Source organism: Amycolatopsis sp. NPDC049252, assembly GCF_043197175.1.
Taxonomy (GTDB): Bacteria; Actinomycetota; Actinomycetes; order Mycobacteriales; family Pseudonocardiaceae; genus Amycolatopsis.
This window is the reverse complement of record NZ_JBICSQ010000025.1, coordinates 1-55,885: the sequence shown is the minus strand read 5'-3', so window position 1 is coordinate 55,885 and position 55,885 is coordinate 1. Positions and strand designations below refer to the sequence as shown.

Genomic DNA, 55,885 nt, shown 5'->3' with positions numbered 1-55,885 from the left:
GCCAAACCAAGATCGTTCACGCAGGTCAGCGCTTTGGCCAGCGACCACGGAAAGCCAAATTCAGGGCACGATCCGCACCGAGAAGAACACCGCGCGGTCGTCCGGCAGCAGCAGGTGGCCCTCGGCGTCGGCCATCTTCCAGTAGACCTGGCAGTGCCCGGTTGACGGCGGCGCCTGCACGTCGACCGAGATCCGCACCTGCTCGCCCGGAGCGGTGTAGGGCACCGGGACGCGGGCGGGTGTCCGGCATTCGTCCGGGCTGCCGAACGAACCGGAGCGCACGAGGTACCGGCCGATCCATCCGACCGATCCGGCGTTGCGCAGCTCCCACGTCTTCACGAACCGGCTGCCCGCCGGGATCGGGGAACCGTCGGGGACGGTGACGTCGCCGACGAACTCCGACACGTCACCCGAAGCCGCGGGCTCGCCGGTAAAGGCGCCGCCGAACACCAGGACCAGGGCCACGGCCAGCACCAGCGCGACGGCCGCCGCGAGCCAGTACGCCGGACGGCGGCGCGGTGCGGGCTCCGGCTCCCGCGCGCGCTCCCAAAGGCCGCGCCACTCCAGCCGGGCGGACGACTCGTCCCGCCCGAGGACGCCGACCGCGAGCACGCGCACGAACTCCCAGGTCGTCTCCCAGCTGGGCAGGTGCCGGCCACGCGCGGCCGCGGACAACGCGGACTTCGAGGCCAGAGCGCCGAACTCGTCGCGCATCCGGTCGTAGGACGGGTCGCCCGCCGCGCGCTTGAGCTCCCACAGCCGGCGCGCGAACGCGGCGACCGGCCCGGTGTCCTCCGCGGGGCCGAGCGCGACCCGCCCGCGCCGCCCCGGCGTGCGTTCGACGTCCATCGCGCTCGAGAATATTGGGCTCGCGGGCCGGGTGATGTGACTCGATCGAGTGGTCCACAAAGGATCCCCCGGCGGTTACCAGCCGGTATTCTCCGGGGATGCACGGTTCGAAGCTCACGCGCGCCACGTTCGCGGTCATCGCCGTGGTCGCGCTGACCGGCCTGGTCAGCCAGGTGATCGCCACCGCCGGCGACACCACCGGCCAGTACCGCACGGCCGCCGCGCGGATCGCGAACATGCTCTGCTTCTTCACGATCGACTCGAACCTGCTGGTCTTCGCGACCTCGCTGCTGGTCGCGCTGGGCGCGGCCCGCGTCACCGGGCCGTTCCGCGTGTTCTGGCTCGACGCGCTCGCCGGCATCATCGTGACCGGCATCGTCTACCAGGTCGCCCTCGCCGGCCTCTACGAACTGCACGGGCTCTCGCTGTTCGCCGACACCATGCTGCACAAGGTGACGCCGATCGTGTTCGTGCTCGGCTGGCTCGTCGCCGGCCCGCGCGGCTCGCTGACCTGGCCCACCGTGTGGTGGTCGCTGGTCTACCCGGCGGTCTGGCTCGCGTTCACGCTGGTGCGCGGCGCGATCACCGGCTTCTACCCGTACCCGTTCGTCAACGCGAGCGCGCTCGGCTACGGCCGCGTGACGCTCAACTGCATCGCCATCGGGGTCTTCTTCACCGTGCTCGCGGCCGGTGTCTTCCTGGTCGACCGGTCGCTCCACCGCCGCGCGCTCCGCCGGGCCGCGGCCGCCGAGCCGCAGCCCGAGGTCGTCTAGCCGCGGACGCGGCGGAACGCGTTGAGGCCGTCGGTGAACCCGGCCTGCACGAGGGTCAGCGCCGCCCCACGCCGGTCGACCGGCCGCCCGGAGGCGATCCGGTGCATCTGGCGCGTGTGCCACTGGATCTCCAGCAGGCTGTCGGCCAGCCGGATGCCGGTCTTCGGGCAGCGCCGCTGCGCCTGGACGTCCTCGCCGGCCAGCAGCCGGGCCGGCAGCCCGGGGTCGACGACGAGCGGGCGGCCGAGCCCGACGACGTCGAGTTCGCCGGAGCTCAGCGCGTCGGCCATCCCGCCGGGCGTGGTGAAGCCGCCGGTGACCATCAGCGCGACCTCCGAGACGTTGCGCGCCTTCGCCGCGTAGTCCAGGAAGTACGCTTCGCGCGCCTGCGTGCTCGCCCGGCCTGACCCCATCATCACGGCCTTCTCGTACGTACCGCCGGACACCTCCAGCAGGTCCAGCCCGGCTTCGCCGAGGGCGTGGACGACCTGGAGCGACTCCTCCTCGGTGAAACCGCCGCGCTGGAAGTCGGCGCTGTTGAGCTTGACCGACACCGGGACGCGGTCCCCGACGGCGTCCCGCACGCGCCGCACCACCTCGAGCAGGAACCGCCGCCGCCGGACGGCGTCGCCGCCCCAGGCGTCGGTCCGCCGGTTGGTCAGCGGCGAGAGGAACTGGGAGACGAGGTAGCCGTGCGCGCCGTGGATCTGCACGCCCGCGAAGCCCGCGTCGACGAACGTGCGTGCGGCGACGCCGAAGCGTTCGATGATCGCTTCGATCTCTTCGCCGGACAGCGCCCGCGGAGCGGCGAAGGCGGTACGGACGCCTCGGTCGCCGAAGGGCACCGCGGACGGCGCGACGGGCTGGCGAGACAGGTAGCGCGGGCTCTGCCGTCCCGGGTGGTTCAGCTGCACCCACAGCCGCGTGTCAGTGCCGTCGACGGCTTGGGCCCAGGGCCGGTAGACGCCGGGATCGGGTGTGAGCGCGACGTTGCGCGGCTCGCCGAGGGCACTCGGGTCGACCATGACGTTGCCGGTGATCAGCGTGCCGGCGCCGCCGCGGGCCCAGGTCCGGTAGAGCTGCGCCAGCTCGGGGGTCGGGGCGTTGCGCCGATCGCCGAGCTGCTCGCTGAGCGCCGACTTGACCAGCCGGTTGGGCAGGACGTCGCCACAGCGCAGCTTGAGGGGTTCGGCCAGCAGGTCGCGGATCATCGGGCAAGGCTACCCGAAAGTAGATACCGACGGTATGCGAGCTTGCGGAGACCTGGCCACTAGGGTCGGGCCCATGACGGCGATCGTGCAGAACCTGGTGACCTCTGGCGTCTTCGAGCTCGACGGAGGCAGCTGGGACGTCGACAACAACGTGTGGATCGTGGGCGACGACGCGGAGGTGATCGTGATCGACGCCGCACACGACGCGAAGGCGATCGCGAACGTCGTCGGCGACCGGAAACTGGCCGCGATCGTCTGCACGCACGCGCACAACGACCACGTCAACGCCGCCCCGGCGCTCGCCGAGGCCACCGGCGCGCCGATCCTGCTGCACCCGGACGACCGGGTCGTCTGGGACCTCACGCACCCGGACCGCGCGCCGGACGGCGAGCTGACGGACGGCCAGGCGATCACCATCGCGGGCACGGAGCTGCGCGTCATCCACACACCGGGGCACGCGCCCGGCGCGGTCTGCCTGTACGCCGAGGACCTCGGCGTGCTGTTCACCGGCGACACGCTGTTCCACGGCGGCCCCGGCGCCACCGGACGGTCCTATTCGGACTACCCGACCATCGTGAAGTCCATCCGGGAGAAGCTGTTCCCGCTCCCGGACGCCACGAAGGTGCACACGGGCCACGGCGAAGGCACGACGCTCGGCGCCGAGAAGGCCGCGTCCACCGGCTGGGACCAGCCCTAGGAAGTGTGCTTCCGGGCGACGGCTCCCGCCGCACGCCCTTGGCCGCGCCGACCAGCTCGTCCGGCCCTCTCATCACCAGGAGCCCGAACAGCGACCGCGTCTCCGCCCACGCGGTGCGGCCGCCCCGGTCCGCACGTTCTTGGCGCTGCTTCGCGCGCCGGGCCGCGTTCAGTTCAGCGGCTCGACCAGCGTCAACCGCGGCGGGACGGGCTCGACACGGACCTGCTGCTTCGCCTCTTCCACCAGGTCCCGCGCCCACTGCTGCAGCCCCGCGACGTCGATGCCGTGCGGCGGCTCACCCCGGAACGGCTCGATGTTCACCGCGCCCCGCTCCAGCAGCGACGCCGCGCCGGCGGTGTTGCCGCGCGCCGCGTGCGTCAGGCCGACGGCGAGCTGCGCGAGGCCGCGCCACAGCTCGCGGTCCGGCCCGTCCGAGGTCTTCCAGGCGTCCTCGAAGACCTCGTGCGCGTGGAACGGCTTGCCGTCGTCGAGCAGCCGTTGTGCTTCCGCAAGCGTTTGCGCCGGCGTCCGGACGACGCCCTCCGGCTGGCGTTCGACACCGTCGGCGCCGTACGGCAGCGGGCGGCCGAGACCGTCGCGCGGCCGTGCGTTGCGTGCGCGCCCCTCGGCGTCCCGGTCGCGGCGGCTCATGCCCCGATTCTCCCACGCACCCGGCCGCGTTCGCCGTCTCCCGGTGAGCCACGTAACCTGGGGACTCGTGCGTTTCCTCGACGGCCACCGGCCCGCCCACGACCTGACCTACGACGACGTGTTCCTGTTGCCGAACCGTTCGGACGTGGAGTCCCGCTTCGACGTCGACCTGTCCACCGCGGACGGCACCGGCGCCACCATCCCGATCGTCGTGGCGAACATGACCGCCGTTGCCGGCCGCCGGATGGCCGAGACCGTCGCCCGCCGCGGTGGCCTGGTGGTGCTGCCCCAGGACGTCGACAGCGCGGCCGTCGCGGACATCGTCGGCTGGGTGAAGAGCCGCCACACCGTCTGGGACACGCCGCTGGTGCTGACCGGCGGCGACGCGGTGGCCGACGCGCTCAACCTGGTCCACAAGCGCTCCCACGGCGCCGTCGTGGTCGTGGACGGCGAACGCCGCCCGACCGGCATCGTCACCGAAGCGGCGTGCGCGAACGTCGACCGCTTCGCGCGGCTCGCCGACGTCGCCCAGCCGCCGACCGTCGTCGTCCCGCTGGACACGCCGCCGCGCGAGGTCTTCGAACTACTGCACGCCCAGGCCGCCCACCTGGCGCTCGGCCTGGACGCCGACGGCCGCCTCGCGGGCGTGCTGACCGCGGTCGGCGCGCTGCGCGCGGACATCTACACCCCGGCGGTCGACGACGACGGCAAGCTGCGCGTCGCGGCCGCGGTCGGCGTGAACGGCGACGTCGCGGCGAAGGCCGAGGCGGTCCTCGCCGCGGGCGTCGACGTGCTGGTCGTCGACACCGCGCACGGCCACCAGGAGAAGATGATCGCCGCGCTGAAGGCCGTCCGGTCGGTGTCGCCGCAGGTCCCGGTGGTCGCCGGGAACGTGGTGACCGCCGAGGGCACGCGCGACCTGATCCAGGCCGGCGCCGACGTCGTCAAGGTCGGTGTCGGGCCGGGGGCGATGTGCACGACCCGGATGATGACCGGCGTGGGCCGCCCGCAGTTCTCCGCGGTCGGCGAATGCGCAGCCGCCGCGCGCGAGCTGGGCAAGCACGTCTGGGCCGACGGCGGCGTCCGCCACCCGCGCGACGTCGCGCTGGCGCTGGCCGCCGGCGCGTCCGCGGCGATGGTCGGCTCGTGGTTCGCCGGCACCTACGAATCCCCCGGCGACCTGCGGTTCGACGAGCAGGGGCGGCCCTACAAGGAGTCGTTCGGGATGGCGTCGAAGCGCGCGGTGGGCGCGCGGACGCGCACCGACGGCTCGTTCGACCGCGCGCGCAAGGCGCTGTTCGAGGAGGGCATCTCGTCGTCGCGGATGTCCCTCGACCCGGCACGGCCGAGCGTCGAGGACCTGCTGGACTCGATCGGCTCCGGCGTCCGGTCGTCGTGCACCTACGCGGGCGCGCGCACCCTGGAGGAGTTCCACGAGCGCGCGGTACTCGGCGTCCAGTCGGCGGCCGGCTTCGCCGAAGGCCGCCCGCTGCCCTCAGGCTGGTAAAAGCCGTGAATGGCACATTGAGGGACTCTGAGTCCCTCAATGTGCCATTCACGGACTTGGGCTCAGCCGTGGTCCTCCAGCATCTCCGTCACCAGGGCGGCGATCGGCGAACGCTCCGAGCGCGTCAGCGTGACGTGCGCGAAGAGCGGGTGGCCCTTGAGCTTCTCGATCACCGCCGAGACGCCGTCGTGCCGCCCGACCCGCAGGTTGTCGCGCTGGGCGACGTCGTGCGTGAGCACCACCCGCGACGCCGTGCCGAGCCGCGAAAGCACCGTGAGCAGGACGTTCCGTTCCAGTGACTGCGCCTCGTCGACGATGACGAACGTGTCGTGCAGCGAGCGGCCTCGGATGTGCGTCAGCGGCAGCACCTCGAGCATGCCGCGGTCGAACACCTCGTCCAGGACGTCCTGGCTGACCAGCGCGCCGAGGGTGTCGAACACCGCCTGCGCCCAGGGCTGCATCTTCTCGCTCTCGGACCCGGGCAGGTAGCCGAGGTCCTGGCCGCCGACCGCGTAGACCGGCCGGAACACCACGACCTTGCGGTGCTGGCGGCGTTCCATCACGGCCTCGAGCCCGGCGCACAGCGCGAGCGCCGACTTGCCGGTGCCGGCGCGGCCGCCGAGGGAGACGATGCCGACGTCGGAGTCGAGCAGCAGGTCGAGCGCGACGCGCTGCTCGGCGCTGCGGCCGTGCAGGCCGAACGCCTCGCGGTCGCCGCGGACCAGCCGGATGCGCTTGTCCGCCGTGACCCGCCCCAGCGCGCTGGAGCTGCCCGCGAGCAGCCGCAGCCCGGTGTGGCAGGGCAGCTCGGCGAGCTCGTCCATGCCGTACTCAACCGGGTCGACGGTGCCGCCGCCGAAGAGCGTGTCCAGCACGTCCTGATCGACGTCGACGTCCGCCATGCCGGTCCAGCCCGACGGCGTGACCTCCTGCGCGCGGTACTCGTCGGCCTCCAGGCCCACGGCCCCCGCCTTGACCCGCAGCGGGATGTCCTTCGTCACCAGGGTGACCGCCGGGAACTCCGCCGCCAGGTTGAGCGCGCAGGCGAGGATCCGGTGGTCGTTGGAGTCGGTGCGGAACCCGACCGGGAGCACCGTCGGGTCCGAGTGGTTCAGCTCCACCTGCAGCGTGCCGCCGTGGTCCCCGATGGGGAGCGGCGCGTCGAGCCTGCCGTGCTGCCGGCGCAGGTCGTCGAGCATGCGCAGGGATTCCCGGGCGAACCAGCCGAGCTCCGGGTGGTGGCGCTTCGCCTCCAGTTCACTGATGACGACCAGCGGAAGCACGACGGCATGCTCGGCGAAGCGGGTGACCGCCCACGGGTCCGAGAGGAGGACCGACGTGTCGAGCACGTACATGTGCTGCTGGGATTCGGGCGAGGTCGAGGCTTTCTCCGGGCCAGAGGCACCGGTCGAAGAACGGCCAGAGGCCTTACGGGGCAAACGCTGCGCAGTCACGACGGCATCTCCCTCGAGGGCGTGTGCACCTCACGCCCGCACTCGCTGGGCCGGGCACCTCCCTGGCTGGACCACTCCGCCTGACGAGCTGTCAGGCGACGCGGCCACGAGGGCCGGGTGCCGGCCCCCTCGTGCGTCTCGTGGGCGGCTGCGCCGCCCCCTCGATCACCGTCACGACCAGGGCCTCCCGCGAGGACCCGCACGGATCGCGTGCCCTCATCTCGGAAGGTACCCACGAATCGGTGATCGCGCAGGGAGCCAACCCGGTGATTCGCCAGATCGTCACCTCACTGTCGGTCGTCTGACATCAACGCCTGGTGACGGTGGCTCTGCGTAGTCGCAGTCTCGATCGATACACACCCGTCGGAATGATCTTGAACAATTCGCTGACCCGACGTATTCACAAGATCGGCTTCGGGGTTCTACCACGTCGGGTTGAGTAATGCATTTTGCGTCGCGGAGAGAGAACCGTACCGAGTGAAAGCGCCTGCATCGGGCTCACACAATGGGCGTACAAGGCGTACGAGAAGCCCGAATAGCGAGTAATTTTTTGACTGCGGGACACACCGCCGGTTCATCCGGCGCCCGGACCCCAACAGTTCTACCTAGGAGTGTGCCAAGTGCTGAAGAAGGCTGGTTTCGTCGCCGCCACCGCTGCGGGCCTCATGATGGTCGGCAGCACCGCGTTCGCTGCGACGGGCGACTCGAGCGGCACCCCGGACCCGACGTTCGGCGACGCCTACGCCACGTTCATCGAGGGCGGCGGCGCCCTGGGCTACGGCGCGGCCTCCCTGGTCGCGGGCGCCTACACCGGCGTGCTGACCTCGCCGGCGCTGGTGCTGCACTCGCTGGAGCACCACCACCACTGAGTGCGGTGCGCGTGAAAGGCCCCGGAGTCCGCTCCGGGGCCTTTCGGCGTCTCGGTGTCTCGGTGTCTCAGGAGCCGAACCGGCGGTGCCGCCAGGCGTAGTCGCGGATCGCACGCAGGAAGTCGACCCGGCGGAATGCCGGCCAATAGGCTTCGGTGAACCAGAATTCCGAATGCGCGGACTGCCAGAGCAGGAATCCGGAGAGCCGCTGTTCACCGGAAGTGCGGATGATGAGGTCCGGATCCGGCTGCCCCGAGGTGTAGAGGTGCTCGGAGATGTGGTCGACGTCGAGAATTTTCGCCAGCTCGTGAATGCTGGTTCCTTCGTCGGCGTGGTGGAGCAGCAGCTTGCGCACGGCGTCCGCGATTTCCTGGCGCCCGCCGTAACCGACCGCGACGTTGACCTCCATGCCGGTGCGCCCCTCGGTGCGTGCCGCGGCTTCGCTGAGTCGCTTGGCGACTTCGGCGGGTAGCAGGTCGAGCGCCCCGACGATCCGGAGCCGCCACTGCGTGCCCGGCGCGGCGAGCTCGTCGGTGACGTCGGTGATGATCTCCAGCAGCGGCGTGAGCTCGTCCGGGTCGCGGTTGAGGTTGTCGGTGGAGAGCAGCCACATGGTGACCACCTCGACTTCGGCCTCGTGACACCAGCTCAGGAAGTCCGCGATCTTCTTCGCGCCGGCCCGGTGACCGTCCGCGACGTCCGCGAAGCCCGCTTCCCGCGCCCACCGGCGGTTGCCGTCGAGCATGATGGCGATGTGCCGGGGATGCCGGCCGCGGGCCTGCTGGATGAGGCGCCTGCCGTAGGCGCTGTACACGACGTCGGACAAGAAGGAGCGAACACTCACGTCCAGGAAGAGTACGCACTCGATGTGAGGCGTGTGACTTGACCGCTGTCCGGGAACCTACGCTCCCGTAACCTGGTTGTGTGAGTGTGACGACGGATCCCCCCGAGCCCGTAGTGGACCTGCGCCCACGATTGCGGGGCCACATCCACTTCTGGTCGTTCTTCGGCGCCGTCGCCGCGACGGCCGTGCTGATCAGCCTGGCCGCGTCCACAGTGTCCCCGCTAGCCGCATTGGCGACGTCGGTCTACGGCCTGACGGTGCTGGGCCTGTTCGGCGTGAGCGCGCTGTACCACCGTCGCTTGTGGAGCCCCCGGGCGTACAAGTGGATGAAGCGCGCGGACCACTCGATGATCTTCCTGTTCATCGCGGGCACGTACACCCCGTTCACCCTGCTGGCGATGTCCAAGCCCACGGGCTACATCATCCTCTCCATCGTCTGGGGCGGCGCGGTCCTCGGAGTGGCGCTGAAGATGCTGTGGCCCCACGCGCCGCGCTGGCTGGGCGTCCCGATCTACATAGCGCTGGGCTGGGTGGCGGTGTTCGTCTTCCCGGAGCTGCTGTCGCACGCGGGCGTCGCGGCCCTGGTGCTGCTGTGCGTGGGCGGCCTGTTCTACACGCTGGGAGCGGCGTTCTACGGCTTCAAGTGGCCCAACCACTGGCCGGATACGTTCGGGTACCACGAGTACTTCCACGCTTGCACGGTGTTGGCGGCGGTTTCGCACTACATCGCGATCTGGTTGGCCATGTACGCCTAGCTGCGGTTTTACCCTTGTGGATCTTCCTCAGGCCGCCGCCAGGCCGTCTCTGAACAGGGCGTCGACGGCGTTGCGGGTCCGCTCGTGGCTGGTCGGGAGCAGGTGCGTGTAGACGCGCAGAGTGAAGCCCGGGTCCGAGTGACCGAGGTAGCTGGAGAGAGCCTTGATGGACTCGCCCGCGTCGAGCAGCACCGAGGCGTAGAGGTGACGGAGCGCGTGCATCCCGTCCGCCCGGGTCGGCTTCTCGATGCCGGCCTTCTTGAGCGCGGGTAGCCAGACGCTCAGCCGGAAGCCGCCGCGCCGGAACGGCAGCCCGTCGTAGTCGACCACGAGCAGCTTCACGGTGACCGGCTTGCCCTCGGGATGGACCCACGGAAGCGTGATCTCGGTCGCCGGGAACTGCTCGGCGTACTCGTCCAGGGCGGACAGCAGCTTGCTACCGATCGGCACCTCTCGCGTCTTGCCTCGCTTCGGCGGCGCGAAGCACAGGACGTTGTCGACGATCCGGACCTGCCGCTCGATCTGGGCGATGTTTCGCTCCCGGTCGACGTCGTCGAGGGAAAAGCCGAACACCTCACCCTGCCGCAGGCCGATCCCGGCCGGGATACGGACGACCGGCTTGAACCGGACGGGCAGCGCGTTCAAGACGGCTTGCGCCCGCTCCGGCCGCCAGGGCTGCACCTGCCGCAGATCCGCCCGGGGCCGAGTCACACTCGACGCCTGGGCAGGGTTGCTCACGATGAGTTTGTCCTCCTTCGCGAAGCGAAGGATGGACACGAGGTGAGTGAAGTACAGGACTCGCGAGCGCGTGCTCACCCCGCGATCCTGGAGCCAGCGAAGCCAGGCTTGGACGTCACTGGGCTTGATCGCCCCGATGGTCTTCGCCTTGAAGAACGGCTTGAGGTGATTGGCGAGACGGCTGATCACCCGCTCCCGCGTCGTGTGGTCGAAGGTCTGCGCAGCAACCCACCGATCCGCGACGACGGAGAACAGCACGCGGCCGGCCTGCGGGTCGACGTACTTGCCCTCCCGCTTGTCCGACTCGACCTCGATCAGGAAGTCTTCGGCGCGCTTCTTCTGCTTGTCCGGGTACGACTTGGACCGTTCGCCGCCCTCCGGGTCGAGGTAACGAACCTTGTACCTCAGGCCGACGCCGTACAGCTCGGACTTCTCCATCACCGGCTTGCCCTTGTCGTTGAAGAGCAGCCGTCCGGCTTCCGGGTGCCGCGCCTGGCGGTACCACCGGTCCTGAATATGTCCCATGTGGACTCTCCTTTCTCGAAACTGGTTACGCGGCTTCGGTGGCCCAGGCCCGCACGGAGGCCGGGTTGTAGCGCAGGTGCCGGCCGATCTTCTTCACCGGCGGTCCCTCACCACGCCATTTCCACTGGTAGAGGGTCTTGACCGGGACGCCGAGGTAGTCGGAGACGTCCTCGACGGACCAGAGACGTTCGATGCTGTGGACGTTGTTCATGTGCTCCCCCGTGTCACGCTGCGAGCTGAGTTGCCGAAGTTTCTGGATCACTCCCCGGTGGTCCAGCGGCCGCGAGTAGTGCCCGGTCGTACTCGGCCTTCCACGTGATCCGCTCCGCGATCGCACGCATCACCAGATGCGGACGCGGCGGCACCTGCGGGTCGCCGGGCTCGACCTTCCGCCACACCAGCCGGGCCGGGTCCGGTTGCGGCTTCTCGATCCCGATCGCCGCCAACGCCTGCGTGACGAACGCCTTGCGGTCGGCTTTGTGGTCGTCGAGCGTCTTGCCTGACCACTTGCGCGACACCAGCACCCGCCGCCCCGGCAGCCCGAGCGTGGTCCGCCGATGAGCCCGCCCCTTGCAATGCCCTGGAGTGGTCTTGCTTCCAGCGCCCTTCGGCTGAACCCCGTAGAGCAGCCAGACCGCGCAGCGCGGCGAGCACGGCGTCACCGACAGCTCGGCGTGCAGCCGGTCGTGGTGATCCCGCAGCCGCGCCGTGTCCGCTTCCACCACCTCACCGGTGGACTTGGTCAGGTACTTCGTCAGGTAGCCGATGTGGCGGCCGGCCTCCTCCGTGCCGCCGAGGATGCCCTTCGAATGCACCTGCCGCCCGAAGGTCACGACATGAGCCGGGTCTTCGGTCTGGTCCACGGCGTCGTCCCAGCTGGTCAGCGGCTCGCGGGTGTCCGGGTCGAGGAACATCCGGGTGTCGCCGTCCCAGACCGGCAGCCGATCTGTGTAGACGATCTGGTCGTGGTTGGGCCACCAGACCTGGTGATAGGTGGCTTCGGTGACCTGGCGGATGACGTCGTGCGGGATCGCACCGCGGATCGCTGCGTGCAGGTGCGGAGCCGTGCGCTTCTGCGGCTCGACCGTGGCGAAGTACTGGGCGTCCCAGCCGACGACCCGGCGGAGGTTCTGCCACCACCGATCCACCAGCGCCGAGAAGTGCACCGCGTCCCGGGCCGCCCGCCGGTAGTCATAGAGGGACGGGTCGACCGGGGCCCCATCACGGACCGGGCCGTAGGTATCGCAGGTGAGCGTGACGAACATGGACGGCCGGAACTTCCCCGCGTACTCCCGCCCGACCGTGGTCTTCGCGACCTTCTGCCGGGGCAGGTTCGGCGCGTCCTGCCTCCGCTTGGTCGAGCGCTTCACCACCCGCTTGGTCGGCACGTCGAGGGCGGGCAGCCGGCCCCGCATCCCGAGTTGCCGAAGTTCCGCGTCAACCCCGGTGATCTCCTCCCTCAGTTCTTCCGCCTCCGGCTGGTCGTGCTCGGCCACCTCCCGGTAGGCCGCAACCAAATCTGCGCGGTAAGTCAGCAGCTCCTTGTGGTCTTCCGAGGGCGGCACAGCGGTGAGGGTGGGTTCTTCGGTCATGTGCCAGCCCTCGCGGCACTGGGCTTGCCGCAGAGCCTTCGCCTTCCGAGCACAGGGCTGGCAGACGGATTCCACTGTGGAACCGCAGGGCACGGGGACGTAGCGGAGTTCGCCCGTCTCCGTGTCGCCTACTTCCATCGTGAAGGGCCGGACGCAGACGCCATACTTCTCCGCCGTCGCCCGGATCACGTCAGCCGCCAACGGTGCCCGCATCCGCTCCGCGCGTGTCTCACTCATCAGGCCGCCACCTCCCCCGGCGAGGACCAACCGCGCAGCAGGAACACCGCCATGTCCTGCTTCGCCCCTGCCGGGAGGTCCGGGAACGTGCTTGGCTCGAACCGGACCACCCCGAACACCACGACCGGAATGCCGCACGGCGTCCGGCCGCTGATCGACAGGTGCACCCACCGCCCATCGACCAGCCGCCACAACCGAGCCGAGACGTCCTCGAGCGTCTGCGTCCAGACCAGCAACGCCCGCGACACCTCCCGCAGGCCATCGACGTCGAGCTGAACCGTGATCGGGCTCGACCAGGCGTTGACGTCGACCGACGCGGCCGGCGGCAGCTGATGCGAGTCGAGGTGGTCTCGGATGGCGTCGAGGAAGATCATCAGCCGGTTCACGCGGCCACCCCCTCACCGCCGTGCCGCAGATCCGCGACACCCCCGTTGGTCACGTACTCCTCCAGCGCCTTCACCGTGGAGTCAGAGACCCACCCGGCGCGGATACGCAGCGGTTCGCGGATGCCTTCGCCCCAGACGTAGCCCACGCCGGCCTCCGAGTCGCCAATCCGGTTGGCCCACGCCCCGCGCTCGTACACGCCATCACCGAGCACCATGCCCACGTGCGTCTTCGACGTCACCCGCAGACACACCCGACGGGTAAACAGCTCACGGACCGGGACGGTGTCCTTCGTGGGCTCCTGGACGTAACCACGGACCGAGATCCCCAACGCCCGACCTTGTGTTGTCAGCAGGGCGACGCGTTCCACAATGGCCTCACGGGTCTTGCGATCGGTGTACTTCGTGAGCGCCCCGATCTCGTCGAACTCCAGCAGCTCCAACGGATAATCCGCCGACACCGGGATGGTCCGCAGCCGACCGGCAAAGGCCCGCTTGCGGGATTCCATCTCGTCCACCAGGCCGTCGAGGACTTCCACCGCGTCCTTGCCACCGACCGCGTAGCGGGAGAAGATGCCGCGCCCGTAAGCCAGTTCCATGCCCTTCGGATCGATGCCGGACATGCGCACCACCCCAGCCCGAATCGCCGAGGCCGCCGCGACCAGCGGGCACCACATCACCGAGTTCTTGCCCGCGCCCGAGGCACCAGCGGTCAAGCAATGTGCACCTGAGCCCAGCAGCGGAACACGCCAGTCACGCCCGTACTCGGTCCGGCCCGCCCAAACGTTGCGCAAGTCCACACCGGACGAGTCGATGCCTTCCGGGACCTGCGGGCCGGCCACACCTCCGCCGAGCAAGTCACGACGCTGGAAGTCGATCGACACGACGTTCGGGGCCAGCTCACGGACCTGACACCGGGCGACCTTCCGCGCGACGGCCAAGGCACGGGCGGCGTCGTCGAAGTCCTCCGGCTTCTGCCCGGCCACCAGCTCCACCCGCACCTCATCCCACGAGGCACCGGAACGGACGCCGAGAACCTTGGGCAGCCGCGCGTTCGCCCGGTTCGACGTGGAGCGGGACAGGGCGCGTCGGCGGCCGACCAGGTTCACGTTCACCACCACCGGCAGCGCCTCGTCCCGCACCGACAGGCCACAGGCGTGCAGCCACTCCGGCAGCTTCCGCCCATAAACCGCCCAGCGCGCCCACCAGGAGCGCAGGAACCGCCAGCACCACTGATCGAACGAGACAGCGTCGATCGCCCACCACGTCAACAGGACCACCGCGATGTTGGCCGCGACGAGCACCAGGGAGAGCCAGCCGAACAGCTCACACCACCCGAACACCGCGACCACGGCGAGGCTGGTCCGCCACCGGGTCACGACCTGCGCGAGCATCCAGACGACGGCCTTGCACAGCCACCACAGCGCCACGAACACCACAGCCGCAGCAGCCAGCGCTTCGATCACTGACGCCAGTGCGCGGCCGACCTTGTGCAGCACCCACACACCAAGCCCCAGCCCAGCCAGAGCCATCACCGCGAAGCCGGGAGACATCACCGACCACCCCGCTTCACCCGCAGATCCAGCGGCAGCATCCCCAAGCACGGAGCGCACTGGGTCTCGCCGGGAAGGAGTTTGGCGAAGCGTTTGCAGGAGTCGCAGCGCGTTCGGGTGACCCCCGTTGACGCTCGCCCGTTGTCATCGTTTAGCGTTGTCATTGTTCACTTCCGCTGGTTGTGGACAGCGCAGGAGCGGCAAGGTTGGTAGCCAGGTTCCGCTTCTGCGCCTTAACGGATCACACGCACCCACATCAGGACGTGCTTCAACGCCGCACGTCATAGCGTGCGTTTTTCGCTGATACTGTTGACTTTCCGGCCGTCTACATGCGACTAATCAGCAGGCTTCCCTTCCACCTGGAGTTCGGCCGAGATCTCACCCGCCTGCCGCTCCTCATATCCAGCCCAGTACAGCGCCTCGTGGTGATGACCCCGGTCGACGTCCGCGATCGCCTTATACAACCGCGCGTTGCCGAGCCGGAACGCCAGCCAGACCGACGGGTTCGCGTTGTTCGCTGGCCGGCGTTCCATCACGACCTCGTGGGCCTCCCGCAGCGTCTTCGGCTCAGCCTTCCGCACGATCACGCCTCTCCGCGCGGGCTTCCAGGAGCGCCGCCAGGTCCTCGGCGTGGTCGCGGAGCTGTCGCAGGAACGCCACGCAGGCCGGCCACGCTTCCTGGTCCTGTGAAGGGACCAGCGTCAGCACGAAGGGCGCGCCGGCCAACACCAGAACCGGCGGGGCCGACCGATCCGGACCGGTCTCCTCCACCGTCACCTCGATACCCGGACCCACTGCCCAGCGGACGCCCAGCCCGTCCATCACTGCCGTGTCCTGCTTCACTCGCCCAATCCCTTGCCAACTCGGCGAACCCCTCGGCCGCCGACTCCAACGCGGCCACACACCACCACGGCAACCCACGCGCCTGCGCCAGCTCGTGCCACGCCCGCGACACCCGCCGAGCCGCGTTGGCCGTGTTGGTGGCACTCATCGGCGAGAGGACCGCACGGCCGTGTTCCCACGCGGCCATGTAGTCCCGGTACGCCCGCTCCCACGCCTCGACCCGCTCGCGGAAGCCCACCTCGCTCACGCGGCCTTCGGCGTCTCACCGGACCCACCGGACCGGGACGCCTTGCTCGCGGCCTGCTTGAACCCAGTCGCGCGGAACACGTAGGACTGATACTTGAACTCACCCTGCCCCGCCACGCGCGGTTCCGCCGTCAAGCCGTCCAACTCGATCGGCCGCATCCCCGGCAGCGCCTCCGACGTCGTCGGGACTGGCTGCACGTCGGCGAGAAGAGTGATCTCGAACGACGCCCGCTTCGCGCGGGTCTCGGCCGGGTCGGTGACCATGACCTTCCACTGCCGCTTTCCGGTCACCTCGTCGACCCGCTGCCGCACCGGGCGGTTGGCGGCCCGGTCCTCACGCGACTGGTATTCGTTGTCCGGCGACACTTCGCCCACCATGACGAGGCCCTGGGTGAACGCGTCGTCGAAGTCGATGCCGAACCGGTGTCCCTTGTCGATAGCCATACTGAATCCCTTGTGTCGTCTGCTAGTTGGTAGCTTCTGGCGGCTCTCCGCCTCGTGCCGTTGCGGCGTCCAGTGCCGCGCTCGCCTTGTCCAGTTCCCTGCGCAGTACGGCGATGGCGTCCGAGTCCACGAGCAGGACCACCGGGAACGCCTTGCCGAACCGGACTTCGGCGCGGTTTGCGTACGTCAGCGCGCGGGCACGAATCGGCAGATCAGCCGTAACGTGGATCTGAACCGTGTCGCGCATGCCACGCCGTGCCTACGCCGCACGTCGGCGAGGGACCGCCTGCTTGTCCGAGCCAGCCGGCCGAACGGCAGTTTCAGTAGTCACGCCTACCTCCTCGGTGTCCTGGCACCGGGCCTGCCCCGGCAACCTGACACCCAATCTCCGCCAAAACGCGGGACGTGATCACCACGTGGCAGGACATCTCAGGACGTCCCTGGTACCGTCGAAGACGTCCCTACACGTCCCAAGGGGGTGTCGATGCCGAACGAACGCCTGCGTGACGCACTACTGCGCAACGGCCTGACCTTGGAGCAGGTCGCCAAGGCGGTCGGCGTCGACCAGAAGACCGTCGAGCGCTGGATCACCAAGAACCGGACGCCATATCCCAAGCACCGGCACAAGATCGCCGCCATGGCGCGCGAGTCAGAAACCTACCTGTGGCCGGACTCGGTGGCCCCGGAGCGCAAGGCCGAGACGGCCGCCGCCGAGCTGGTGCAGGTCTTCCCGCACCGCAACGCCGTCCCCGTCGAGCTGTGGGACCGGCTGATCAAGGAAGCATCGGAGACCGTCGAGATCCTGGTACACGCAGCGTTATTCCTGGTCGAACGCCCGCGGTTCATCAAGGACCTGACTGCCAAGGCAGCGGCCGGCGCTCGAATCCGGCTCATGTTCGGAGACCCTGAGGGTGGCAGCGTCGTCCTACGCGGCGAGGAGGAGCAAATGGGCGACGGGACGCTCGCGGCCCGCATCCGCAACGCGCTGGCGTCCTACCGTCCGCTGATCGGTGTCGACGGAGTCGAGATGCGGTTCCACAACACGACGCTCTACAACTCGATCTTCCGGTTCGACGACGAGATGATCATCAACACGCACGTATACGGGTTCCAGGGAGCCCACGCCCCCTCCCTCCACCTGCGGAGACTGTCCGCCGGGGACCTCTTCGAGACCTACTCGGAGAGCTTCGAATCAGTCTGGAACCTCGCCAAACCAGCCACCTTCTAGGAGGCAACATGACCCGAGTCGACTACTACAACGACCCGAACGCACCCAAGGCGAACAGCATCGCAGTAGCGGTGTCCGCCTTCATCCAGGACGACGAAGGCCGAATCCTGATGATCAGGCGCACGGACAACAACCTGTACTCGATTCCCGGCGGCCAGCTGGAGCTTGGCGAGACGCTGGCCGAGGCGGCAGTCCGGGAGGTCTACGAGGAAACTGGCATCCGCTGCGAGGTCACTGGAGTGATCGGTCTATATTCAGACCCTAAGCATATTATCGCCTACGACGACGGCGAAGTCCGACAGGAATTCTCAATCTGCTTCTGCGCGCGTGCAATATCAGGCACACTGCAACCTAGCAATGAGAGCAAAGAAGTCAAATGGATACCCACAAATCAAATTGGGAGTATCTCAATTCACGAGACAATTCGACTGCGAATTAAACACGCACTGCAAGGCGATTCGGCGAATCCATATTTCACATAGGAGACCACCTTCTCGCCGAGACCTCTTCGCCATACTAGCTCAACGTCTCCGAGTGCGATATTTGAACACGCAGACACGATCGACATTCCACTTCCCGCTGCCCGATAAACTTCGTTACACCCCGAAAGATTCGCCGAAACTTTTTTGTCGTGGACCTTTCCAGCTGGCTCGCCGCGTCTCTTGCTTTGCCCTGGCTGTTCGACGTATCGCCTCGCTTGACAACTTTAGAACGTCAGGTATGTCGAGCGATCGTGCCGCGTCGCGAAGCTCGCTCCGATGAGTGCGATCTGCGTCTACAAAGTCGAGCGCTCGGCCAGCCCAGACAAACGAGTACGCCAAAAAATGAACCCAAATGTTCGCATCCAGTGTTTCGGGATCCAATCGAAGCGCTGCAATACCCTGATTGTCGGGCGTCGGTTGGACGTAGCTATCAATAATCCGTGCACTAGGATGAGAGTACCAACTCATCAGGCGGTAATACGCGTAGGCATCTGCTCCACCGGGCTCCAAGTCGCGACACAGTTGCTCAAAGTTGCGAGCTTGAACCTGCGACGATGTCTGCAAAAGCTCTCGATCTGCACCAGGAAAGTCCTGCGAGCCAGAGCGCAACGTTGCGGACTGAGCGTTAGCTAGAGTCCTGATCGCTGCCTGTCGGTTCTGAACATCTCGGTTTAGCACAGCCTCCGCGCCATCAATATTTTGAGCGATCCAGTGGGCTGTCAATGCTAGTTCGTAGGACAAGCGAACCAGAGGGAGAGCTTCCATTGCAAATCCGTCGACACACATCGAGAGAGCTTGCTCACCAACTCGGTAGGAGTGGGCGACTAAGCCATGAACCGACACAAATTTCATAAGGCTAGGCTTTTTGCCTCGACTCTGAAATCGGGTCTCGCTTTCCCGACGACTCTTCCAAAGACTGATCAAACTCTCGCAGGTCTCTAAGATGCCAGGACTGTCAAAATTAGAGGTCATTCGCTTTCACCTCCATCGCTTGTTGATTGCGCAGAGCCCTTCGATTCACCTTCGTCTTCAAAGCTACACTTGTAGAACCCCTGATTGAGCGATGGTTCAACACCAGTAAGCCCCAGGTTCTTCTTGCAGGAGTGATTCGCAAAGTTCTCGATAAATCTTGGGCCATTAAGCCATCTCGTCGGATGCTCTTCAGACCAGTATTCGACTGATAGATCGCTATTCACTAGAGTAAGCGGCAGATTGGCGCAGGTTCGACCACCGAGGGTTTGCAACTCCTCCGTCTCGGAGAACTCACCCTGAATCTCGAGAAGTTCATCCTGCTCGAATTTCTCGCGTAGCGTCGCCAAGAGAATTACCGAGCGAATGCCAGATTTAATGAACCTCTCCTGAACGGCTCGCAGATTCCGCACGTCCTGTGACGTAATCGAATCTCGGCGGCTTTTGACTTCGCCTAGTACGACAATCGGATTGACAGCATCCGAGAGGAACATCGCAATATCAATTTCACACTTGAGATCGCGAGAATTGATCCTTAGCCCGAGAACGGTCGCACTTGAGCTCTGATTAGAGCCACCCTGCATCGACCGCAGCACCGTGATACAGGCCATTATCGGTAAAGTTTCCGAAAGCCTGGCAGCGGCAATATTTCCCGCAAGTTGATAGACCCAATCGGATTTCTGATGCAGCCCGAGCGCTAATCCAAATGCGGGCGACGCGCCGCAGAAGTCACATTGAAAACGAAAATTAAGGTCCGAGGGTCTAATCGTTGACTCGTTCAAGCACGTTGGGCACTTTATTGCCAAATGTGGTCGAAGAACCTCTTGCCCAAGAAGATGGTAGACAACTCGAGTAGGGTAATTATCCGTCTCGCCTTCAAAGAACGGCCACTTCCCGCGATTATTCTTGGCTTCCTGAATAAGTCTTGCAATAGGAAGCCCGCGAGGGGAATTCGATGCGCTATACAAAACGCTTCGGTATGCTGGCTGATTCGCAACAGTGGAATCTTCCCCACCCAGCTTCTGGATTACATGAGATGCGAACACTCCGGAATCACTCTGGTCTATACTCCAGCCCTGTTGCTTGAGAAGTTTTTGAAAGAATGAAATCGACCTATAAGCCGGAAAGTACACCTGCTCCGAGTCTGACGATACACCGACGGATATTCCACCATAAGCGGCATGGCGGAATGCCTCCATAGAGTTTCCACTATGTGTCATGTATCGCGATACAGTGCGAATATTTGGAACAGCGAACGTGGTGCCCGCTGGCAGGTTCTTATCAGTATCAAACCTAATGTCGACAGCAACTATTCCCGTCGAAGCTATTTTTGAGTCAAACTTGCGATGAAAGAAGTTGCTCACTGGAGCAGCGAAATGGCCAAGGCTATCGCTTCCCGTAGCACTGAATCTCTGTTCGAACTCAGTTTGAAGTGTTGGCCGATGCGTCCTGTGCTTGTAGCTGATCCATGCTAACTTATGAGTTTCGCACGATTCTTCAGCAAAGAATTTGACAAGACTGTCCTCGTACCTATCATCGTTCACCAGGTTGACATGCTGAACAAGGTGACCAAACTCATGCTCCCCGTTAGACAATCTGCGCTTTTGAAGCTTTAGCCATTTCTTAGCTGCTAGCGTTACTCGCTCGGATTCCTTTGCCGGCCAAGCAAAAACGCGTTCACCAGAGGCCCGCAAGTTCCAGAAGTGCATAAGCTGACTAAAGTCGTTGGGATCTACAATAACAAAAGTTATAGTCGGGTCATTTCCCGAGTCTTCTACGCCGTAACCGGTTAGTTCAATCGCCGACTGGCGTTCGGGTGGCATTGCAATAGTGCCCCCTCCTTGTGGTCGATAATCGCCATAAAGATGCTTTACCCTTCGCGTGAAGAAGAGATCTTCCTTCGGAAACCCGCCATACTGCGCCAACAGCAAGTTACGAAGAAAGTCGTCTTGATAGTATTTGTAGGCGAATGGCGTAACGTCTGCATGCTCGATGACCCATCGCGTACTAAGAAGAGTTTCTTCGGAGCCATCTCGATAGGTAAACCCGGCGGCCGGGGAAAACGGGTCGGATCCTGGAAGCGTGCGCCAATGAAGTCCTGAAAATTGGCCCGAAGGAGCAGGCTCCGACTCGCGAGGGAGGTGGATGATTGCATCAAGGCTATTCAAGTCTGCAACCCGCATCATTACTTCTTCGGGCGTCCCTCGGGGGAACATAAAGCTAAATTTCCCACCCCAAGCGGCGGAAAGCAGTGAACACGCGAGAGTGAAATTTTCTTCGTTCGCATCAAAAACCAGACCCAATCGCGCCGGGCGTATGAGTGTAGCCCCTGAAACCTTCACCTCGTCTGCCATTTCGTCCCTGACTCCGCAGCGCTGACTTTTGTGATATTGCCGAACTTGGCTCTATGGGATCAAGGGCGCGCCGCCGGTGGCGGCGCGCCTGTCGCCTATGTAGCCCCTCGCCTTGGCGGCTCACCTGGCGCAGCGCCGCGCGGCGGCACACGAGTCCCCTGAGCCATCCCCGGCCTCCTCGACGAGCTACGAGCGGTGGTGACATTCGGGTCGTTTGGGAGTCGATCTCCGTTACGCACGGTTGTAGGAGACCTCCATCCCGACGCCTGATCGTGACAACGGCCAGTAGCACCGCGTCAAGACGATGAAGCGTGTCTTGACCCGGCACCACCGGCCGCGTGGAGGCTTCGTATCGGGATGCAGGGCAGGGTGTGGCTGGGTCCGCCAGGCCGTCTCCAGGCCGTCAGAGGTCAGGAAGAGGCGGGCAGCCGCGAGAACTGATGACAGACAAAACCGCAGCTCAGCACACTTAATAGGCAGGAACGCCGAGGTCGAGCAGAACCCCGGAGCAGATCATCGCGATCTGGCTGGCCCTGTACGCCTAGCTGCGGTTTTACCCTTGTGGATCTTCCTCAGGCCGCCGGCTTGATGGGGACGTCCTCGAGGTCGGCGCGGGGACCGGGACGTTGTGGGAGTACGTCGACCGCCGGCCGCGTGGTCTTGTCCTCACCGACTTCTCGCCCGCCCATGTGTGCGCAGCTAAGGCACGTCGCCGACGCGCACGTGCTGCGGTGCGACGCCGGTGACCTGCCGCTTCGGGACGGCTGCTTCGACGCCGTCGTTGCCAACCACATGCTTTATCACCTCGATGACCCCGACTCGGCCCTGAGTGAGTTCGCCAGGGTGCTGCGGCCCGGTGGGTGGGTGGCTGTCGCCACCAACGGGCGGGATCATCTCCGTGAACTCGACGACGTCGCGACCTCCGTGGGGCGGCCTGATCTGACGATCGGCGGAGGTCAGAACGGCGTCACGGCCGAGAGTGGACCTCGACGGGTCTCCGAGTGGTTCGATGACGTCCAGGCCCAGCGGTATTCGTGCGATCTCGACGTGCCCGGGCCTGGGCCGGTGGTCGCCTACCTCGACAGCTTGTCCGAGCAGCCGCTCAGTCCGGAGCAGCGTGCCGAAGTCCAGGGGCGGTTTCTGCTTCGGAAGCACACCGTGCTCATCACGGGCCGTCGGGCAGCGCCCGGAGATGCGGACACAGCCTGACCGCGTCCTCTGCAAGGCTGCTCCCATGCCGGAGAACACCGAAAAGACCGACCTGCTCGCCGAACTCGCCGCCGCGCGGGCCGCGTTGACCGCCACCGTGCAGGGCCTCACCGATGAGGAGCTCGGCGCGAACCCGACCGTCTCCGCCCTTTGTCTCGGTGGGCTGATCAAACACGTCGCGAGCATCGAAGAGTCGTGGCTGCGCTTCGTCGTCGAAGGGCCGTCCGCGATGCGGCTCGACCTGCCCGACGGCGTGACCTGGGCCGACTTCGCCGCCGGGACCGCTCGCGAATATCCGCAGTGGGCCATCGACCACCAGAACGAGTTCCGGATGCTGCCCGGCGACTCGCTCGCCGGGATCCTCAGGCGCTACGAGGAAGTTGCCGCCCGCACCGAGGAAGTCGTCGCCACCGTGGATCTCGACACCACGCACCCCCTGCCCGACGCGCCCTGGAACGAGCCGGGTGGGGTGCGCAGTGCGCGCCGGGTGCTGGTGCACGTCATCGCCGAGACCGCTCAGCACGCCGGGCACGCGGACATCCTCCGCGAGACGCTCGACGGGCGGAAATCCTCCTGACTCCCAGCGTCAGCTCCACATTCCCGGCTGGTAGTCCCCGGCCGGGTTGCGAACGATCACGTTCAGGCGGTTCCACGCGTTGATCATCGCCACCAGGGAGACCAGCGCGCCGATCTGCTCGTCGTCGTAGTGCTTGCGGACGTCGGCCCACGTGTCGTCGCTGACGCCTGGGTGGGCGTCCGCCAGGCGGGTGCCTTCCTCCGCCAGGGCCAGGGCCGCGCGCTCGGGTTCGGTGAAGACCGTCGCCTCGCGCCAGGCCGCCACCATGTTCAGGCGCAGCGACGTCTCGCCCGCGTGCGCCGCGTCCTTCGTGTGCATGTCGAGGCAGACGCCGCAGCCGTTGATCTGGCTCGCGCGGATCTTCACCAGTTCCTGCGTCGCCTTCGGCAGCGACGACTCCTCGACCGGGCGGGACGCCGCGACCAGCCGCTTGACGAACTTGCCCGCGACCTCGTTCTCGAACATGTTGATCCGCGCTTCCATGACCTTTTCCTTCCGTCGTCCGCTTTCACCCCCTTGACGAAGTGGCGCGCGGCGTTGTGACAGTGGCTCCGGTCACACGACCTGCCGGGCCGCGTCGCGCGCGGCCGCCGCGAGCTTGGCCAGGAAGCGCGCGAACTCCCCCTCCTCCGCGCGGTTGCGCGGCGGGGCGAGGGTCACGGTCACCTCGCCGAGTTTCAGCACCACCGCCGGCAACGGGTGGTCCCAGCCGACGAACTGCATCACCGCGTCCGCGTCGGCCGGGACGCGCCACATCACTTCGCACTCGTCCATGCCCGGTGCTTCCCAGCCGCCCGCGGTTACACACCTTCGCACCAACCCGGCGGCCGCCGGGCGCCTCGCGCGCCACGGCCCTGACCTGCGGCGACACCGCGGACTTCGCCCGCGCGGGCCGCTTCAAACCCGCACCTTCGGGGGTCACCCACAGGGACACCGCGACGGTTGCCGTGATCAACACCACGGCCGACCGTAGCTCCAACAGCCCCAACGCGTGGAAGGAACAGCACAGCGATGGCCAAGACCATGCAGCCCCAGGAGCTCATCGACAGTGCCGTGGTCGACCCGGACGGCAACAAGCTCGGGAAGGTCGGCAACGTCTACCTCGCCGACGCTACGCACCAGCCGGAGTGGATCACCGTCAAGACGGGTCTCTTCGGGACCAAGGAGAGCTTCGTCCCGCTTTCCGGCGCCCACACGGACAACGACGGCGTGCACGTCCGGGTCGACAAGGACGCCGTCTCCGACGCGCCCCGCATCGACGCCGACGGGCACCTCTCGCCCGAGGAGAGCGCGCGGCTCTACAAGCACTACGGCCTGCCGGTGCCGCGGATGTCGCCCGACGGGCAGCTGGACGACCGGGCGGCCCAGGGCAACGGCGGCGGCCGCGACCGGTCCGGAATGGACAGTGCGGGCACGGGGCAGGCCGCCATGGGCGACGCCGGCCGTGGCCGGTCCGGAATGGACGGACGGGACGCTTCCGGCCGAGGCAAGGCGGACCGCGACAAGATGGGCCGGGACGACGACCGGACCATGACGCGCTCCGAGGAGCGGCTGAACGTCGGGACCGAGCAGGTCGAGACCGGGCGCGTGCGGCTGCGCAAGTACGTCGTCACCGAAGAGCAGCAGATCACCGTGCCGGTGAGCCACGAAGAGGTCCGCATCGAGCGCGAGCCGATCAAGGACGGCCGCGGCGGGCGGGCCGAGATCGGCGAGGACGAGCAGGACATCGTGCTGCACGCCGAAAAGCCGGTCGTGAACAAGGAAACCGTCGCCGTCGAGCGGGCGCGCCTCAAGACCGAGACGGTCACCGAAGACCAGACGGTGTCGGGCAAGGTCCGCAAGGAGCAGTTCGAGGTCACCGACGACAACGGCAAGCACCGCAAGTCGTAACCCTGAGCGGGCGGCCGGCTCCCCGAAGCCGGCCGCCCGGGGTCACGCCGCGGCGACCTGCAGCCGCGGCAGCCCGGCCAGCAGTCGCAGGCTCTTCTTCCGCATCGACGGCGGCAGCGGTGCCACCGTGAGCCGCAGTACCTGGTCCCAGCCGTGGATGCGAAGCTCCGTCTTCACGAGCAAGCCGCCCTTCGGCTCGGTGATCGCGACGGACCCGCGCGGCACGGCGAACAGTGCCTTTCCCGGCCCGCCGGTGTAGGCGTCGGCCTCGAAGAACAGCAGCTGCCGGTCGGTGAGCAGCAAGTAGAGCTCACGCTGGGTCGTGATCGAGTACATCGTCCCGCCGCTCAGCACGGCCGTCGCGACGCCGAGCGCGACACTCCGGCCGACGGCCTTCTTGGTCGAGCCGACCTTGACCATGCCGATCACGTCGGGCGTTTCGCCCGGTTGCAGCAGCGGTGCGGCGGTTTCGAGCAGACGTCTTTCACGGCGGGCGCCCATGGCGTTTCCTTCGGGGAGCGGGGAGCGGGGAGCGGGGAGCGGACGCGCCAGGTTAGATCAGGCGTGTCGTCCCGTTTCCCTTGGCCTGTCGGAAAAACCGCCCAAACGACACGATCAGGACGTCAGCATCGGCGCCCGCAGGAACTGGTCCGGGATCGCGAACGCGTCCACCAGCGAGCGGGCGTGCGGGCGCAGCTCCGCGCACAGGTTGTTCACCGCCGACGTCACGGCCTTCCCGCGGGACGCCGACAGGCGGCCGTGGCCGAGGAACCAGGCCAGGTCCTCCTCGATCGCCGACAGCGCGTACAGGTCGCAGACGCGCTCCAGCACCGCGCGGGCGTCCGGGTCCGCACACCGCTCGATCGCCGACGCGAACGCCGTCAGGATCAGGCGCTCGACGTGCACCCGGCCGGCCCGCAGCACGTGGTCCTGGGCCGCGTTGAACACGCCGAACGGGTCGTCCGCCGCCTTGCGCAGGCGCTTCACCACACCCTCGATCACGTGCTCCTCGCGGTCCTCGAACAGCCCGAGCTGCCAGTCTCGGCGGAAGAACACGTCCGAGTCGGACGCTTCGGTGAGCCGTTCGAAGGCCTTGCGCGCGGACGTGCGCTCAAGGACCGTGCTGACCACCTGCTCGGCGAAGAACCGCGCCGTCGCCAGCGGGCTCAGGTCTTCGAAGTCCTGCTTGAAACTGGTCAGCAGGCCCTTCGCGACCAGTTGCAGCAGCACGGTGTTGTCGCCCTCGAACGTCGTGAAGACGTCGGTGTCGGCCTTCAGCCCGGCCAGCAGGTTCTCCGACAGGTATCCCGACCCGCCGCACGCCTCGCGCGCGGCCTGGATCGTCGCCGTCGCGTGCCAGGTTCCGAGCGCCTTCAACCCGGCCGCCCGCGACTCCAGCTCGCGCTGCTCCTCTTCCGGCGCCGACGAGTCGATGTCGTGCAGCTTCGACACCAGCTCCTCCTGCGCGAAGTGCAGCGCGTACGTCTTCGCCAGCGCGGGCAGCAGTTTCCGCTGGTGCGCCAGGTAGTCGAGGACGACGACCTCTTCGCCGTCCGGCTTGGTGAACTGGCGGCGGACCTCGCCGTAGCGGATCGCCAGCGCCAGCGCGCGTTTCGTCGCGCTGCCCGCGCTCCCGCCGACGCTCACCCGGCCGCGGATCAGCGCACCCAGCATGGTGAAGAACCGCCGGCTGTCGCTCTCGATCGGGCTCGAGTAGGCGCCGGACTCGTCGACGTCGGCGAAGCGGTTGAGCAGGGCTTCCCGCGGGATGCGAACGTTGTCGAAGCTCAGCCGTCCGTTGTCGACGCCGTTCAGGCCCGCCTTGCGGCCGCAGTCCTCGATAGACACTCCGGGCGCCGGGTTGCCGTCTTCATCGCGGATCGGAACCAGGAACGCGTGCACCCCACGGGATTCCGAGCCGGTGATCAGCTGGGCGAACACCACCGCCATCCGGCCGTCGCGCGCCGCGTTGCCGATGTACTCCTTCTTGGCCATGGAATCCGGCGTGTGCACCACGAACCCACCGTCCACAAAGGTCGCCGTGGTTCCCAGGTGCTGGACATCCGAACCGTGGCCGTGCTCGGTCATCGCGAAGCAGCCGAGCAGGTCGAGGTCCTTGATGGCGCGCAGGTAGTGCTCGTGGTGCCGTTCGGTGCCGAGCAGCTGGACGGCGCCGCCGAACAGTCCCCATTGGACGCCGGCCTTCACCATCAGCGACAGGTCGCCGAAGCCGAGCATCTCGAACGACGTCACCGAGCCGCCGACGTCACCGCCCCCGCCGTAGGCCGGGTCGAACCCCAGGCCGGGCCGGTCGGTTTCGGCGAGCGCGCGCAGCTGGTCGAGCACCTGGGCGCGGTGCGCCTCGGTTTCGAGGTCCACCGGGTCCCGGAACTCCGAATCGGTCATCTCGGCGCGCACCCCGCGGCGCAGTTCGGCCCACCGTCCGTCGAGGACGGCGGTCAGCGCGTCCGGATCCACCTTCGCGGGCACATTGGACACGTCCACGGCTTCCTCCGAAAAGTACTGGCTACTCGTTGGTAGTCAGCGTGCCCCAGCCGTGCGGATCGTGCAGGTTCAGCTCACTCGGGCGTGGCCCACGGAACACCGTGGGGTGCCACCGAAGCGGCGGCACCCCACGGGTTCAGGCCAGGTCCGGCCCCTTCGAGCGCAGGTCGTCGACCTTGGTCATCGCTTCCCGCAGGTCGCCGAGCCAGCTGTCGGCGTGCTCGCCGACCAGGCGCACGGCCCAGGCCAGCGCCTCCGACCGCGAGCGCGCGACACCGGCGTCGACGAGCGTGTCGAGCACCAGGCGTTCCGGCTGCCGCAGCCGGGTCATCACCGGCGCCGAGTGGGTGGTGAACAGCGCGGTGGTGCCGCCGAGCTTGGCGCCCCAGGCGACCTTGCGCTGGTAGCGGTGCTCGGCCTGGCGCGCGATCTCGATGCGCTCGTCGCGCGTCTCCTCGCGGAACCGGCTGATCCGGCCGTCCTCCGCCGCGGCGCGGGCCGCGTCGTCGGCGTGCTCTTCGGTCAACGCCGGCAGCTCGCCGACCAGGATGATCTCTTCACGGTCGACCGTGACCTCCGGCGCCCCGGTGAACCAGCCGTCGGGCAGGCGCCCGCCGAACCAGGCCGCCGCGTCGTCGGCCGACGGCACCTCGGCCTGCTGCCAGCCGCGGCCGCCGCCTCTCCAGCCTCGTCCCATGTCGCACCTCCGATTACATGATTACAACGCAACTCACGCTACGCCGGAAACACGCGATCGCGGACGCCGTTCACCCTGAGCGCAATGCCGTAAGGAGCTGGGCGGTGAGGGCTTCCGAGGTCGTGACCGGGCGGTCGCAGACGTAGCCGCGACAGACGTACGCCGCCGCCGAGCCCTCGACCAGGGGGCGGTCGGCCAGCAGCGGGACGCCCGGGGCGTCCGGCTCGCCCGCCAGCACGATGCCGCCGCCGTGGACGCCGCGGGCCGCCGCCCGAAGCAGCTCCGCGTCGGATCCGACCACCGCGACCTGCACCGGGCCGGCCTGCAGGGCCTCCGCGACCGACAGCCAGTGCCCGGCGAACCGCGGCACCCGGCCGGCCAGCGCCCCGGCCCGTCGCAGCGCCTGCTCCGCCGCCTCGCGATACTTGGCCACGGACTCATGGCCGGCCAGCGCGGATGCCGTCAGCAACGCTCCGGCCAGCGCCGACGCCCCGGCCGGGCTCGCGTTGTCGCTGGGGTCGGCCGGGCGCTGGACCAGCGTTTCGGCGTCGTCGGCGGTGTCGAAGTACGCGCCCGGGACGTCCGGTGACGCGAAGTGCGTCAACGCCAGGTCGAGCAGGCGCGTTGCCTCGGTCAGCCAGCGCGCCTCGGCCGTCGCCTGGTGCAGGGCCAGGAACCCGTCGGCGACGCAGGCGTAGTCCTCCAGCACACCCGCCGACGCCCCGACGACGCCGTCGCGCGAACTGCGCCGCAACCGTCCGTCGACCACGTGGACCCGCAGCAGCAGCTCGGCGGCGTCGACCGCCCATTGAATCCACTGTGGACGATCCAGGGCGACCCCGGCTTCGGCCAGGGCCGTGATCGCCAGGCCGTTCCAGGACGCGATCACCTTGTCGTCCCGGCCCGGCTGCGGCCGCTTCGCCCGCGCCTCCAGGAGCTTGACGCGCGTGGTCTCCGGCAGGTCGCCGAACAGGCGCAACGTCGACGCGCCCTCTTCGAACGTCCCTTCGGGCGTGACGCCGAACAGCTCGGCCGCCGAGTCGTCGCCAAGAACCTCGCGAAGCTGCGCCGGCGTCCAGACGTACGTCAGGCCTTCGACGCCTTCAGTGTCCGCGTCCAGCGAAGACGCGAAGCCGCCTTCGGGCGTCCGCAGCTCCGCGGCGAGGAACTCCGCGGTCCCGTTGGCGACGCGCCACGCCGTCGCCGAGCCGGTGCGCCGCCAGAGGTGGGCGTAGAACCGGAGCAGCAAAGCGTTGTCGTACAACATCTTCTCGAAGTGCGGGACGATCCACTCGGCGTCGACGGAGTAACGCGCGAAGCCGCCGCCCAGCTGGTCGTACAGCCCGCCGCGAGCCATCGCCTCCGCCGTTCGGTCGGCGAGGGCCAGCGCGTCTTCGGACCCGGTGCGCTCGTGGTGGCGCAGCAGGAATTCGAGGATCATCGACGGCGGGAACTTCGGCGCGCCGCCGAACCCGCCGTTGACCGGATCGGCATCCCGCAGCAGGATCCCGGCCGCCTCTTCGAGGGTGGCTTCGTCCACAACGGACTCCTGCAGCGGCCCGCCGGCCCCGGCGATGGCCGAAACAACCCGGTTCGCCTGGTCCAGCAGGTCGTTCCGCTGGCTCTGCCACGCTTCGGCGATGCCGTCGAGCAGCCGCCGGAACGTCGCCGTCGGGAAGTAGGTGCCGCAGTAGAAGGGCTCGCCGTCCGGGGTGAGGAAGCAGGTCATCGGCCAGCCGCCCTGCCCGGTCATCGCCTGCGTGGCGGCCATGTAGACGGCGTCGATGTCCGGCCGTTCCTCGCGGTCGACCTTGACGTTGACGAAGTGCGCGTTCATCACGGCGGCGGTTTCGGCGTCCTCGAACGACTCGTGCGCCATGACGTGACACCAGTGGCACGCGGCGTAGCCCACGGACAGCAGGATCGGCACGTCACGGCGTTTCGCCTCGGCGAGCGCGTCCGCGCCCCACTGCCACCATTCGACGGGGTTGTCCGCGTGCTGGAGCAGGTACGGGCTGGTCGCGCTGGCGAGGCGGTTCATGCCTCCAGGGTGGCACCCCGGAAAACCGGGCGCGCGGTCACCGGGCCCTCGGTCACACTGGCTCGGTGCTGTTGACCATCACGACCACCCGTACCCCCGCCACCGACCTGGGCTTCCTTCTGCACAAGCATCCGGAGAAGGCCCAGTCGGTCGCGCTTTCCGCCGGCACCGCGCACGTCTTCTACCCGGAGGCGACGCCGGAGAGGTGCACCGCCGCGTTGTTCGTCGAGATCGACGCGATCGAGCTGGTGCGCGGCGGCGGGACGTCGTTGACGCAGTACGTCAACGACCGGCCCTACGCCGGTGGCTCGTACCTCGCGGTGGCGCTGCGGGCGGCGTTCACGACGGCGCTCGCCGGGCGCTGCACCGCTCGCCCGGAGCTGGTCGACGAGGCCTTCGACCTGGAGATCCACGTGCCGTCGCTGTCCGCGCGCGGTGGCGCGGAGGTCGTGCACAAGCTGTTCGAGCCGCTCGGCTGGGCCGTCACGGCGACGCCGATCCCGCTCGACCCGGAGTTCCCGCAGTGGGGCGATAGTCGCTATGTCGACTTGCGGCTGATCGGCCGCCAGCGGGTGGCCGACGCGCTGCGCCACCTCTACGTCCTGCTGCCCGCCCTCGACGGTGACAAGCACTACTGGGTCGGGCAGGACGAGGCCGACAAGCTGCTGCGCGCCGGCGAAGGCTGGCTCGGCGGGCATCCGGAGCGCACCCTCATCACCAACCGCTACCTGGAGCGACGCCGTCCCGTCGTGAACTACGCGCTTTCGCGGCTGGCCGAGGCGGACGACGTCCCGGCCGAGGCCGAAGCGCTGGTCACCGAGGTGCCCGACCGGCCCGAGCCGCTCGCGACGCAGCGGCACGGCAGCGTGCTCGCCGCGCTCCGGGCGGCCGGCGCGCAGCGGGTCCTCGACCTCGGCTGCGGCCCCGGCGCGCTGCTGCGCGTGCTCGAGAAGGAGCGGTCGTTCACCGAGATCGTCGGTGTCGACGTCTCCGCGAGCGCCCTCGACATCGCCGAGAAGCGGCTCAAGGACCACAGCCGCGTCACACTGCGGCAGTCCGCCCTGACCTACGCCGACCCGGCGCTGGCCGGGTACGACGCGGCCGTGCTGATGGAGGTCGTCGAGCACGTCGACGAGGAGCGCCTGCCGGCCCTGGAGCACGCGGTGTTCGGGGTCGCGGCGCCGCGGACGGTGATCGTCACGACCCCCAACGCGGAGTACAACCGGCTGTTCGAGTTCCTGCCGATGGGGCATTTCCGGCACGCCGATCACCGGTTCGAATGGACGAGGGCCGAGTTCCGCGAGTGGGCCGATGCCGTCGCGATCCGAAACCGGTACGACGTTCGTTACCTGCCGGTCGGACCGGAGGACCAGGATTCAGGACCGCCGACCCAGATGGCGGTCTTCACGACCGGCGACAGTGAGAAGGAGGTGGCCGCGTGAAGCTGACCGTTCCCGAGATGTCCCTCGTCGTGCTCGTCGGCGCTTCCGGCTCCGGCAAGTCGACGTTCGCGCGCACGCACTTCGCGCCGACGCAGGTGCTCTCCAGCGACTTCTTCCGCGGGCTCGTCGCCGACGACGAGAACGACCAGTCCGCGTCCGCCGACGCCTTCGACACGCTGCACTACGTCGCCGGCAAGCGGCTCGCGGCCGGGCGGCTGACCGTCATCGACGCGACGAACGTCCAGCGTGCCTCGCGGGCGAGCCTGGTGAAGCTCGCGAAGGAGCACGACGTGCTGCCGACGGCGATCGTGCTCGACCTGCCGCTGTCCGTCTGCGCGGCGCGCAACGCCGGGCGGCCGGACCGCGACTTCGGCGAGCACGTGATCCGGCGGCAGCGCGGTGAGCTGCAGCGGTCGCTGAAGTCGTTGGAGCGTGAGGGTTTCCGGCGCGTGCACGTGCTACGCGGCGAGACCGAGGTGGCCGAGGCGGAGATCGCCGTCGAGCCGCTGCGCAACGACAAGCGCGAGCTGACCGGGCCGTTCGACGTGATCGGCGACGTCCACGGCTGCGCGGCCGAGCTCGAGGAGCTGCTGGCCGAGCTGGGGTACGCCGACGGCGTGCACCCGGACGGGCGGACGGCGGTGTTCGTCGGCGACCTCGTCGACCGCGGGCCGGACACCCCGGGCGTGCTGCGGCGCGTCATGGGGATGTCCGAGAGCGGCAACGCGCTGGTCGTCTGCGGGAACCACGAGCAGAAGCTGGTGCGCGCACTGCACGGGCGGAAGGTGAACGTCGCGCACGGGCTCGCCGAGTCGCTGGAGCAGCTCGGCGCCGAGACGGAGGAGTTCCGCCGCCGGGTGCACGAGTTCTGCGACGGCCTGATCGCGCACTACGTCCTCGACGGCGGCAAGCTCGTCGTCGCGCACGCCGGCCTGCCCGAGCGGTACCACGGGCGCGCGTCCGGGCGGGTGCGCAGCATGGCGCTCTACGGCGACACGACCGGCGAGACCGACGAGTACGGCCTGCCGGTGCGGCTGCCGTGGGCGCGCGACTACCGCGGGTCCGCGATGGTCCTCTACGGGCACACGCCGACGCTGGAACCGGAGTGGGTCAACAACACCATGTGCCTCGACACCGGCGCGGTGTTCGGCGGGAAGCTGACCGCGCTGCGGTACCCGGAGCGCGAGGTCGTCTCGGTGAAGGCGCACCAGGTCTGGTACGAGCCTTCGCGTCCCCTCGACGCTTCACGGCCGCTCGGCGGGCGCGAGCCGGCCGTGCTGGAGCTGGCCGACGTCACGGGGAAGCGGATCATCGAGACGGCGCACCACGGCCGGGTCGGCGTCTCGGCGGAGCAGTCGGCGGCGGCGCTGGAGGTGATGAGCCGGTTCGCGGTGGATCCGCGCTGGCTCGCCTACCTGCCGCCGACGATGGCGCCGTGTTCGACGTCTTCACGCGAGGACTACCTGGAGCACCCGGAGGAGGCGTTCGCCGAGTTCCGCGCGGCCGGCGTCCAGTCCGTGCTGTGCGAGGAGAAGCACATGGGCTCGCGGGCCGTCGTGCTCGTGTGCCGGGACGACGACGTCGCCTACCAGCGCTTCGGCGTTCGCGGCGGCGGCGCGGTGTACACGCGCACCGGGCGGCCGTTCTTCTCGGCGGCGCAGAATCTCGAGCTGCTCGCCGACGTGCGCTCGGCGGCGGCCGGGCTGTTCGAGGAGCTGGACAGCGGCTGGCTGCTGCTCGACGCCGAGCTGCTGCCGTGGAGCGCGAAGGCGGGGTCGCTGATCTCGAACCAGTACGCGTCGGTCGGCGCGGCCGCCCAGGCCGTGCTGCCCGCGGCGGTCTCCGCGCTGGAGACGGCGGCCGCGCGCGGCATCGACGTCACGGACCTGCTGGGGCGGACCGTTTCGCGTTCGTCCACAGTGGATTCTTACCGGGACGCCTACCGGCGCTACTGCTGGCCGACGACGGGGTTGGACGGGGTGCGGCTGGCGCCGTTCCAGCTGCTGGCGTCCGAGGGGGCGAGCTACCACGACCGGCCGCACTCGTGGCACCTCGCCGCGCTCGAGAAGCTGGCCGGGCCGCGGTTCCAGCGCACCCGGACGCTGGCGGTCGACCTCCTCGACGAGGAGTCGGTCGCCCGCGGCGTCGCGTGGTGGGAGGAGCTGACCGGCGCGGGCGGCGAGGGCATGGTCGTCAAGCCGGCGGCCAACCTGACCCGCGGCGCGCGCGGGCTGGTCCAGCCCGGCGTGAAGGTGCGCGGGCGCGAGTACCTGCGGATCATCTACGGGCCGGACTACACGCTGCCGTCGAACCTCGAGCGGCTGCGCAAGCGCGGGCTCAACCGCAAGCGCATGCTCGCGCTGCGGGAGTACGCGCTGGGCCTGGAGGCCCTGGAGCGCGTGGCCCGGGGTGAGCCGCTGTGGCGGGTCCACGAGTGCGTGTTCGCGGTGCTGGCCCTCGAGTCGGACCCGGTGGACCCGCGGCTGTGAGCTAGTCGGCCTTCGTGGTGGCCGTGGAGTCCGAAGCGGGCTTCTCGGCCACCTCGGCCTTCTTTTCCGGCTCAGCCTGCTCCGGGGCAGCCTCTTCGGCAGCGGGCTCGTCGAAGCTGGCCGGGACGCGCTTGAGGTGCTTCGTCATCGAGCGGACCAGGAAGGCCACCGCGATGAGGAACAGGATCAGCACCAGGAAGCCGACCGGGGACGACTTGCCGAAGTCCTCCCCCTGCCCGCCGTTGTCGCCGTTGCCGGGTTGCTGCGTCAGGACCAGGGCCGACGCGGTCACCGGAAGCGCCACGCCGGCCGGCAGCGTCAGACTCATGTGTTCACCTTCTCCTCGGTGCCGGCGATGCCGGCGAACAGGTCATCCTCCGGCAGCGTGCTGTCCACCAGCGACTTGACCAGCTCGTACTCCTCGGTCGGCCAGGTCGCGCGCTGCATCTCCAAGGGCACGAAGAACCAGCGGCTGTTCGGGTCGATCTGCGTCGCGTGCGCCTTCAGCGCCTCGTCCCGCGCCTCGAAGTATTCACCGCACTCGACGCGGGTCGTCACCCGCTCCATCACATCGGCGCGGTCGGGGTCCCACTTCTCGAGCCACTCGGTGTACGGCGACTCCATGCCGGCCTCCTTGAGGGCCGCGTCGAAGGCCAGCATCCGGGCCTTCGAGAAGCCGTGCATGTAGTACAGCTTCAGCGGCTGCCACGGCTCGCCGGCGTCGGGGAAGCGGTCCGGGTCGGCCGCCGCGTCCCACGCCGCCATCGACACCTCGTGGGTGCGGATGTGGTCGGGGTGCGGGTAGCCGCCGTTCTCGTCGTAGGTGGTGATGACGTGCGGGCGGAACTCCCGGATCACGCGCACCAGCGCCTCGGTCGACTCCTCGAGCGGCACGACCGCGAACGAGCCCTCGGGCACCGGCGGCAGCGGGTCGCCCTCCGGCAGGCCGGAGTCGACGAAACCCAGCCAGCGCTGGCTCACGCCGAGGATCTTGGCGGCGCGCGCCATCTCCTCACGACGGATCTCACTCATGTTCGCCAGCACTTCGGGCCGGTCCATCGCGGGGTTGAGGATGCTCCCCGCTTCACCTCCGGTGCAGGTGACGACCAGCACCTCGTGTCCTTCGGCGGCGTAGCGCGCCATGCTGGCGGCGCCCTTGCTCGACTCGTCGTCCGGGTGCGCGTGCACGGCCATCAGGCGCGGCTTGGCGGTCTTCGTCAACTGGTCCACCATGCTGCGAACGACTCCTTCTCTACCCGTATTCCGCGACCCACCTGCGGGCCGCCCACCCAGCGGGCGGATACTCGAAGCCGTACCCGCCCCACCATTGTCCCTGCGGGTACGACAAGAACGAGCAGGAGGCCCCGGGTTGGCAGGCGGACCGGCGGAAACGGTCGTCGGGAGCAGCGCGTCCACGCTGCCCGAAGGCCGCTACGGCACCGGCCGCGCGCCGACGTCCCGGCGCTGGCGCCGGTGGCTGTTCCTGGCCATCGCCCTGCTGGTCAGCGGGGTCGTCGCCTACGTCGCCTACGTCAACCTCGGGTCCGCGCCGATCGACGCCGAGCGCGTCGCCTTCGCCGGCAAACCGGGCAACGCGATGGAAATCACCCTCAACGTGACCCGCGACGACAACAACCGGCCGGGCGTCTGCATCGTCCGCGTCCGCGACAAGACCGGCGCCGAGAGCGGCCGCAAAGAGCTCCTGATCCCCGCCGGCGCGAAGTACAGCACCATCAGCACGACGATCAAGAGCATCGGGGCCCCGGTGACCGCCGACGTGTACGGCTGCTCGTACGACATACCAGACTATCTGTCAACCCCATAGCGGCCAACGGGGTGAACCGCGCGCTCAACGCCCACGGCGCGCGGAAATAACGGGCTCGGCACTGTCGTGCCGTGATAGTCTGATCCTTCAGCACGGCCCACGACGGGCCGTGTTTTTCCTTTATCTCAGCCACGCGGGCACCTACGCCCGTGTGGGCCGGCTTGAACACGCAAGCCTGGCAGGCCCGACGAGGAGATGGTGACCGTGAGCGACACCAAGGTGACCTGGCTGACCCAGGATGCCTACGACCGGCTCAAGCACGAGCTCGACGAAATGATCGAGAATCGTCCGGTTATCGCCGCGCGCATCAACGACAGCCGCGAAGAAGGCGACCTCAAGGAGAACGGCGGCTACCACGCCGCCCGTGAAGAACAGGGCCAGGCCGAGGCGCGCATCCGGCACCTGCAGGAGCTGCTGCGCGGGGCCAAGGTCGGCGAGGCGCCGGCCAACGACGGCACCGCCGGCCCCGGCAAGGTCCTGACCGTCCGGTACGAGGGCGACGACGAGGACGAGAAGTTCCTGCTCGCCACCCGTGAGGAAGGCGCCGAGGGCGGCCTCGACGTGTACTCCCCCGAGTCGCCGCTGGGCAAGGCCCTGCTCGGCGCCAAGGAAGGCGAGTCGCGCGAGTACGAGCTGCCGAACGGCAAGCTGCAGAAGGTCACCCTCGTCAAGGCCGTCCCCTACAGCGACGGCAAGTAGCGGTCCGGACGCGCCCGGTTTTTCCGTGGCCGGGCGCGCATCCCCGCGGCTAGCGTGTCCTCCCGGAATGCATCTTCCGGGAGGACTTCAGTGAGCACGGAACCGATTTGCCAGGCCTGCGGCATGCAGTACGCCGAGGCCCGGGACAACTGCCCGGTCTGCGAAGACGAACGCCAGTACGTCCCGGCGTCCGGGCAGCAGTGGACGAACCTGGCCACACTCCGCGCGAGCGGTACGTACACCCCGCGCGTCGAGGAACAGGGCCCCGGCATCGTCGGCGTCGGCTCGAACCCCGGGTTCGCGATCGGTGAACGCGCCCTGCTGGTGCAGGCGGAATCCGGCAACTTCCTCTGGGACTGCGCGGCCTACCTCGACGACGCGCTCGTCGAGGAGGTGAACGCCCTCGGCGGCATCACCGGCATCGCGATCAGCCACCCGCACTACTACACGACGATGGTCGAGTGGGCGCACGCGTTCGACGTGCCGATCCACCTCCACGAGGGCGACCGGCAGTGGATCGGGCGGCCCGACCCGTCGGTGGAGCTGTGGTCCGGCACCACCTTGGACGTCGCGCCCGACCTGCGGCTGATCAACCTCGGGGTGCACTTCGACGGCGGCACGGTCCTGCACTGGCCGGCCGGCGAAGAGGGCCGCGGCGCGCTGCTGTCCGGCGACATCGTGCAGGTGATCCCCGACCGCACGCACGTCGGTTTCATGTACAGCTACCCGAACCTGGTCCCGGAGCGCCCGCACGTCGTCCGCCGCGCGGCCGAACTGCTGGCGGGCTACCGGTTCGACGCGATCTACGGCGCCTGGTGGGACGCGATCGTGCGCACCGACGGCTTCGAGGTCGTGCAGCGGTCGGCGAGGCGGTACCTGGGCCAGGTCGTCGAGAAGGACTGAGGTCACTCCCGCGCGGTCCGCTCCAGCAGGGGGCGGACCCGCGGGGGTACCGGCGTCGACAGCGCGATCGACGTCGACGTCCGCTGCACGTCCGGGACGCCGACGACCTCGTCGATCACGCGCTGCAGGTCGTCGTTGCCCCGCGCCACCATCCGGACGAACAGGTCGCCCTGGCCGGTCGTCGCGTGGACTTCGCAGACCTCGTCGATCGCCGCCAGCGCCTTCGCGACCTCCGCGCGGCGACCCTGCGCGATCTCGATCACGGCGAACGCCGTGAGGCCGTACCCCATCGCCGCCAGGTCGAGCTCCGGCGGGAAACCGCCGAGGATGCCGCGTTCGGTGAGGCGGTCGAGGCGCGCCTGGACCGTCCCGCGCGCCACCCCGAGCCGGCGCGCGCACTCCAGCACCCCGAGCCGCGGGGAGTCGGTCAGCAACAGCAGCAGCCGCGCGTCGAGCGCGTCCAGGTTCTCCGACATTGCTCTCTCCCTGCGCACATTGTCCAAGCTGACTGCCAGTGTCCCTCATTGACCGGGCAGGTTGTCCAGCAAAATGAACGACTATTGCACATCTTGCCTCACGAGGCAGATCCTTCGGGGTATGACCCAGACTGCCGAACCCCACCAGGGTGCCCTCGACGACGTCAGCTACGACCAGCTGCGTCAGCTCGTCGGCCTCGTCGACCACGACGCCTCGACAGACCCGTTCCCGGTCAAGGCCATGGACGCGGTCGTGTTCATCGCCGGCAACGCGACCCAGACCGCCTGGTACTACCAGATCGCGTTCGGGATGCAGCTGGTCGCCTACTCCGGCCCCGAAACCGGCGACTTCGAGCGCAAGTCGTACGTGCTCAAGTCCGGCTCGGCCCGGTTCGTCATCACCGGCGGCGTGCGGCCGGACTCGCCGCTGCTGGACCACCACCGCAAGCACGGCGACGGCGTCATCGACCTGGCGCTGGAGACCACCGACGTCGACAAGTGCATCGAGCACGCCCGCGCGCAGGGCGCGACCGTTCTCGAGGAGCCGCACGACGTCTCCGACGAGCACGGCACCGTGCGCGTCGCCGCGATCGCGACCTACGGCGAAACCCGCCACTCGCTGGTCGACCGGTCGCGCTACACCGGCGTCTACCTGCCCGGCTACGAGCCGCGCGAGAGCACCGTCAAGCGGCCCGAAGGCGCGCCGAAGCGGCTGTTCCAGGCCGTCGACCACTGCGTCGGCAACGTCGAGCTCGGCAAGATGGACTACTGGGTCGACTGGTACCACCGCGTCATGGGCTTCGTGAACATGGCGGAGTTCGTCGGCGACGACATCGCGACCGAGTACTCGGCGCTGATGAGCAAGGTCGTCTCGAACGGCAACCACCGGGTCAAGTTCCCGCTGAACGAGCCCGCCGTGGCGAAGAAGAAGTCGCAGATCGACGAGTACCTCGAGTTCTACGGCGGCGCGGGCTGCCAGCACATCGCGCTGGCCACCAACGACATCATCGCCACGGTCACCGCGATGCGCGCCGCGGGCGTCGAATTCCTCGACACCCCGGCGTCCTACTACGAGGACCCGGAACTGCGCGCCCGCATCGGCAACGTCCGCGTGTCGATCGAGACGCTGAAGGAGCACAGCATCCTCGTCGACCGCGACGAGGACGGTTACCTGCTGCAGATCTTCACCAAGCCGATCGGCGACCGGCCGACCGTGTTCTACGAGCTCATCGAGCGCCACGGTTCGCTGGGCTTCGGCAAGGGCAACTTCAAGGCCCTGTTCGAAGCGATCGAGCGTGAACAGGAGCGCCGCGGCAACCTCTGACCCGCAAAGCCGTGAAGGCCACCATGAGGGACTCTGAGTCCCCTATGGTGGCCTTCACGGCTTTCGGGGGAACCGCGGGCGGCTCGGATCCGTCAGTGTGGAGAGGGACAGAAAAGGGGCGGGGATGCCGGACAGCGTCGACGCGAGCGACGAGATGATCGACAACTGGACCAAGCGGCTCGAGGAGAACGCCGCCCGGTACCAGGCGCTGGCCGAGCACATGCAGGGCCAGACGGTCACCGAGCGGTCGAAGGACGGCACGGTGACGGTGACCGTCGATTCGCGTGGACTGCTGAAGAACCTCGTCATCGCGGAGTCCGCGGCCGGCACCAAGCGGATGGCCGAGATCTCGGCGCAGGTGATGCAGCTGGTGCAGCGCGCGCAGGCGCGGATCCCGGAGCTGTTGCAGCAGGCGATGACCGAGACCACCGGCACCGGTGACCAGGCCGCCGTCGAGATCGTCCGGGAGGCGCAGAGCACCTTCCCGGAGCCGCCGCCGGAGCCCGAGCCCACGTTCCCGGAGCCCGACCGCGTCCGCCGGTTCCTGCCGGAGGACAACGACTCGCCACCGCCCGCGCCGCCGCGCACTCCGCCGCCACCGCCGCAGCAGCAACCGCCGCGGCGCCGCCGTCCGGCCGGCAACGACGATGACGATGACTTCGGCGGACCGATCCTGTCCTGAGGGGGAAACCGTGTCAGACGTGGAACTCAGCACCGACCTGACCGCGCACGCGAAGCAGCTGGACACCATCGGCGACGGGCTGCAGCAGGCCGTCGACGCGGCCAACCAGGTGAGCATGCCGACGGACGCGTACGGCATTCTCTGCCAGCCGTTCCGGATGCTGCTCGACCCGGTGGAGCAGTACGGGATCAACGCGCTCAAGGACGCCGTGCAGGCGATGACCGCCGTCTCCGGCAAGGTCCGCGAAGCCGCTGCGGCGTACCACACCTACGAATCCGGGGTGGCCGGCGACCTGAACAAGTCCGCGGGCGGCGCGTGATGCCCGAGGGCAACCCGCTCGTCGCGGACGCCAAGCAGGACCCCAACGGCCCGGGTCCGCTGACCGCCGGCAACGGCGACTACGGCTGGGCCGGCGGCATCGGGCTCGCCGAGTCGTCGATGGACGCGTTCAACGGGATCAAGGACGGCGACTGGGTTTCCGGCGGCCTCGGCGTGCTGAGCCTGGCCGGCGAGATCGCCGGTGCCGCGGTCGACCCGTTCGGCTACCTGATGTCGTCGGTGGCGTCGTTCCTGATGGAGCACATCCAGCCGTTGAAGGACATGCTGGACTCGCTCGCGGGCAACCCGCCGGTGATCCAGTCCTATGCGGACACCTGGGGCAACGTCTCGAAGGCGCTGGGCGAGCGGAAGACCGACTTCGACAACGCGGTCAAGACCGGCACGGCGGGGTGGCAGGGCGCGGGCGCCGACGCGTACCGCCAGTTCGCCACCGAGCACAGCGACGCCCTTTCCGGCGCGGCGACGGTCGCCGGCGCGATCAGCACGGTCACCATGATCATGGGCCAGGTCGTCTCGTTCGTCCGGGAGACCGTCCGGCAGCTGATCGCGGACCTGGTCGGCAAGCTCATCGCGTGGGTGATGGAGGAAGTCTTCTCGCTGGGCTTCGGCACGCCGGTGGTCGTCGCGCAGGCGTCGGCCGCGATCGCCAAGTGGGGCAAGAAGATCGGTGAGCTCCTCAAGAAGCTGACCGACACGATCCGCAAGGTGTCGCCGCTGCTGTCGAAGCTCGTCGACATCTTCGAGAAGATCGCCAAGGTCTTCGGCAAGGTGCTGGGCAAGGTCAGTGGCTTGGACGGGCTGAAGATCAAGGAAGGCGGCTTCGTCCACAAGATCCCCAAGGGTGAGGGCGGCGTCCACGCCCGGGCCCACGGCGAGGGTTCTTCCGGCGGCGACGGCGACGGTGCGCACAGCGGTGAGACGTCGTCGACGGATTCCGGCCACGCGAACGGGGATTCGCCGAGTTCCGATCCGATGAACACCGACTCGCCGGCGGACCCGGCTTCCCGCCGGAGCTCGAGCGGCGACGGATCCCGGTCGCCGGACGGGAACGATTCCCCGGCGGCACACGGTGGTGACGGTTCGCCGGACGGCAGCCCGTCTTCGGTGCGTTCGGACGCCGGGGACAGCGGCTCTTCGCCGACTCGATCTCCTTCCCACGCAAGCGATTCGAGCCCGTCACCGACCCGCGCCGGGGACGGTTCGCCGTCGCACGCGGGGGACAGCAGCCCCTCACCGACGCGCGGCAGCGACAGCACTCCTTCGCACGTCGGCGACAGCAGCCCGTCACCGACGCGCGGCGCCGACAACACTCCTTCGCCCACCGGCGACAGCTCGCCATCGCACGCCAGCAACAACAGCCCCTCGCCCGCGCGCGGCGCCGACAACACCGCTTCCCACACCAGCGACAGCTCGCCATCGCCTACCCGCGGCAGCACCCCGTCCCACGCGAGCGACACCAGCCCCTCACCCACCCGCGGCGCCGACAACACGCCCTCCCACACCGCCGACAGCTCTCCATCGCACGCCAGCGACACCAGCCCCTCACCCACCCGCGGCGCCGACAACACCCCTTCCCACACCGGGGACAGCAGCGCGTCCCCGGCTCGCGGCGGCGACGGCGGGTCCCCCGCGCACTCCGGATCGTCGCCCGCCGCGCGGTCCGAGGCACCCGGCTCGCACGCCGGCGGTGACACCTCGAGCAGCGCCGCGCCGCCGCGGGCCGACGGGACCACCTCCGCCAGCGGTACCGTCCCGGCGGCACCCCGCACCGGGGACCCGGGGACCCAGTTCCCGGCACCGCGCGGCGGGGACGGCGCCGCCGCGTCCGGCATCCCGCCGCAGGGTGGCGCGCCGATGGGCGGCGGCATGCCGCCCGGTGGCGGCGCCGGCGGCGGTCTCGGCGGCGGTTCCCCGCGCACCGGCGGCGGCCCCGGCTGGACCGGCACCCCGGGCAGCCCCGGCGCGCGCACTCCGCACGCCGACGCCCCCGGCCGGCCACACACCGGCGGTGACCTCCCCCAGGGGCGGCCACGCCCGGGTGGCGACACCCCGCGGCCGCGCACGCCGGACGCACCCGCCCCGGCGGCTCGCGGTTTCGGGCCCGGCACGCACGGACCGGGCGGCCAGCCCCCGGGCGCCCGGCCGGGTGGTCCCGGGCACACCGGACCCGGCGGCCCGCACGGTCCCGACGGACACGGCCCGCACGAGAACGGCCCCGGCCACCACGATCCCGGTCATGACCCGGACGGCGGCCCGACCCACCACGACGAGCCGCTCAGCCCGGACGAGGTCAACGCGCGGCACGCCGAAAGCACGCCGTCCGGCAGCTCCTACCACGCCGGCGACCCGGAGATGGGCGACCTGCCGCACCGCGTGCCGCCCGACCCGGACGGCCGCTACACCGTCGACGTGCACGTCACGCCGGACGGCCACGCCCGCATCGGCGACCGCCTCTACACGCCGGAGGAGTTCGCGGACGTCCTGCGCCGCAACGCCGACTACGACGGCCGCCCGGTCCGCCTGATCGGCTGCGACGCGGGTTCGAACGACTTCGCCCACCGGCTTTCGCGCGAGCTCGACACCGAGGTGATGGCCCCGACCAAGCCGGCGTGGACCGACGCGCACGGCCGCGTCTTCTCCTCCGACTACGAAATCGGCCCGGACGGCCGGATGCGCCCGCGCATCCCCCCGGACGGCGAGTGGAACGCCCACCACCCCGACGGCTCGACGCACAGCGTGGGCGACGACGGGTTCACCCCCGGCACCCACGACCGGGCGGCGTCGGCCGACACCGCCCGCGCCCGCGGCGACGAGCCGGGCTGGCAGGACCGCCCCGGTCCGGACGGCCGCACCCCCCGCGAAAACATCGCCGACCCGGAGTACATCAAGAAGCACTACTACCGGCGTCCGACCGAGCACGGCGAAGAGCTGGTCATCAACCACCGCTACGCGAACGTCAACCCACCGCCGCCCCAGCTCGACCTCGTCAACGGGGAACCGCGGTTCAAGGGCGAGCGGCCGCCGGCGGAATCGCTCGGCTTCGACGAATCCCGCTCCTCGACGCACCCTCCCCAGCGGACGCCGGAGCACGACGTCACCCCGGAGGGGCACGAGCCGGGGACCGGGCACGACCGGACGCCCGGCGAGGAGCCCGCCGGCGAGCTGCCCGACGCCCGGAACTGGCGCGAAACCGATTACGACCGCATCGACGACCGGGTGCACGATCGCCAGGTCGCCCAGGAAGAGTTCGACGGCAAGACGAGAGGCGTCGACGACGACTGGAACGACAAGTTCAACGCGCGGAACGACGCCTCCGAACGGCTCGGCGAAGAGGCGTCCGGGCACGCTTTGCGCGATCGGCTGCAGCGGGACTTCTCCGAGTCCTTCCCCGGTGAGGACTTCGACGTCCGGCCGCACCCGGACGCGCCGGACGGCAGCCACCGCTACCAGATCGTCGACGCGGACGGCACCGTGCGGGCCGAGATCTCACCACGGCACCCGATCGACGGGGGCAAGCCCGGCGCCGGCAACTTCGACCACATCTGGGAGGTCGACTACAAGAACGGCGGTGAGCCGCACTACATCGTCCACGAGGCGAAGGGACCCGGCGGACAACCGAGCACGCACTACGACCGGGCCCGGGACCGGACCTTCCAGCAGGGCCACCCCGAGTACTTCGACTACCTCGTCAAGAGGATGGAAAAGACGGATCCGGACCTCGCGGAAGCGCTGGAACGGGCCAAACTGCAGCACCGGCTGGACTACGTGGAGGTCCGCGCGCGGGTTGACGAGTCGGGCAGCCCGCACGTCAACCTTGGCTACGATTACAAGCCCTACAACGGTTACGGCTACCAGTCGCCGTTACCGGCACCACCGGCGGAATGAGATCGATGACCACCGTGTCGAGGCACCCCGTTGACCAGGACGTCGCCCGGAAGCAGATCGACGCGCTGGCCCCGAAGATCGGCTTCTACATCGACTACGTCGAAACCGATCCGAGCGCACTGAACAACGTGCTGCGCCGGGCGCTGACGCTCATGCGGTACCGCAGCGTCGTCGATCCCGCCGCGGCCGGCCCGGAAATCTGGCGCGACCTGCGGACGGCGGCCGAAGCGGGCACGGCGATCTTCACGGCGGCCACGGGTGAGGGCGAGGTCGAGGCCGTCGTCACCCGGCCCATGCGCTTCGCCGCCACCGGGCCCACCTCGACGGCGGACGCCGGCAACTGGCTCACCGCGGCCTGGCTGGCCGTGGTCGACCGCAACGACGACCTGATCCAGCGGCTCTGCGCCGTTCCGCTCGACCTGCTGCGCGCGTCCGGCGACTACGACGCGTACATGGGACCCTGGCTGGAGACCGTGCAGAACTTCCTGGCCCGCCGCGAAGTCCCGGCGGAGCTGTTCGGCGCGGCGATGGACGGCACCGACCCGGACGCCGTCCGCAACACGCCGCGGCGCGCCATGCTCCAGCTCGTCTACCCGCCGATCGAGATGTTCTACTACCTGCTCCGCCGCGACGACGAGAAGTTCAACGTCTCCCTGGCCAGGGCGCTCGAACAGCACCGCAGCTACTGGACGAGCGACGAGGAGACGGCCACCGAACCGGACGGCTTCGTCGCCTTGGCCCCGCTCGCGATCGCCGTGCTGGCGCGTTCGGCCGGCATGAACGTCGACGTCGAATCCGAATACCTGCCCACGAACTTCCTGCTGGGCGCCCGGCCGCCGGTGTAGGCGGCGAGGAGAGGGAGGACCATGACCCGGCCACCGGGACCGCTGCGCCCGGACCAGCAGCAGGAGGTCGTCCGGCAGATCGGCGTCGCGCTCGCGTCCCAGGCGCCCCCGGGCTGGCGGCAGCTGCGGATCGAGTACCGCGCCGCGGGCCGGCACGTCGAGGCCGACCTGCTGGTGACCGGTCCGGACGGCCAGCCGCGCCCGGCACCGCCGCACCCGGAGGCGGTGCGGCTGCTCGGTGTGCTGCGCGCGGGGATGTACCAGCCCGGGCGCGGCACCTGGCTGGGCGTGATCTGCGCGTTCGACCCCACGCAGCCGCCCGACATCGACTTCGTGCGGCCGGACCTCGAACCGCCGTTCCGGCAGCAACCGCCGGTCCTGGGGTTCCAGGACGAGCTGCGGTTCTTCCCGCGCGCCGAGGAGCACGTCCCGGCCTGGCTGCGGGAGAAGGCCGGGCTGCCGCCGCTGACGCCCCCGGGGCTGGACGGCGAGGTGCGGACCCCGCGGATCTACGACGGCCTGGACGCGGCGGGCACCCCTCTCGTCCGCCGCCAGCCGCTCGTTCCGGCCGAGGCCGAGCGGGTGCTGGCCTACCTGGACGCGGCGCCGGTCATCCTGGCGTCCCGCAGTTACGGGACCGACGCGTTCGCGCCGGACCGGACCGACGCCGTGCCGATGAACTTCCGCACCGACGGGGCGTGGGCCTGGCCCGGCGCCGTCGCGTACTACCTGCGCGAGCACGGGGTGCCGCCGGATCCGGACCTGGTCGCCCACATCCGGGCCCGGCGGTTCGCCGCGCCGTCGGAGGTGTCCGCCGAAGCCACGGTCCTGGCGCTGGCGGCGATCACCAGCGAGCGGTCGTGACATCCGGGCTCCGCCACCCGAAAGCCCCTCAGACCACCGTGTAACCGGCGTTCGTCAGCGCGATCTCGATCTCCTTGCAGTGCTCGGGACCGCGGGTTTCCAGCGCCAGCACGACGTCGGCCTCGCCGAGGTCGAGGCTGCCGGAGATCCGGGAGTGCTCGACGTCGAGCACGTTCGCGCCCAGCCCGCTGACGCACGAGAGCACCCCCACCAGCGACCCCGGCCGATCCGGGACCCGCAGGTGGAGCCGCAGGTAGCGGCCGCCGGCGGTCATGCCGTGCTGGATGATCTGCAGGAGCAGCACCGGGTCGACGTTGCCGCCGGAGAGGATGGCCACGACCGGCGGCTCGAACGCGCCGGGGTGCTGCAGCAGGGCGGCGACGGTCGCCGCGCCGGCGGGCTCGACGACCAGCTTGCGCCGTTCCAGGCAGAGCAGGACGGCCCGCGAGAGCGACTGCTCGGACACCGTCACGACGTCGTCGACCAGGGATTCGACGTGGGCGAAGCTGACCGGGCCCGGCTCGCCGACGGCGATCCCGTCGGCCATCGTCGACGTCTGGCTCAGCCGGACCGGCGCGCCCGCGGCCAGCGACGGCGGGTACGCGGCGGCCTCCTCGGCCTGGACGCCGACGACCCGGACGTCCGGCCGCACGGCCTTCACGGCCGACGCGACCCCGCCGACCAGCCCGCCGCCGCCGGTGGCGACGAGGATCGTCTTGACCCCGGGCACCTGCTCCAGGATCTCGAGGCCGACCGTGCCCTGGCCGGCGATGACGTCCTGGTGGTCGAACGGGTGGATGAACACCGCCCCGGTCCGCTCGCCGAACTCGATCGCGGCGGCGAGGGTCTCCTCGAGCAGCGCGCCGTGCAGGTGGACGTCGGCACCGTAACCGCGCGTGGCGGCGAGTTTCGGCAGCGGCGCCCGCAGCGGCATGAAGACGGTCGACTTGGCGCCGAGCAGCGAAGACGCGAGCGCGACGCCCTGCGCGTGGTTGCCGGCGCTGGCCGCGACGACGCCCCGCGCGCGTTCTTCGTCGGTGAGGCCGTGGATGCGGGTGTAGGCACCGCGGATCTTGAACGACCCCGTGCGCTGCAGGTTTTCGCACTTCAGGTGCACCGGACCGCCGTGGAGCCGGCGCAGGTCGCGCGCGTGCTCCATCGGCGTCACCCGGGTCACTCCTTTGAGGAGTTCGCGGGCGGCCTGGATCCGCTCGATGGTGACGAGTTCCATGAGCCGGATGATGCCACTCAGGAGATCCACAGGTTGATCGGACCGGGAGCCGGGTACCCTTGGCGTGTCAACTCGCGGTAAACAGGGAGCAACCATGGCACGGGGGACCGACGCGAACGCCGCTCGACGGGCGCGCGCCACCCGCTCCGCCGGGCTGGTTCCGCTCGTGATCGGGCTGGCCTCGGCCGCCGCCCTCACCGGAGCCGCCTACATCACGGTGGACAGCGCTTCGTGCGCGTCGCCGGCCCAGTACATCCGCCACGACAGCCACGTCGAGCTGGTCGGCGGCTGCGTCGACGGCGCGGACCTGCCCGCCACGGGCACCCCGAAGCCCGGCACCGTGGTGCACGGCAACTACAACCCCTGACCTGCGCAAAGCCCGCGAAAACGGCGCCGGAGCTGCGTGCTCCGGCGCCGTTTTGCCGTCTTCGAGAGATCAGCCGAGGGCGGCCAGCAGGTCCGAGACCAGGTCGGTGCCGTCTTCGATGCCGACCGACAGGCGCAGCAGGTCCGCCGGCACCTGGAGCGTCGAACCCGCGGTGCTCGCGTGGGTCATCTTGCCCGGGTGCTCGATCAGCGACTCGATGCCGCCGAGCGACTCGGCGAGGATGAACAGCTTGGTGCGCGAAGCGACGTCCAGCGCGGCCTGCTCACCGTCGACGTGGCTGAACGAGACCATCCCGCCGAAGCGGCGCATCTGCTTCGCCGCGACCTCGTGGCCGGGGTGCTCCGGCAGGCCCGGGTAGTAGACCTTCGCGACCTTCGGGTGCTTCAGCAGCGCCTGCACGACCAGTTCGGCGTTGTCGCTGTGCCGCTCCATGCGCAGGGCGAGGGTCTTGATGCCGCGCAGGGTCAGCCACGCGTCGAACGGGCCGGGCACCGCGCCCGCGGCGTTGCGCAGGTAGAAGAACTGCTCGCGCAGCTCGTCTTCGTTGGTGACGATCGCGCCGCCGACGACGTCGGAGTGACCGCCGAGGTACTTGGTGGTGGAGTGCAGCACGATGTCCGCGCCGAGCGACAGCGGGTTCTGCAGGTACGGCGTCGCGAACGTGTTGTCGACGACCAGGCGGGCGCCGGCGTCGTGCGCGACCCCGGCCAGCGCGGCGATGTCGGCGATGCCGAGCATCGGGTTGGTCGGCGACTCACACCAGATCAGCTTGGTCTCGGGCCGGATCGCGGCGCGCACCTCGTCGAGGTTGCCCAGGTCCGCGACCGTGTGCTCGACGCCCCAGAGGCTGAGCACCTTGTCGATCAGGCGGAACGTGCCGCCGTAGGCGTCGTTGCCGAGCACGAGGTGGTCGCCGGGGCGGAGAGTGCTGCGCAGCACGACGTCGGACGCGGCCATGCCGGACGCGAAGGCGAGGGCGTGGCGGCCGCCTTCCAGCGAGGCCAGTGCCTCCTCCAGCGCGCTGCGGGTCGGGTTCGCGGTGCGCGAGTACTCGAAGTCGCCCTCGCGGGTTCCGCCCACGCCGTCCTGCGCGTAGGTCGAGGTCTGGTAGATGGGCACGATGACCGCGCCGGTGCGGGGGTCGGGCTTCTGACCGGCGTGGATCGCGCGAGTCTCGAATCCCAAATCGGAGTAGTCGTCCACCATCGGTTCAGCGTACGGCCCGGCCCGGACATTCCCGTCAGGTGGGATACATCTCAGGCCTGACGCTCGAATCGCGGGAGCCCGCACCACCGCGCGGCCGGCGCCGAGATTGCCAGCGCGAGGGTGGCGGCGGCGGGCGGCAGCACCACGACCAGCGCCAGGACGCCGCCTGCGACCAGGCCGCCGGGACCGACGTCGAGGGACGCCAAGCCCGTCGCCGACAGCAGCAGTGACGTCAGCGTCGCGACGATCGCCGTCGCGCTGCCGACGATGCAACCCAGCCTGCCCAGGGGGTCACGGCGCAGCAGCAGGACACCGCCGGGTATGAGAGCGGCCGTCAGCAGCAGGTCGACCACCGCGTGGACGGCGGTGCGGGCCGCGTCCTCCGGGAACCGGAACAGCGTGACGACGTCCAGGAGCAGTCCGGCCAGGTAGAGCAGCCCGCCGAGCAGGGCGAGGCCGCCGGCGGCGCGCGCCGTCCGGGTGTCGTCGATCGTGATCACGGGGCCCGAGGATAGGGCCCCGGCTCACCAGGTCCGTGACGAGTACGCGCCCTGGCCGCCGAACACCGGCAGGGAGGGCGTGCTGCGGTAACGCAGGTACCGGAAGGTCGGCGGCAGGAACGCCAGCACCAGCACGAGGACCGCGAGGCCGGCGAGGCCCACCCGGTCGACCATGGCGAGGCCACCGTGGGTGAACATCGCGTCGACGTATCGGGCGAGCGGTACCCCGGCCGAGAGCGGCTCGACCAGCAGGGCGCCGATCGCCAGCAGGGCGCCGACCCCGAGCAGGATCGCGCCGGCGGTCGCGCGGAACAACGTCGCGAGCGAACCGAGCAACAGCACCAGTCCGGCAACGAGAAATCCGGCCAGATCGACAAGAACCAACGGGGGCAGCATTCCGAGGCTGAATTCGGCGGGCATGTCGAGAAAGATCTTGACCGGCACGAAACCCGCGGCGGCCGCGGCCGGCAAACCGAGCACCCCGGCAAGCACCGCCGTTACTCCGGACGGCCTAGCGGATGAATACGAATGCGAATGCGCTACCGGGTAACCGCGCGGACCGGTCACAACTCCCCCATCAACAGAGCACGAGACTACGGCGCTCAGCCTAGCCGGGAAAAGTGGAAGGAGTCAGGAAAAAGAACGGAATTCGGCCGGACGGCGGAACCCAAGATCATTTTCCTGCGGTAGCGGCAGAAATCCTGTCACGCGATCGCGGCGCGCGCTTTACCCGCCGATTGTCCTTTTCGGACAATTGCGTGCGCGGCTATAAATGCAGCGTGCCCCGGAGCCGAATTGGCTCCGGGGCACGAAAACGGTGTTCACCAAGATCCGGTCAACTTCCGACACACGCGAGATGACCGCCGGAAGGCAAGTCACGGTGTGTGCTGCCGGTCAACCCGAACGGCCCAGTGTCACCACTGCTGCGGGGGCTGACCAGGCTGGCCGAACCCACCACTGGGCGGACCCTGCTGCTGCGGCGGCTGGCCCCAGCCCTGCGGCGGCTGACCGGGCTGCTGGCCCGGCTGCTGCGGGTAGCCGTGCGGCGGCTGGCCCGGCTGGCCGAAACCACCCGGCTGCTGCGGCTGCTGGGGAAAACCACCGCCCGACGGCTGCGGGAACCCGCCGCTGGCCGGGTTGGGACCGCCCGGCTGGCCGTAGCCCGGGGGCGGGCCGTAACCCTGCGGCGGCTGGCCGAAGCCCTGCGGCGGCGGACCGGGCTGACCCGGCTGGTGGCCGAACCCAGGCTGCTGCGGGCCACCGAACCCGGGCGGCGGACCGCCGAAACCCTGCTGCTGCGGCCCGGCCGGCGCGGCACCGCCGGCCCCGAGACCGACGAACTGCGCGGTCGCCGGGATGAGCCCGAGCACACCGATGATCAGAATCAGGATGCCGAAGATCATCGGCGCGACGCCGATGCCCGTGGCGGAGCCGACGTTCGCCCCGAACTGCTTCAGGTAGTCCGCGTTCGGCGTCGTGCCCAGCATCATCAGGACCCCGAAGAGCGTGATGAGCGCACCACTGGCCACCACCGCGATCGGCAGGAGCTTCTTCAGCGACGCCGGCAGCTTCCCGGCGAGCGCGAGCCCCACACCTGCCGCCAGTGCGACCAGACTGAAGATAAGCAGCATGATCACGTAGAACCAGAGCGTGCCCGATCCCACGACGCCCGCGTCGTTCAGGAATTTGTCGAGGACGTCGCCGCTCGGCGCGCCGCTCAGTGCCTTCGAGTAGTCACTGGCGTCGCCGAAGTACACGAAGGCGAAGATCAGCGAGAGGAGGCCCAGCAAGGCCACGACGCCACCGGCGATGTAGCCGAACATCCCGGCGCCACCGGCGGCCGAGGGCGCGCCGAACTGCTGCTGCGGCGGGCCGCCGAACTGCTGCTGGGGACCGCCGAACCCGGGCGGGCCACCGAAGCCCTGCGGCGGCTGGCCGGGCTGCCCCGGCTGGCCGAAGCCGCCCGGCTGCTGCTGCCCGAAGCCGCCCGGCTGGCCGTAACCACCCTGCTGCTGACCGAACGCCGCGGCCGGGTTGTCGGCCGCGCTCGGCGGCGGGGTGTACGGGATCGACGGCGGCGGCTGGGAACCCGGCGGGACCAGCTGCGTGGACTCCGCGATCGGGGCGTCACCGCCCGGGTTCACCATCTGCGTCGCGTTCGCGTCGACCGGGGGCAGCGCCTGAGTGGCGCCCGCCCCGCCCTCACCCGGCCGGGTGGGCTGGACGACCTGCGTCGGCTCCGGGGTCTCCCCGAACGGAGAAGCGCCCTGTGGCTGGCCGGGCTGCACGACCTGGGTCGGCTCCGGACTACCGAACGGGTTGTCCTGCTGCGGCTGGGGGCCACTCGGCGGGCCTTGAGGTGGCTGGCCGCCACCCCACGGCTGGTTCGGTGGCTGCGGTGCACTCATGTGGGTCTTGAACCCCCTTGACGAGGACGCGAAAGTGTTCTATTTGCGTCCACGCTATCGGATCACCCGGCGGGGCGCTCGTAACGCCCCGGCCGGGTCCGCCGATCTATATCTTTCTCAGCTCCGGTTCACCGGCCGGCCAGGAAGCCCAGCAGGTCGTGCCGCGTGACGACACCGGCCGGCTTGCCGTCGACCAGCACGAGCGCGCCGTCGGCCCCCTCGAGCGCGGTCATCGCGGCGCCCACCTGCTCGCCACCACCGATCGTCGGCAGCGGCGGCGACATGTGCCGGTCGAGCCGGTCGGCCAGCTGCGCCTTGCCGGTGAACAGCGCTTCGAGCAGGTCGCGCTCGTTGACCGCGCCGACGACCTCGGCCGCCATCACCGGCGGCTCCGCGCTGACCACGGGCATCTGGCTGACGCCGAACTCGGCCAGGATCGCGATGGCCTCGGCGACCGTCTCGTTCGGGTGCGAGTGCACCAGGGCCGGCAGCTGCCCGCTCTTCTTCGTCAGGACGTCCGCGACCGTCGCGCCCGAGGAGTCCGGGGGCAGGAAGCCGTAGGAGGACATCCAGGTGTCGTTGAAGACCTTGGTCAGGTAGCCGCGGCCGCCGTCGGGCAGCAGCACGACCACGACGTCGTCCTCGGTGAGGCGCTCGGCGAGCTTCAGCGCGGCCGCGACGGCCATCCCGCAGGAGCCGCCGACCAGCAGGCCCTCTTCGAGCGCGAGCCGGCGGGTGACCTGGAACGAGTCGGCGTCGGAGACCGGGATGATCTCGTCGGCGACGTTGCGGTCGTAAGTCTCCGGCCAGAAGTCCTCGCCGACGCCTTCGACCAGGTAGGGACGGCCGCTGCCGCCGGAGTAGACCGACCCCTCCGGGTCGGCGCCGACGACCTGGACGGCGCCGTCGCTGACCTCCTTGAGGTACTTGCCGGTACCGGAGATCGTGCCGCCGGTGCCGACCCCCGCGACGAAGTGGGTGATCCTCCCGTCGGTCTGCTTCCACAGCTCCGGGCCGGTCGAGAGGTAGTGGCTCTCCGGGTTCTGCGGGTTGGCGTACTGGTTGGGCTTCCAGGCGCCGTCGATCTCGCGGACCAGGCGGTCGGAGACGTTGTAGTAGGAGTCCGGGTGCTCGGGCGCGACCGCGGTCGGGCACACCACGACCCGGGCGCCGTACGCCTTGAGCACGTTGCGCTTGTCTTCGCTGACCTTGTCCGGGCAGACGAACACGCACTGGTAGCCCTTGCGCTGGGCGACCATGGCCAGCCCGACGCCGGTGTTGCCGGACGTCGGCTCCACGATCGTGCCGCCGGGGCGCAGCGCGCCGGACTTCTCCGCCGCTTCGATCATCCGCAGCGCGATCCGGTCCTTGACCGAGCCACCCGGGTTCAGGTACTCGACCTTGGCCAGCACGAGCGGCTTGAGTCCCTTGGTCAACGAGTTCAGCTTGACCAGCGGGGTGTTGCCCACGAGGTCTGCGATGTGCTCTGCGTACTCCACGACCGCCAGCCTAAACGGCCCACCGGTGGCGTTGTCCACCCAGCACGAAGCAGACCCGGGCGGACTCCGGGTGCGCGTCGGGTAGTGACGGGGCGTTGTGCGCGAGGTCGGGCCTCTTCCGGCGCCGGCGTGTCGCTAAGCCACCAAGCCGCTACCGGTGCCGATCCGGACCCGAGGGTCGCCGCACGCTGAGCCGTCATCCCGTCCCGGAGATCCCGCCCGGCGCTGTGCGCGTAGGGGGCAATCCGTCCGAGAAGTCAGAAGGGCCCAGCGAGTGCCTCGATGTTCGGCGTTCACCGGTTCACCTCCCCCGTTCCGGAATGACGAAGCTCTTTCCGCGCCCGATTCTATCGGGCGCCGGGAGCACGCGGTTCACCCTTTCGAGTCAACCGTGTCCGGCCCGGATCGTCGTCGTCCGGGCGTTCTTCCCAGTCCTCGGGCCAGGTCCTGGCGGGCCCGGGCACCGCCTCGGCCCCGGCCAGCCGTGCCACGGTCTTCGTGCCGAAATCGACCGGACCAGCAAAAAGGGCACCGTTGAACGAGTCACGGCTGCCACCGAAAACCGTGCCGCGGAAATCGACGCGGTTCTTGAACTCCGCCTGGTTGAAGTCGGCCTTGGTGCGGAATTCGGTGCCGCGGAAGGACGTGAGCTCGTGAAACTCCGTGCCGAAGCACACGATCGACCGGATCGAACAGTGCGTGAGGTTCAGCCCGACGAGCGTCGCCCCGGAGAAGTCCAGGTCGACGTCCGACCAGAAGCCCTCGTTCGGTTGTTCGACGGATCCGGCCCGCAGGTGCAGCATCAGGATGCGCTGTGCGGTCTTGCGGACCTGCAGCTCCTCGAGGTCCTTCGCCCCCACGTCGTAGGGCATCCGCAGGTACGCGCAGAGGACGTTGACGATGGTCTGCCGGTGCGGCGCGTACCCGCCGGCGAGCCGTTCGAGCGAGTACAGCCCGGCGAGCCGGACCGGCGCCTTGTCGCTCCCGAGCTGGTCGGCGGCCTTGCTGTAGATCTCGGTGACCCGGCGTTCGGTGGCGTCGTGGTCCTTCTGCACCAGGTCCAGCTCGGCCGACCGCTGCCGCCGCGCGGCGAGCAGAAGAGCGGCTGCGCCCCCGGTCCCGACGACGATGTTGGCGGCGGTCTTCAGCGCCTCCAGCCGCGCGGTGTCCTCCGGGCGCCCGCCGCCGAGCAGGGTGAGCAGCAGCGTCGCGGCGACGCCCGCCACGACCAGCAGCCCGGCTCCCCAGAGCAGGATCGTCCTCGTGCCCAGCACCCGCGTCTCGGTCCCCACGGGGTGATCCTGCCAGTCGTCGTGTTGCCTTGGTCGCGTTCGGCTTTGCGACCGGGGCCACAGGCGGCACTATGGTGAGCAACCGCTTAGCACGCTTAGCTCGCGATACGAGGATGTGTCACGTCATGCCTGAAGCCGTCATCGTCTCCACCGCGCGCTCGCCGATCGGGCGGGCCAACAAGGGCTCGCTGGTCAGCATGCGTCCCGACGACCTGACCGTGCAGATGATCCAGGCGGCACTGGCCAAGGTGCCGCAGCTCGACCCCACCGACATCGACGACCTGATGCTGGGCTGCGGCCTGCCGGGCGGCGAATCCGGGTTCAACATGGGCCGCGCGGTCGCGGTCGAGCTCGGCTACGACCACCTGCCCGGCTGCACCGTCACGCGCTACTGCTCGTCGAGCCTGCAGACCACCCGGATGGCGTTCCACGCGATCAAGGCCGGCGAGGGTGACGTCTTCATCTCGGCCGGCGTCGAGACCGTGTCGCGGTTCTCGAAGGGCAGCTCGGACTCCTGGCCGGACACCCACAACCCGCTGTTCGCCGAGGCCGAGCAGCGGACGGTGGCGACCGCCGAGTCCGGCACCGACTCCTGGACCGACCCGCGTTCCGCCGGCGACGTCCCGGACGTCTACATCGCGATGGGCCAGACCGCCGAGAACCTGGCGCGGCTGAAGGGCGTCACGCGCGAGGACATGGACGAGTTCGGCGTCCGCTCGCAGAACCTGGCCGAGAAGGCCATCGCGGACGGCTTCTGGGCCAAGGACATCACCCCGGTGACCCTCCCGGACGGCACGGTCGTCTCGAAGGACGACGGCCCCCGCGCGGGCGTGACGCTGGAAGGCGTCTCGGGCCTGAAGCCGGTGTTCCGCCCGGACGGCCGCGTCACGGCGGGCAACTGCTGCGCGCTGAACGACGGCGCGGCGGCGCTGGTCGTGATGTCCGACACGAAGGCGCGCGAGCTGGGCCTGACGCCGCTGGCGCGCATCGTCTCGACGGGTGTCACGGGCCTTTCGCCGGAGATCATGGGTTACGGCCCGGTCGAAGCGTCCAAGCAGGCGCTGTCCCGCGCCGGCCTGTCGATCGGCGACATCGACCTGGTGGAGATCAACGAGGCGTTCGCGGCGCAGGTCATCCCGTCGTACCGCGACCTGGGCATCGACGTCGACCGCCTGAACGTCAACGGCGGCGCGATCGCGGTCGGCCACCCGTTCGGCATGACGGGCGCGCGCATCACGTCCACGCTGATCAACTCCCTGCAGCACCACGACAAGCAGTTCGGCCTGGAGACGATGTGCGTGGGCGGCGGCCAGGGCATGGCGCTGATCATCGAGCGCCTCTCCTGACCTACGGGTCGTGGGGGGGGGGGGGGGGGGGGGGGGGCCCCCCCCCCCCCCCCCCCCCCCCCCCCCCCCCCCCCCCCCCCCCCCCCCCCCCCCGGCCGCGGCCGCGCGCCCCACACGAA

General features: G+C 69.2%; 56 protein-coding genes. 24 read left to right on the top strand and 32 right to left on the bottom strand.

Annotated elements, in window-relative coordinates; all coding sequences use genetic code 11:
* Window positions 1-60 precede the first annotated feature (60 nt).
* Complete coding sequence (locus ACGFMK_RS25345) at window positions 61-849, bottom strand: NBR1-Ig-like domain-containing protein (protein ID WP_392767819.1); 789 nt, start codon at window positions 847-849, stop codon at window positions 61-63.
* A 98-nt stretch (window positions 850-947) separates the two neighbouring features.
* Here ACGFMK_RS25345 and ACGFMK_RS25340 point away from each other — a divergent pair, with 98 nt between their 5' ends.
* Window positions 948-1,622, top strand: coding sequence for a Pr6Pr family membrane protein (locus ACGFMK_RS25340; RefSeq protein ID WP_392767816.1), 675 nt, complete (start codon window positions 948-950; stop codon window positions 1,620-1,622).
* Here ACGFMK_RS25340 and ACGFMK_RS25335 read toward each other — a convergent pair.
* Window positions 1,619-2,833: an NADH:flavin oxidoreductase/NADH oxidase family protein gene (locus ACGFMK_RS25335; RefSeq protein WP_392767813.1), complete on the bottom strand. Its 1,215-nt coding sequence runs from the start codon at window positions 2,831-2,833 to the stop codon at window positions 1,619-1,621. The two genes, ACGFMK_RS25340 and ACGFMK_RS25335, sit on opposite strands and share 4 nt — an antisense overlap.
* 73 nt (window positions 2,834-2,906) lie before the next feature.
* Between ACGFMK_RS25335 and ACGFMK_RS25330 the strand changes: the two genes are divergently transcribed.
* Entirely contained in the window at window positions 2,907-3,530 is a 624-nt protein-coding gene (locus ACGFMK_RS25330; protein ID WP_392767811.1) for an MBL fold metallo-hydrolase, read from the top strand.
* A 168-nt stretch (window positions 3,531-3,698) separates the two neighbouring features.
* Here ACGFMK_RS25330 and ACGFMK_RS25325 read toward each other — a convergent pair whose 3' ends face one another.
* On the bottom strand, window positions 3,699-4,181 hold the full coding sequence (locus ACGFMK_RS25325; RefSeq protein ID WP_392767808.1) for a DUF309 domain-containing protein: 483 nt from the start codon (window positions 4,179-4,181) through the stop codon (window positions 3,699-3,701).
* Window positions 4,182-4,248: 67 nt separating this feature from the next.
* Here ACGFMK_RS25325 and ACGFMK_RS25320 point away from each other — a divergent pair, with 67 nt between their 5' ends.
* A complete protein-coding gene (locus ACGFMK_RS25320) occupies window positions 4,249-5,688 on the top strand; it encodes a GuaB1 family IMP dehydrogenase-related protein (RefSeq protein ID WP_392767805.1) in 1,440 nt (479 codons plus the stop codon).
* 62 nt (window positions 5,689-5,750) lie between these two features.
* On the opposite strand, the gene ACGFMK_RS25315 is transcribed toward ACGFMK_RS25320, so the two are convergent.
* Window positions 5,751-7,043 (bottom strand): PhoH family protein, encoded by a 1,293-nt coding sequence (locus ACGFMK_RS25315; RefSeq protein ID WP_392767802.1) that lies wholly within the window; start codon window positions 7,041-7,043, stop codon window positions 5,751-5,753.
* Window positions 7,044-7,273: 230 nt separating this feature from the next.
* Here ACGFMK_RS25315 and ACGFMK_RS25310 point away from each other — a divergent pair, with 230 nt between their 5' ends.
* Together ACGFMK_RS25310 and ACGFMK_RS25305 are read left to right on the top strand one after the other, a co-directional pair.
* A complete protein-coding gene (locus ACGFMK_RS25310; protein WP_392767799.1) occupies window positions 7,274-7,447 on the top strand; it encodes a hypothetical protein in 174 nt (57 codons plus the stop codon).
* 315 nt (window positions 7,448-7,762) lie between these two features.
* Complete coding sequence (locus tag ACGFMK_RS25305) at window positions 7,763-8,011, top strand: hypothetical protein (RefSeq protein ID WP_392767796.1); 249 nt, start codon at window positions 7,763-7,765, stop codon at window positions 8,009-8,011.
* A gap of 67 nt (window positions 8,012-8,078) precedes the next feature.
* Here the strand turns inward: ACGFMK_RS25305 and ACGFMK_RS25300 are convergent, their stop codons facing one another.
* Window positions 8,079-8,855 carry an isoprenyl transferase gene (locus ACGFMK_RS25300; RefSeq protein WP_392767793.1) on the bottom strand — a complete coding sequence of 259 codons (777 nt, stop codon included), beginning with the start codon at window positions 8,853-8,855 and terminating at the stop codon, window positions 8,079-8,081.
* Between the two features lie 113 nt (window positions 8,856-8,968).
* Between ACGFMK_RS25300 and ACGFMK_RS25295 the strand changes: the two genes are divergently transcribed.
* Complete coding sequence (locus ACGFMK_RS25295) at window positions 8,969-9,610, top strand: hemolysin III family protein (protein ID WP_392767944.1); 642 nt, start codon at window positions 8,969-8,971, stop codon at window positions 9,608-9,610.
* A gap of 27 nt (window positions 9,611-9,637) precedes the next feature.
* Here ACGFMK_RS25295 and ACGFMK_RS25290 read toward each other — a convergent pair whose 3' ends face one another.
* From ACGFMK_RS25290 to ACGFMK_RS25250, 9 genes are all read right to left on the bottom strand, one after another.
* The gene (locus ACGFMK_RS25290) at window positions 9,638-10,873 is read right to left on the bottom strand and encodes a tyrosine-type recombinase/integrase (RefSeq protein WP_392767790.1); all 1,236 of its coding nucleotides are present in this window, start codon (window positions 10,871-10,873) and stop codon (window positions 9,638-9,640) included.
* A gap of 25 nt (window positions 10,874-10,898) precedes the next feature.
* Entirely contained in the window at window positions 10,899-11,084 is a 186-nt protein-coding gene (locus ACGFMK_RS25285) for a helix-turn-helix domain-containing protein (protein ID WP_155541036.1), read from the bottom strand.
* A 13-nt stretch (window positions 11,085-11,097) separates the two neighbouring features.
* The gene (locus ACGFMK_RS25280) at window positions 11,098-12,702 is read right to left on the bottom strand and encodes a replication initiator (protein ID WP_392767786.1); all 1,605 of its coding nucleotides are present in this window, start codon (window positions 12,700-12,702) and stop codon (window positions 11,098-11,100) included.
* Entirely contained in the window at window positions 12,702-13,088 is a 387-nt protein-coding gene (locus tag ACGFMK_RS25275; protein WP_392767784.1) for a hypothetical protein, read from the bottom strand. The genes ACGFMK_RS25280 and ACGFMK_RS25275 overlap by 1 nt, the downstream gene beginning before the upstream one ends.
* Window positions 13,085-14,638, bottom strand: a complete 1,554-nt coding sequence (locus ACGFMK_RS25270; protein ID WP_392767781.1) for an FtsK/SpoIIIE domain-containing protein — start codon at window positions 14,636-14,638, stop codon at window positions 13,085-13,087. The genes ACGFMK_RS25275 and ACGFMK_RS25270 overlap by 4 nt, the downstream gene beginning before the upstream one ends.
* Window positions 14,639-14,973: 335 nt before the next feature.
* On the bottom strand, window positions 14,974-15,219 hold the full coding sequence (locus ACGFMK_RS25265; RefSeq protein WP_392767780.1) for an AMED_5909 family protein: 246 nt from the start codon (window positions 15,217-15,219) through the stop codon (window positions 14,974-14,976).
* A complete protein-coding gene (locus ACGFMK_RS25260; protein WP_392767777.1) occupies window positions 15,206-15,481 on the bottom strand; it encodes a hypothetical protein in 276 nt (91 codons plus the stop codon). The genes ACGFMK_RS25265 and ACGFMK_RS25260 overlap by 14 nt, the downstream gene beginning before the upstream one ends.
* 243 nt (window positions 15,482-15,724) lie before the next feature.
* Window positions 15,725-16,171, bottom strand: coding sequence for a hypothetical protein (locus ACGFMK_RS25255; RefSeq protein ID WP_392767775.1), 447 nt, complete (start codon window positions 16,169-16,171; stop codon window positions 15,725-15,727).
* Between the two features lie 22 nt (window positions 16,172-16,193).
* Entirely contained in the window at window positions 16,194-16,418 is a 225-nt protein-coding gene (locus ACGFMK_RS25250; protein ID WP_392767773.1) for a hypothetical protein, read from the bottom strand.
* A gap of 237 nt (window positions 16,419-16,655) precedes the next feature.
* Here ACGFMK_RS25250 and ACGFMK_RS25245 point away from each other — a divergent pair, with 237 nt between their 5' ends.
* Together ACGFMK_RS25245 and ACGFMK_RS25240 are read left to right on the top strand one after the other, a co-directional pair.
* Window positions 16,656-17,399, top strand: coding sequence for a DUF5919 domain-containing protein (locus ACGFMK_RS25245; protein WP_392767771.1), 744 nt, complete (start codon window positions 16,656-16,658; stop codon window positions 17,397-17,399).
* Between the two features lie 8 nt (window positions 17,400-17,407).
* Entirely contained in the window at window positions 17,408-17,881 is a 474-nt protein-coding gene (locus ACGFMK_RS25240) for an NUDIX hydrolase (RefSeq protein WP_392767768.1), read from the top strand.
* Between the two features lie 114 nt (window positions 17,882-17,995).
* Here ACGFMK_RS25240 and ACGFMK_RS25235 read toward each other — a convergent pair whose 3' ends face one another.
* Together ACGFMK_RS25235 and ACGFMK_RS25230 are read right to left on the bottom strand one after the other, a co-directional pair.
* The gene (locus ACGFMK_RS25235) at window positions 17,996-18,733 is read right to left on the bottom strand and encodes a DUF5677 domain-containing protein (RefSeq protein ID WP_392767766.1); all 738 of its coding nucleotides are present in this window, start codon (window positions 18,731-18,733) and stop codon (window positions 17,996-17,998) included.
* 116 nt (window positions 18,734-18,849) lie between these two features.
* The gene (locus tag ACGFMK_RS25230) at window positions 18,850-21,204 is read right to left on the bottom strand and encodes a hypothetical protein (protein WP_392767763.1); all 2,355 of its coding nucleotides are present in this window, start codon (window positions 21,202-21,204) and stop codon (window positions 18,850-18,852) included.
* A gap of 687 nt (window positions 21,205-21,891) precedes the next feature.
* On the opposite strand from ACGFMK_RS25230, the gene ACGFMK_RS25225 reads away from it, so the two are divergent.
* Complete coding sequence (locus ACGFMK_RS25225; protein ID WP_392767760.1) at window positions 21,892-22,413, top strand: class I SAM-dependent methyltransferase; 522 nt, start codon at window positions 21,892-21,894, stop codon at window positions 22,411-22,413.
* Between the two features lie 25 nt (window positions 22,414-22,438).
* Window positions 22,439-22,990: a DinB family protein gene (locus ACGFMK_RS25220; RefSeq protein ID WP_392767758.1), complete on the top strand. Its 552-nt coding sequence runs from the start codon at window positions 22,439-22,441 to the stop codon at window positions 22,988-22,990.
* A 9-nt stretch (window positions 22,991-22,999) separates the two neighbouring features.
* Here ACGFMK_RS25220 and ACGFMK_RS25215 read toward each other — a convergent pair whose 3' ends face one another.
* Complete coding sequence (locus ACGFMK_RS25215; RefSeq protein ID WP_392767755.1) at window positions 23,000-23,473, bottom strand: carboxymuconolactone decarboxylase family protein; 474 nt, start codon at window positions 23,471-23,473, stop codon at window positions 23,000-23,002.
* 72 nt (window positions 23,474-23,545) lie between these two features.
* Window positions 23,546-23,764, bottom strand: a complete 219-nt coding sequence (locus ACGFMK_RS25210; protein ID WP_323323457.1) for a hypothetical protein — start codon at window positions 23,762-23,764, stop codon at window positions 23,546-23,548.
* A gap of 237 nt (window positions 23,765-24,001) precedes the next feature.
* On the opposite strand from ACGFMK_RS25210, the gene ACGFMK_RS25205 reads away from it, so the two are divergent.
* Window positions 24,002-24,880, top strand: a complete 879-nt coding sequence (locus tag ACGFMK_RS25205) for a DUF2382 domain-containing protein (RefSeq protein ID WP_392767752.1) — start codon at window positions 24,002-24,004, stop codon at window positions 24,878-24,880.
* Between the two features lie 42 nt (window positions 24,881-24,922).
* Here ACGFMK_RS25205 and ACGFMK_RS25200 read toward each other — a convergent pair whose 3' ends face one another.
* From ACGFMK_RS25200 to ACGFMK_RS25185, 4 genes are all read right to left on the bottom strand, one after another.
* Window positions 24,923-25,381, bottom strand: coding sequence for a hypothetical protein (locus ACGFMK_RS25200; protein WP_392767750.1), 459 nt, complete (start codon window positions 25,379-25,381; stop codon window positions 24,923-24,925).
* 114 nt (window positions 25,382-25,495) lie between these two features.
* Complete coding sequence (locus tag ACGFMK_RS25195) at window positions 25,496-27,385, bottom strand: acyl-CoA dehydrogenase (protein ID WP_392767747.1); 1,890 nt, start codon at window positions 27,383-27,385, stop codon at window positions 25,496-25,498.
* Window positions 27,386-27,521: 136 nt separating this feature from the next.
* Window positions 27,522-28,082 carry a hypothetical protein gene (locus ACGFMK_RS25190; protein ID WP_392767744.1) on the bottom strand — a complete coding sequence of 187 codons (561 nt, stop codon included), beginning with the start codon at window positions 28,080-28,082 and terminating at the stop codon, window positions 27,522-27,524.
* Window positions 28,083-28,152: 70 nt separating this feature from the next.
* The gene (locus tag ACGFMK_RS25185) at window positions 28,153-30,123 is read right to left on the bottom strand and encodes a thioredoxin domain-containing protein (RefSeq protein ID WP_392767741.1); all 1,971 of its coding nucleotides are present in this window, start codon (window positions 30,121-30,123) and stop codon (window positions 28,153-28,155) included.
* A gap of 65 nt (window positions 30,124-30,188) precedes the next feature.
* On the opposite strand from ACGFMK_RS25185, the gene ACGFMK_RS25180 reads away from it, so the two are divergent.
* Together ACGFMK_RS25180 and ACGFMK_RS25175 are read left to right on the top strand one after the other, a co-directional pair.
* The gene (locus ACGFMK_RS25180) at window positions 30,189-31,565 is read left to right on the top strand and encodes a 3' terminal RNA ribose 2'-O-methyltransferase Hen1 (RefSeq protein ID WP_392767739.1); all 1,377 of its coding nucleotides are present in this window, start codon (window positions 30,189-30,191) and stop codon (window positions 31,563-31,565) included.
* A complete protein-coding gene (locus tag ACGFMK_RS25175) occupies window positions 31,562-34,054 on the top strand; it encodes a polynucleotide kinase-phosphatase (RefSeq protein WP_392767736.1) in 2,493 nt (830 codons plus the stop codon). The genes ACGFMK_RS25180 and ACGFMK_RS25175 overlap by 4 nt, the downstream gene beginning before the upstream one ends.
* Window position 34,055: 1 nt before the next feature.
* On the opposite strand, the gene ACGFMK_RS25170 is transcribed toward ACGFMK_RS25175, so the two are convergent.
* Complete coding sequence (locus tag ACGFMK_RS25170) at window positions 34,056-34,382, bottom strand: hypothetical protein (RefSeq protein ID WP_392767733.1); 327 nt, start codon at window positions 34,380-34,382, stop codon at window positions 34,056-34,058.
* Entirely contained in the window at window positions 34,379-35,287 is a 909-nt protein-coding gene (mca, locus tag ACGFMK_RS25165; protein WP_392767730.1) for a mycothiol conjugate amidase Mca, read from the bottom strand. Before mca ends, ACGFMK_RS25170 begins: the two co-directional genes overlap by 4 nt.
* A gap of 136 nt (window positions 35,288-35,423) precedes the next feature.
* On the opposite strand from mca, the gene ACGFMK_RS25160 reads away from it, so the two are divergent.
* From ACGFMK_RS25160 to ACGFMK_RS25150, 3 genes are all read left to right on the top strand, one after another.
* A complete protein-coding gene (locus ACGFMK_RS25160) occupies window positions 35,424-35,879 on the top strand; it encodes a DUF4307 domain-containing protein (RefSeq protein WP_392767727.1) in 456 nt (151 codons plus the stop codon).
* Between the two features lie 195 nt (window positions 35,880-36,074).
* Entirely contained in the window at window positions 36,075-36,578 is a 504-nt protein-coding gene (gene greA, locus ACGFMK_RS25155) for a transcription elongation factor GreA (protein WP_323323479.1), read from the top strand.
* A gap of 90 nt (window positions 36,579-36,668) precedes the next feature.
* Window positions 36,669-37,481 carry an MBL fold metallo-hydrolase gene (locus tag ACGFMK_RS25150; RefSeq protein ID WP_392767724.1) on the top strand — a complete coding sequence of 271 codons (813 nt, stop codon included), beginning with the start codon at window positions 36,669-36,671 and terminating at the stop codon, window positions 37,479-37,481.
* Window positions 37,482-37,483: 2 nt separating this feature from the next.
* Here the strand turns inward: ACGFMK_RS25150 and ACGFMK_RS25145 are convergent, their stop codons facing one another.
* On the bottom strand, window positions 37,484-37,957 hold the full coding sequence (locus ACGFMK_RS25145; RefSeq protein WP_323323482.1) for an Lrp/AsnC family transcriptional regulator: 474 nt from the start codon (window positions 37,955-37,957) through the stop codon (window positions 37,484-37,486).
* A gap of 121 nt (window positions 37,958-38,078) precedes the next feature.
* Between ACGFMK_RS25145 and hppD the strand changes: the two genes are divergently transcribed.
* The 6 genes from hppD (at window position 38,079) to ACGFMK_RS25115 (ending at window position 45,896) form a co-directional block, all read left to right on the top strand.
* The gene (hppD, locus tag ACGFMK_RS25140; protein ID WP_392767720.1) at window positions 38,079-39,281 is read left to right on the top strand and encodes a 4-hydroxyphenylpyruvate dioxygenase; all 1,203 of its coding nucleotides are present in this window, start codon (window positions 38,079-38,081) and stop codon (window positions 39,279-39,281) included.
* A gap of 124 nt (window positions 39,282-39,405) precedes the next feature.
* Entirely contained in the window at window positions 39,406-39,963 is a 558-nt protein-coding gene (locus tag ACGFMK_RS25135; RefSeq protein ID WP_392767717.1) for a YbaB/EbfC family nucleoid-associated protein, read from the top strand.
* A 10-nt stretch (window positions 39,964-39,973) separates the two neighbouring features.
* A complete protein-coding gene (locus ACGFMK_RS25130) occupies window positions 39,974-40,282 on the top strand; it encodes a type VII secretion target (RefSeq protein ID WP_392767714.1) in 309 nt (102 codons plus the stop codon).
* On the top strand, window positions 40,282-44,187 hold the full coding sequence (locus ACGFMK_RS25125; protein WP_392767711.1) for a hypothetical protein: 3,906 nt from the start codon (window positions 40,282-40,284) through the stop codon (window positions 44,185-44,187). Before ACGFMK_RS25130 ends, ACGFMK_RS25125 begins: the two co-directional genes overlap by 1 nt.
* A gap of 5 nt (window positions 44,188-44,192) precedes the next feature.
* The gene (locus tag ACGFMK_RS25120) at window positions 44,193-45,032 is read left to right on the top strand and encodes an immunity 49 family protein (protein ID WP_392767708.1); all 840 of its coding nucleotides are present in this window, start codon (window positions 44,193-44,195) and stop codon (window positions 45,030-45,032) included.
* A gap of 21 nt (window positions 45,033-45,053) precedes the next feature.
* Window positions 45,054-45,896, top strand: a complete 843-nt coding sequence (locus tag ACGFMK_RS25115) for a ferredoxin (protein WP_392767705.1) — start codon at window positions 45,054-45,056, stop codon at window positions 45,894-45,896.
* A 28-nt stretch (window positions 45,897-45,924) separates the two neighbouring features.
* Here the strand turns inward: ACGFMK_RS25115 and ilvA are convergent, their stop codons facing one another.
* Entirely contained in the window at window positions 45,925-47,127 is a 1,203-nt protein-coding gene (gene ilvA / locus ACGFMK_RS25110) for a threonine ammonia-lyase (protein ID WP_392767703.1), read from the bottom strand.
* 94 nt (window positions 47,128-47,221) lie between these two features.
* Between ilvA and ACGFMK_RS25105 the strand changes: the two genes are divergently transcribed.
* Window positions 47,222-47,494, top strand: coding sequence for a hypothetical protein (locus ACGFMK_RS25105; protein ID WP_392767700.1), 273 nt, complete (start codon window positions 47,222-47,224; stop codon window positions 47,492-47,494).
* A 69-nt stretch (window positions 47,495-47,563) separates the two neighbouring features.
* Here ACGFMK_RS25105 and ACGFMK_RS25100 read toward each other — a convergent pair whose 3' ends face one another.
* The 6 genes from ACGFMK_RS25100 to ACGFMK_RS25075 form a co-directional block, all read right to left on the bottom strand.
* On the bottom strand, window positions 47,564-48,721 hold the full coding sequence (locus tag ACGFMK_RS25100) for a cystathionine gamma-synthase (protein WP_392767697.1): 1,158 nt from the start codon (window positions 48,719-48,721) through the stop codon (window positions 47,564-47,566).
* Between the two features lie 50 nt (window positions 48,722-48,771).
* Window positions 48,772-49,221, bottom strand: a complete 450-nt coding sequence (locus ACGFMK_RS25095; RefSeq protein ID WP_392767694.1) for a hypothetical protein — start codon at window positions 49,219-49,221, stop codon at window positions 48,772-48,774.
* 24 nt (window positions 49,222-49,245) lie between these two features.
* Entirely contained in the window at window positions 49,246-49,701 is a 456-nt protein-coding gene (locus ACGFMK_RS25090; protein ID WP_392767691.1) for a hypothetical protein, read from the bottom strand.
* Window positions 49,702-50,135: 434 nt separating this feature from the next.
* On the bottom strand, window positions 50,136-51,629 hold the full coding sequence (locus tag ACGFMK_RS25085) for a hypothetical protein (protein WP_392767689.1): 1,494 nt from the start codon (window positions 51,627-51,629) through the stop codon (window positions 50,136-50,138).
* Between the two features lie 128 nt (window positions 51,630-51,757).
* A complete protein-coding gene (locus ACGFMK_RS25080; protein ID WP_392767686.1) occupies window positions 51,758-53,128 on the bottom strand; it encodes a cystathionine beta-synthase in 1,371 nt (456 codons plus the stop codon).
* Window positions 53,129-53,475: 347 nt separating this feature from the next.
* Entirely contained in the window at window positions 53,476-54,420 is a 945-nt protein-coding gene (locus tag ACGFMK_RS25075) for a pentapeptide repeat-containing protein (RefSeq protein ID WP_392767683.1), read from the bottom strand.
* Between the two features lie 125 nt (window positions 54,421-54,545).
* Here ACGFMK_RS25075 and ACGFMK_RS25070 point away from each other — a divergent pair, with 125 nt between their 5' ends.
* Window positions 54,546-55,766: an acetyl-CoA C-acetyltransferase gene (locus ACGFMK_RS25070; RefSeq protein ID WP_392767680.1), complete on the top strand. Its 1,221-nt coding sequence runs from the start codon at window positions 54,546-54,548 to the stop codon at window positions 55,764-55,766.
* Window positions 55,767-55,885 lie beyond the last annotated feature (119 nt).

Excerpts from the sequence above, each read along its gene's own strand:
- ACGFMK_RS25345 (WP_392767819.1), bottom strand. The coding sequence starts at position 849 with ATGGACGTCGAACGCACGCCGGGGCGGCGCGGGCGGGTCGCGCTCGGC.
- ACGFMK_RS25340 (WP_392767816.1), top strand. The coding sequence starts at position 948 with ATGCACGGTTCGAAGCTCACGCGCGCCACGTTCGCGGTCATCGCCGTG.
- ACGFMK_RS25335 (WP_392767813.1), bottom strand. The coding sequence starts at position 2,833 with ATGATCCGCGACCTGCTGGCCGAACCCCTCAAGCTGCGCTGTGGCGAC.
- ACGFMK_RS25330 (WP_392767811.1), top strand. The coding sequence starts at position 2,907 with ATGACGGCGATCGTGCAGAACCTGGTGACCTCTGGCGTCTTCGAGCTC.
- ACGFMK_RS25325 (WP_392767808.1), bottom strand. The coding sequence starts at position 4,181 with ATGAGCCGCCGCGACCGGGACGCCGAGGGGCGCGCACGCAACGCACGG.
- ACGFMK_RS25315 (WP_392767802.1), bottom strand. The coding sequence starts at position 7,043 with ATGTACGTGCTCGACACGTCGGTCCTCCTCTCGGACCCGTGGGCGGTC.
- ACGFMK_RS25290 (WP_392767790.1), bottom strand. The coding sequence starts at position 10,873 with ATGGGACATATTCAGGACCGGTGGTACCGCCAGGCGCGGCACCCGGAA.
- ACGFMK_RS25285 (WP_155541036.1), bottom strand. The coding sequence starts at position 11,084 with ATGAACAACGTCCACAGCATCGAACGTCTCTGGTCCGTCGAGGACGTC.
- ACGFMK_RS25280 (WP_392767786.1), bottom strand. The coding sequence starts at position 12,702 with ATGAGTGAGACACGCGCGGAGCGGATGCGGGCACCGTTGGCGGCTGAC.
- ACGFMK_RS25270 (WP_392767781.1), bottom strand. The coding sequence starts at position 14,638 with ATGTCTCCCGGCTTCGCGGTGATGGCTCTGGCTGGGCTGGGGCTTGGT.
- ACGFMK_RS25255 (WP_392767775.1), bottom strand. The coding sequence starts at position 16,171 with ATGGCTATCGACAAGGGACACCGGTTCGGCATCGACTTCGACGACGCG.
- ACGFMK_RS25250 (WP_392767773.1), bottom strand. The coding sequence starts at position 16,418 with ATGCGCGACACGGTTCAGATCCACGTTACGGCTGATCTGCCGATTCGT.
- ACGFMK_RS25245 (WP_392767771.1), top strand. The coding sequence starts at position 16,656 with ATGCCGAACGAACGCCTGCGTGACGCACTACTGCGCAACGGCCTGACC.
- ACGFMK_RS25240 (WP_392767768.1), top strand. The coding sequence starts at position 17,408 with ATGACCCGAGTCGACTACTACAACGACCCGAACGCACCCAAGGCGAAC.
- ACGFMK_RS25235 (WP_392767766.1), bottom strand. The coding sequence starts at position 18,733 with ATGAAATTTGTGTCGGTTCATGGCTTAGTCGCCCACTCCTACCGAGTT.
- ACGFMK_RS25230 (WP_392767763.1), bottom strand. The coding sequence starts at position 21,204 with ATGGCAGACGAGGTGAAGGTTTCAGGGGCTACACTCATACGCCCGGCG.
- ACGFMK_RS25225 (WP_392767760.1), top strand. The coding sequence starts at position 21,892 with ATGTGTGCGCAGCTAAGGCACGTCGCCGACGCGCACGTGCTGCGGTGC.
- ACGFMK_RS25220 (WP_392767758.1), top strand. The coding sequence starts at position 22,439 with ATGCCGGAGAACACCGAAAAGACCGACCTGCTCGCCGAACTCGCCGCC.
- ACGFMK_RS25215 (WP_392767755.1), bottom strand. The coding sequence starts at position 23,473 with ATGGAAGCGCGGATCAACATGTTCGAGAACGAGGTCGCGGGCAAGTTC.
- ACGFMK_RS25210 (WP_323323457.1), bottom strand. The coding sequence starts at position 23,764 with ATGGACGAGTGCGAAGTGATGTGGCGCGTCCCGGCCGACGCGGACGCG.
- ACGFMK_RS25205 (WP_392767752.1), top strand. The coding sequence starts at position 24,002 with ATGGCCAAGACCATGCAGCCCCAGGAGCTCATCGACAGTGCCGTGGTC.
- ACGFMK_RS25200 (WP_392767750.1), bottom strand. The coding sequence starts at position 25,381 with ATGGGCGCCCGCCGTGAAAGACGTCTGCTCGAAACCGCCGCACCGCTG.
- ACGFMK_RS25190 (WP_392767744.1), bottom strand. The coding sequence starts at position 28,082 with ATGGGACGAGGCTGGAGAGGCGGCGGCCGCGGCTGGCAGCAGGCCGAG.
- ACGFMK_RS25185 (WP_392767741.1), bottom strand. The coding sequence starts at position 30,123 with ATGAACCGCCTCGCCAGCGCGACCAGCCCGTACCTGCTCCAGCACGCG.
- ACGFMK_RS25170 (WP_392767733.1), bottom strand. The coding sequence starts at position 34,382 with ATGAGTCTGACGCTGCCGGCCGGCGTGGCGCTTCCGGTGACCGCGTCG.
- mca (WP_392767730.1), bottom strand. The coding sequence starts at position 35,287 with ATGGTGGACCAGTTGACGAAGACCGCCAAGCCGCGCCTGATGGCCGTG.
- greA (WP_323323479.1), top strand. The coding sequence starts at position 36,075 with ATGGTGACCGTGAGCGACACCAAGGTGACCTGGCTGACCCAGGATGCC.
- ACGFMK_RS25145 (WP_323323482.1), bottom strand. The coding sequence starts at position 37,957 with ATGTCGGAGAACCTGGACGCGCTCGACGCGCGGCTGCTGCTGTTGCTG.
- hppD (WP_392767720.1), top strand. The coding sequence starts at position 38,079 with ATGACCCAGACTGCCGAACCCCACCAGGGTGCCCTCGACGACGTCAGC.
- ACGFMK_RS25135 (WP_392767717.1), top strand. The coding sequence starts at position 39,406 with ATGCCGGACAGCGTCGACGCGAGCGACGAGATGATCGACAACTGGACC.
- ACGFMK_RS25125 (WP_392767711.1), top strand. The coding sequence starts at position 40,282 with ATGCCCGAGGGCAACCCGCTCGTCGCGGACGCCAAGCAGGACCCCAAC.
- ACGFMK_RS25120 (WP_392767708.1), top strand. The coding sequence starts at position 44,193 with ATGACCACCGTGTCGAGGCACCCCGTTGACCAGGACGTCGCCCGGAAG.
- ACGFMK_RS25115 (WP_392767705.1), top strand. The coding sequence starts at position 45,054 with ATGACCCGGCCACCGGGACCGCTGCGCCCGGACCAGCAGCAGGAGGTC.
- ilvA (WP_392767703.1), bottom strand. The coding sequence starts at position 47,127 with ATGGAACTCGTCACCATCGAGCGGATCCAGGCCGCCCGCGAACTCCTC.
- ACGFMK_RS25105 (WP_392767700.1), top strand. The coding sequence starts at position 47,222 with ATGGCACGGGGGACCGACGCGAACGCCGCTCGACGGGCGCGCGCCACC.
- ACGFMK_RS25100 (WP_392767697.1), bottom strand. The coding sequence starts at position 48,721 with ATGGTGGACGACTACTCCGATTTGGGATTCGAGACTCGCGCGATCCAC.
- ACGFMK_RS25085 (WP_392767689.1), bottom strand. The coding sequence starts at position 51,629 with ATGAGTGCACCGCAGCCACCGAACCAGCCGTGGGGTGGCGGCCAGCCA.
- ACGFMK_RS25070 (WP_392767680.1), top strand. The coding sequence starts at position 54,546 with ATGCCTGAAGCCGTCATCGTCTCCACCGCGCGCTCGCCGATCGGGCGG.